Here is a 56,325-nt window from a genome sequence, read left to right as displayed (position 1 = left end):
CTGTGCACCCAGCGCAACATCCCGCTGGTATTCCTGCAGAACATCACCGGCTTCATGGTCGGCCGCAAGTACGAGCAGGGCGGCATTGCCAAGGACGGGGCCAAGCTGGTGATGGCCGTGGCCTGCGCCAGGGTGCCCAAGTTCACCGTGGTGATCGGCGGTTCGTTCGGTGCCGGCAACTACGGCATGTGCGGCCGTGCGTACTCGCCGAACTTCCTGTGGATGTGGCCGAACGCACGCATCGGCGTGATGGGCGGCGAGCAGGCCGCCAGCGTGCTGGCCACGGTCAAGCGCGATGGCATCGAAGCCAAGGGCGGCCAGTGGCCGGCGGCGGAAGAGGATGCGTTCAAGGCCCCGATCCGCGAACAGTTCGAGCAGCAGGGCCACCCGTACTACGCCAGCGCACGCCTGTGGGATGACGGCGTGATCGATCCGGCCGACACCCGCCGGGTGCTGGCCCTGGCGCTGTCGGCCAGCCTCAACGCCGCCCCGCAGCAGACGCGCTTCGGCGTGTTCCGCATGTAATCCGTGCCATGACCGAGCCTGTTGCCATGTTCACCAAAGTCCTGATCGCCAACCGCGGCGAAATCGCCTGCCGCGTCATCGCCACCTGCCGCCGCCTCGGCATCGCCACGGTAGCGGTGTATTCCGATGCCGACCGCAGCGCACGCCATGTGCGCCTGGCCGACGAAGCGGTCCACATCGGCCCGGCCGCCGCGCGCGAGAGCTACCTGCGCGGCGATGCCCTGCTCGACGCCGCCCGTCGTACCGGCGCGCAGGCGATCCACCCCGGCTACGGTTTCCTGTCCGAGAACGCCGACTTCGCCGACGCCTGTGCGGCGGCCGGCATCACCTTCATCGGGCCGCCGGCCAGCGCGATCCGTGCGATGGGCGACAAGAGCGCGGCCAAGGCCCTGATGGCCAAGGCCGGCGTGCCGTTGACCCCCGGCTACCACGGTGACCAGCAGGCACCAGAGTTCCTGCGTGCGCAGGCCGACGGCATCGGCTATCCGGTGCTGATCAAGGCCAGCGCCGGCGGCGGCGGCAAGGGCATGCGCAAGGTCGAACGCAGCGAAGACTTCATCGACGCGCTGGCCAGCTGCCAGCGCGAAGCGGCCTCGGCATTCGGCAACGACCATGTGCTGGTGGAGAAGTACGTCGAGCGCCCGCGCCACATCGAGATCCAGGTGTTCGGCGACAGCCACGGCGAAGCGGTCTACCTGTTCGAGCGCGACTGCTCGGTACAGCGCCGCCACCAGAAGGTGCTGGAAGAAGCGCCTGCGCCGGGCATGAGCCCCGAACGCCGCGCCGCGATGGGCCAGGCGGCGGTCGATGCCGCACGCGCGGTGGGTTACGTCGGCGCCGGCACAGTGGAATTCATCGCCGGCCCGGATGGCGATTTCTACTTCATGGAAATGAACACCCGCCTGCAGGTCGAGCATCCGGTCACCGAGTACATCACCGGCACCGACCTGGTGGAGTGGCAGCTGCGCGTGGCCTCGGGCCAGCCATTGCCGCTGCGCCAGGATCAGCTGGCCATCCACGGCCATGCGATCGAAGCGCGCCTGTACGCCGAGGATGCCGACCGCGGCTTCCTGCCCTCCACCGGCACCCTGCGCCGCCTGCGCCTGCCGACCCCATCGGCCAACGTGCGCGTGGATACCGGCGTCGAAGAAGGCGACAGCATCACGCCGTACTACGACCCGATGATCGCCAAGCTGATCGTCTGGGACGTGGACCGCGAGGCCGCGCTGCGCCGCATGAGCCAGGCCCTGGCCGACTGCCAGGTGGTGGGCGTGACCACCAATGCCGGCTTCCTGCGCCGGCTGGTGAATACCGATTCGTTCAGCCACGCCAGGCTGGATACCGCACTGATCGAACGCGAGCAGGTGGCGTTGAGCGCGGTAGGCGACAGCGACGACGCGCGGTGGCTGCTGGCTGCAGTGGCGGCGGTGGCCAGCACCGCCAGCGCCGACCAGGATGCGCGCGACCCGCATTCGCCGTGGCAGGCACAGGACGGCTGGCGCCTTGGCGCGGCAGCGCCGCGCGTGCTGCCGCTGCAGCAGGGCGAACGCCGGCACACGCTGAAGGCATGGGCACAGGCCGACGGCTGGCGCGTGCAATGCGATGACGCCGCGCCGGTGACCGTGATCGGCACCGCCGACAGGCAGGGCCTGGTGGTGCAGCTGGAGGGCCGCCGCTGGTCGCTGCAGCTGCTGCACGAGGGCGACCAGCTGTACCTGTTCGGCGCCGATGGCCAGCATCGCTTCACCCTGCACGACCCGGTGGGCGAATCGGACCACGCCGCCGTCGATGCCGGCAGCCTGCTGGCACCGATGCCCGGCAAGATCGTGGCGACCCTGGTCGCGGCCGGCACCGAGGTCAAGCGCGGTACGCCGCTGGTGGTGCTGGAAGCGATGAAGATGGAACACACCCTGCAGGCGCCGGCTGACGGCACGGTCAAGGGCTACCGCGCCAAGGCCGGCGACCAGGTCGGCGACGGCGCGGTACTGGTCGATTTCGAAGCGGCCTGATGCGGCACCGACCGCGCGGGATCAACCCGCGCGGTCTTCGAGGTTCCAGATCACGCCCGCCGGGTCCAGCTCACTGGTGGTCATCTGCGAAGCGCGCCATCCGAAGCCGCAGACCGCGAGCACGCCCTCATTGATCGTATCGAGGCCCAGCGCGCGTTCAATCGGCTTTTCATTGATCGCTGCGGTGATGAAGGCACCGAGGCCGGCATCGGTCGCCGCCAGGTACAGGGTCTGCGACAGGTGCCCCGCCTCCATCGCGACCACCCGATAGCTCTTGCCATGCTGGCGATACTTCCAGTACGTCCTGTTGAAACGCGGGGACAGGATGACCAGCACATGCGCATCGGCGAACCAATGCTGCTGCCCGACCATGGACATCACGAAGTCGCGATCGATGGGCACCGGGCAGTCAACCGGCATCAACCCATGGCCCTGCGCCCGATAGAGGTACATGCCGGCGGCAAGCCCATCGACATTGCGCACCAGCACATAGGCTTCGACCGGATGCAGTCCACCGCCTGAAGGCACGTTCTTCTTCAGGAACACCAGATCATCGCCTTCGCGCTGGTATCCGGTACTGCCGAATGCACGTTGCAGCATCTGGCTCAACAGGGGCAGCGGCAGTGGCCGTGCACTGTCGAAGTTCCGGCACGTCACGCGCCGCGCAAGCAGTGCATCGAAATCGTTGGGTTGCATGGGTGGCAATGGCACCAGCCCTTCTTCCGTGGCTGCGGCATGCGAAGGCGGCGGGCCCAATGTCCTGCGCATCTGCGAGGCCGTTTCGATCTGCGATTCACGCATGTTGCGCACAGCATCGACGTCCTCCCAGCGCGAGAAGGCATGCATTACCGCGGCCAATGGATGCCAGTGCGTCGCGCGCAGCCGTTCATCCCGTGCGGCAGCATCGTCGTCCTGCCCGCGGGCCAGCACCAGGCCCGTGGCCATCAGCTGCTGCATCGCCGGCGAGCCGACCTGCCCTGGGTCAAGCGTGGTCCACGCACTTGGACTCACGCTGCCAAGCAATGCCTGGGCGGCAGCGTCCAGCAGCACCGGGGCATCCAGGTGCGGGGCCAGTGCTTCCCAGGCGAGCGTGCGCACCAGGCCATCGCCGCCACGCAGCAGGCCCTCAAGTTCAAACCGGATCTGCTCGGTGGGCTGTACCACCACGATCGCGCAGCGCCTGACATCCATCGAATCAATCATCCTTCATCGTGAATCCACGTTATCGAACCGCGACGGAATTCCTTTACATTCCAGTTCCGCACGCTCAAGAAGCGCCTCGCCGGGCCGACATCACCTCTGCCTCTCGACACTCCATGGATACACGACACAATGCCCACGTTGACGCTTTCGCTGCCGGTTGCCAAGACTCTGGTTCACCGCCTCGCCACCGATGACACCTTCCGCCAGCTCTTCGCCAGCGACACCGCCGCCGCGATCCTGCTGGCCGGACACGTTCCGTCCGATCCCGCCGAACTCCAGCAGTTCGTCCAGGATTGCTGCAAGAACATCTGCCTGGCGGAGAAGGACGTCATCGCACAGGCCGAAGACCAGATCATCGCCATGCTGACCAGTGGTACCGGCTACTCGGTGCCGATGCTCGAGGACGGTTACGGCGCGCCGCGCACGCTGCGCTGAGCCACCACCGGGTCGGTGCCGGCAGCACCTGCCGGCACCGCCGTGAGCTTCCGCACATCCACAACGTTGAGTGCCTGCAGGCAGAAACTGCACTGCGCTTCGGCGTACGCCAGCCCGGGGCGATCGCGCAGCCAGCGGGTCTGCTGCTGGGCGACATCGACCAGGCCGGCTTCCAGTGCCAGCTCGCGCACCGCCAACCGCACCTGCAGGCGCGGCTGCGTCTTCAACAGCGGCACCAGCAGGTCCAACGCTGGCCGGGGCTGACCTTCATGCTGCATCAGCCGCGCGGCCAGCAATGCGATGTATTGCCGCAGCACGCTGCTGTCGGGACGTTCCTGCAGCAGCTTCATCCTTGCCTGCACCGCTCTGGCCGGTGCCGCGTCACCCAGCCGCAACGCCAGCAGGGCTGCCGCGTGGGCCGCCACCAGGCGATCCACCGTCTCGACGGCCGGTTCGCCGCTCAGCCCGGCGAACGGCGCAGTGGCCGCCACCCGCGCGACAGCGAGCGCGTTGGATCTCCTGCCAGCCGTCATGTAGGCAACGGCAAGGGGCATATCGAAGTTGTATCGATCCATGCCCTGGCGCTGCCCGGCGTGCACCCGCCCCTGCTCGGCACGCCTGATCGCGCCCTCGATATCGCCCTGGTCCAGCGCAATCGTCGTCGCGAAATTGCCGGCGTGGAAATTGTCCGGAGCAATGCGCGCCAGCAGTGCATTGGCCTTTCCGAACTGACCACGCGCAGCGGCCACCGATGCCTGGCGCATCAGTGCACCCTCCCAGCCATTGCTGGCAGCACGGCTGAACGCGATATCGGCCTCGGCATAGCGCTCGCTCGCCAGCAATGCACGGCCGTACTGGTCCTGCGCGATCTCCGGGAGGTCGACCCTGCTCTGCGCAACCCGCCCGGAAAGCACCAGGGCCTCGGCAAAACGGTTTTCGTGGAACAGGTTCAGGCCGGCGTTGTAGCTTGCGGGCATGTAGTCCGGATACAGCTCGGCCATGCGCGCCCAACCGTCGGTGGCGCGATCCGGATCGCGGATCTGCAGCATCCAGTTCTGCACGTACAGGCGCTCGCGTGGCGTCAGGTGTGCCGAGCGACGGCGCGCCTCCTCCAGCAGGCGCGCGGCTTCGTGGTAGTTCATCGTGGCAAAGCGGCAACGGCTCTGGCCCAGCCAGGCCAGCGCAAAATCAGCATCGACCTGCAGCGCCTGCTCGTAGAACGCCATCGCACCGGTGAAGTCTCCGCGGCTGTAGCGCTTCTGGCCCAGCGCAAACGCGCGCAGTGCGTCCATGCTGCCCGTGGTCACCTCCGGCAGCGCCTGGCTGTCGCGCTGGATCAGCGTCGCCTCTTCGCCGAGGCGATCGCGCAGCTGGCGGGAAACATCGTCCACCGCGGCCAGCACCGCGCCGGCCTTGGCATCGGCCGATACCACCGCCAGGGTACGCAGGGTCGACGGTTCGACCACTTCCACACTGAAGCGGGTACGGCCGCCGATGTCGGTCGCCGAAGGCACGAACAACAGGCGTGCGCCGGTGCGCACTGCCACGGCGGCGGCATCGGTACGCTCGCGGACGCCACCATCCAGCGGCTTGCGCATCATTTCGAGGGTGCGCCCAACGCGGTCGTCGCTGACCACGTTGACGTAGCGGGACTGCTCGAGGCTGATCCGGAACGCCTGGTCCAGCGCATCGTCCAGCAACGGATTGCCGGTCAGGTTGCGCAGCCCGCCCAGCACCACCCAGTCGCGTTCGGCGAAGGCGATGGCCGGCTGCGGCCGGGTCAGCAGCCAGACCCCGAGCACGGCGGCCAGCAGTACCGCGGCCTGCGCCGCCATCGCCAGCGGACGGCGCCACAACGGCAGATCGCGCTGGGCCTTGGCCGTGTGCCGCAGCCGTCCCGGCGTCGGCATGTCCGCCGCCTGCACGCCAAAGACCTCGGCAGGCTGGCTGACCCCCTTGAAGCGCCAGCGCCCGAACGACCGCCACTGCAGGCCCTCGGCAGTGGCGCCCAATGCTGCGCTGGAGCGACGCACGATCGATTCGGCCACCGCCGACAGCAGGATCTGCCCCGGCTGCGCCAGCTGCATCAGACGCGCCGCCATCGGCTTGGCCAGCCCTTCGACCTCGATCGCCTTGGCGCCGGCCCGCACCGCCTCGGCGCTGTTTTCCCAGGTCAGCACATCGCCGACGTGCAGCCCGGCCCGCGCCTGCAGGCGGATCTCGCGTGCCTGCCCGAGCGGCTGCAGGCCGCGCTGGTAATCCAGGGCGAAGCCGAGCGCGTCGATCGGGCGCTCGAACAGCATGAACAGCCCATCGGAGCGATCGATCAGCTGGCCGTTCCAGCGCTGCTGCAGGGCCAGCACCAGCCGGTCGTGTTCCTGGAACAGTTCGGCGGCGGCGACATCGCCGATGCGTTCGACCAGCAGTAGCGAATCACACAGATCGGTGAACAGCAGCGCACGCAGTTGCTGGTTGTGCGGCGTCGACGTTCCGTTGTCGCCATTCATCGCCTCTGTCTCCCGATCAAGGTGTATCCGCTGCGTCCACCCAACGCAGGCAGTTGCCGCCATCGCGCTTGGCCTGGTACAGCGCGCGATCCGCGCTGGCATACCACTCGCTCCATCCCGCATCCGGCGCCAGCAGGCTGGCACCGATGCTGACCAGGCTCACATGCGGCGTGCCACTGCTGCGTTCCAGCAGTCCGTGCACCGCACTGAGGATGAACTCGGCCGCGTGCTGCACGATCTCATGGTTGCCACGGCGCAGGATCAGGCAGAACTCGTCGCCACCCAGTCGGCAGGCCAGGTCCTGTTCACCGGCCATCGAACGCAGGATGTTGCCCATGCTCTGCAGCACACGGTCGCCGGCCTGATGGCCGTGGCGGTCGTTGATCTGCTTGAAGCGGTCGCAATCGATCAGCAGCAGCGCCTGCGGCAGGCCATGGCTGTCGACGCGGCATTCCTGCAGGTACAGGGTCAGGCCGCGGCGGTTGTGCAGCCCGGTCAGTTCATCGGTACGCACCAGCTCACGGGTATGGGTCAGCTGGTGGGTGGTGATGTACAGGTTGTCCAGCGCGGTTTCCAGGTCATGGTTGCGCCGGCGCAGCTGGCTGATCAGGGCCTGTTCGTTGGTCAGCACGCGCATGATCGTGCGGCGCAGGAAGTAGGCGACCAGGCCGGGATCGGATTCGACCAGGCGATGGAAGTCGGCCGGGCCCAGTTCCAGGATCTCGCAGTCGACCAGGGCGCGTGCGCTGGCACTGCGCGGATGATCGCCGACCAGCAGCCCCAGCTCACCGAAGAACTCGTGCTGGCCGAGCGTCTTGATCACCAGGTCCTCGCCGAAGTCCAGTTCGATCTGGCCTTCCAGGATCACGTACATGCGCTCGCCACGGTGTCCACGCTGGAACAGCCACTGTCCGGCATGAAGCTTGCATGGGCGGGCGAATCTGGCGAACAATGCGACCTCGGCATCGGACAGCAGCGCATGCACGATCTCGGCCATCGCCACCCGGGCGATACCTGACGTCACATCACTGTTCTCGGCCGCACCCCTGCCGGTCATTCCCTGCACCCGCCGCCAGCGTCCCCTGGTGAGCCGCGGAGCATAGCATCGCTTTAAAATGTGCGCCCTATCTCATTTTGAGCCTTGCGACCCTCATCTCCAATGTGAAGAGGCGCGCTGGCCGTTCTGGTCGTCGTTGTCCGCATAAAAGTCGTTCCGGATCAACCTCATGGCCACCTTCACAGGGTTTCGGCCAAATTGCCGCAGGCAGGGTGCGCCGGATTGACGCTGCCTGCGTTCGGCGCGGTTCCATCGATACAACAACGCCGGCAGGTCCCCCGACCGGCCGGCGTTGTCTGGCCCTTCCCTGGCCCCCCTGATCGTTCTGGACCCCGGTAGTGCCGGCCGCTGGCCGGCTGCCTTGCGGCGCCCGGGCATCACGTGATTGCCGGCCAGCGGCCGGCACTACTGCATCAGGCGGCGCGTTCGCTGCGCCCGCCGTGGAACTGCTCTTCCTCGGTCGAGCCGGTCAGCGCGGTGGTCGACGACTGGCCCTGCTGGATCGCCTGGGTGACCGCATCGAAGTAGCCGGTACCGACCTCGCGCTGGTGCTTGACCGCGGTGAAGCCACGCTCGGCCGCTTCGAACTCGGCTTCCTGCAACTCGACGAAGGCGCTCATCTGGCGGCGTGCATAGCCGTGGGCCAGGTTGAACATGCCGTAGTTCAGCGCGTGGAAACCGGCCAGGGTGATGAACTGGAACTTGTACCCGTAGCTGCCCAGTTCGCGCTGGAACCTGGCGATGGTGGCGTCGTCCAGGTTCTTCTTCCAGTTGAAGCTGGGCGAGCAGTTGTAGGCCAGCAGCTTGCCCGGGAACCGGGCATGGATCGCCTCGGCGAAGCGGCGCGCGAACTCCAGGTCCGGCTTGCCGGTCTCGCACCACACCAGATCGGCGTAAGGCGCGTAGGCCAGGCCGCGGCTGATCGCCTGGTCCAGGCCGTTGCGGGTCTTGTAGAAACCCTCGACGGTGCGCTCGCCGGTGGTGAACGGCCGGTCGTTGCCGTCGATATCGCTGGTCAGCAGATCGGCGGCCTCGGCATCGGTGCGCGCCACCAGCAGGGTCGGCACGCCCAGCACGTCGGCCGCCAGGCGCGCGGCGTTGAGCTTCTCGATGGCCTCGCGGGTCGGCACCAGCACCTTGCCGCCCATGTGGCCGCACTTCTTCACCGAGGCCAGCTGGTCTTCGAAGTGCACGCCGGCGGCACCGGCCTCGATCATCGCCTTCATCAGTTCGAACGCGTTGAGCACGCCGCCGAAACCGGCCTCGGCATCGGCCACGATCGGCTGCAGGAAGTCGATGTCGTCCTTGCCTTCGGCGTGATGCAGCTGGTCCGCACGCAGCAGCGTGTTGTTGATGCGCTTGACCACCGCCGGCACCGAATCGGCCGGGTACAGCGACTGGTCCGGATACATCTGCCCGGCCAGGTTGGCGTCGGCAGCGACCTGCCAGCCGGACAGGTAGATCGCCTTCAGCCCGGCCTTCACCTGCTGCATGGCCTGGTTGCCGGTCAGCGCACCCAGCGCATTGACGAACTCGCGCTCATGCAGCGATGCCCACAGCTTTTCCGCGCCCAGGCGGGCCAGCGAATGCTCGATGTGGACGGTGCCGCGCAGGCGCACCACGTCGGCCGCGGTGTAGTTGCGCTGGATGCCTTCCCAACGCGGGTTGGTATCCCAGTCGTGCTGGATCTGTTCGGCAGTGGGCAGCTTGCTCATGTCTTTCTCCAGTTCGGTTCGTGCGTGCAGCGGGGAGGGAAACGGCAGGAAACGCGGGCAGGCGATCAGTCGATGCGCGCGTAGGCCGGCAGGGTCAGGAAATCGGTCAGTTCGGTACTGCGGCTCAGTTCGCCAAGCAGGGCGATGGCTTCGCCGATGCGGGCGCCACCGGGCAGCGCGGCGGTGTCGCCCAGCCGTGCCGGCAACTGCGCCAGCGCGGAATCGAGCAGGGCCAGGTCGATCGCGGTGCCGTCATCGAGCTGCTGGCCGGGCGTGTGCAGCCACTGCCACAGCTGGCTGCGGCTGATCTCGGCGGTGGCCGCGTCCTCCATCAGGTGATGGATCGGCACGCAGCCGTTGCCATCCAGCCATGCCGCCAGGTAGCGCACGCAGACTTCCACGTTGCCTTCAAAGCCGGCGCGGGTGATCGTGCCCGGCGGGCGCGCGATCAGCTCATCGCGACCAACGCGCACATCCTGGCGCAGCACCGCGTGCTGGTTGGCGCCGGGCATGTGCTCGTCGAAGATCGCCATCGCCACCGGAATCAGTGCCGGGTGTGCCACCCAGGTGCCATCGTGACCGGCACTGACCTCGCGCAGCTTGTCGGCGCGCACGCGGGCCATCGCCTGCTCGTTGGCGGCGACATCGTTGTTGATCGGGATCTGCGCGGCCATGCCGCCCATCGCATGCGCACCACGGCGGTGGCAGGTCTGGATCAGCCGTTCCGAATAGGCCTTCAGGAACGGCTGGGTCATGGTCACCTGGCCACGTTCGGGCAGCACGCGGTCGGCGTGGCGGCGGAAGGTCTTCAGGTACGAGAAGATGTAATCCCAGCGCCCGCAGTTCAGGCCGACGATGCGGTCGCGCAGCGCGTGCAGGATCTCGTCCATCTCGAACACCGCCGGCAGCGTTTCGATCAGCACGGTCACCTTGATCTGGCCGTGCGGCAGGCCGAGCATGCCCTCGATGTGCGACAGCGCGGTCTCCCACAGCGCCGCCTCTTCCATGCTCTGCAGCTTGGGCAGGTAGAAGTACGGGCCACGATCCTTCGCCTGCAGGGTGCGGGCATTGTGGAAGGCGAACACCGCAGCATCGAACAGGCCACCGGCAATGAACTGGCCGTCGATGCGCACGTGCTTCTCGTCCAGGTGCCAGCCGCGCGGGCGCACGATCAGCACCGCCTGTTCGTCGTAGGGACGCAGGCTGTAGTGCTTGCCCGCCTTGCCGTTGGAGGCCGGTGCGGTGTACTCGAGGTCACCGCGCACCGCCGCTGCCAGCGATTGCTGGCCAGCCAGCAGGTTGCGCCAGGTCGGCGAGGTCGAATCCTCGAAGTCGGCCATGAACACCTTGGCGCCGGAGTTCAGCGCGTTGATGACCATCTTGGGGTCGGTCGGGCCGGTGATCTCGACGCGACGGTCCTGCAGCGCGGCCGGCAACGGGGCCACGCGCCAGTCGCCGCTGCGGATCGCAGCGGTGTCCTCGCGGAAGTCCGGCAGGCCGCCCTGGTCAAAGAACGCCTGGCGCTCGCGGCGGGCCTGCAGCCGTGCCTGCCGCCCCGGTTCCACCGCGCGGTGCAGCGACACCAGCAGGGCCAGCAGCGGCGCCGGCAGCAGGGTGTCCTGGCCGGCCACGCGGGTCGCCAGGGCGATGCCGGGAGTGGCCTTGCTGGCAGGGGTGGGAACAGCGGAAGCGACGGCGGACATGGGGCGACTCCAGCAGTGGGGGAACGCCTCCACGGTGCCGCCGGGGCCGAGTATTTGGCAAAACAGTTTTTGCAATGTCCTACATAAATTGTGCTAATACTTATGACACGATGACCACACGCAAGCCGCCAAGTCCTCGTTTTTCCTACAAATCCGACCGGCTGAAGCCCCTGCGCGCGTTCTGCCAGACGGTGCGGCTGGGCTCGGTCTCACGGGCGGCTGAGGCACTTTTCGTCAGCCAGCCGGCGATCAGCCTGCAGCTGCAGGCGCTGGAACGGGAGCTGGGGGTGCCGCTGTTCGAGCGCAGCGGGCGTCGCCTGGTGCCCAGCCGCGAGGGCCAGCTGCTGTATGAGATGGCGCAGCCCCTGGTCGAGAACCTGGATGGACTGGAGGCGCGCTTCCGCGACAAGGTGCGCGGCCTGGACGCGGGCGAGCTGAACATCGCCGCCAACAGCTCGACCATCCTGTACCTGCTGCCGAAGATCGTCGAACGATTCCGCCTGCACCATCCGGACGTTCGCCTGACCCTGCACAACGCGATCAGTGCCGATGGCACCGACCTGCTGCGCGAGGACGCCGCCGACCTGGCGATCGGCTCGATGACCGATGTGCCCGCCGATCTCAGCTACGCGCCGGCCTACCGCTTCGAGCAGGTGCTGATCGCGCCGCATGACCATCCACTGGCCAGCGGCGGCGAACTGGAACTGGCTGACATCGCGCGCTATCCGCTGGTGCTGCCGCCGAAGCGGCAGATCACCTACCGCCTGGTCGACCAGGTGTTCCAGCGCCACCGCATCGCCTACACGGTGGCGCTGGAAGTGGGCGGCTGGGAAGTGATCAAGCAGTACGTGGCGATGGGCATGGGCATTTCGATCGTGCCGGCGCTGTGCCTGAACGAGGCCGACCGCGAGCGATTGGCGGCGCGCTCGATGAAGCGCTGGTTCCCCGAACGCAGCTACGGGGTGATCGTGCGCCGCGGCAAGGCGTTGTCGACGCAGGCACGGGCGTTCATCGAACTGATCCAGCCGGAGCTGTTCAGTCCGCGCGACTACGACCAGAGCGGGCATTCGGAGCGCTGAAGGGGTTACGGCAGGGCTGCGCCCTGCACCTGCCGAAGCTGAAGCAACAGCAGAAGCCGGCTATCCGTGGGTTGGCGAGGTGTCGACCTTGGTCGACACGGTAGATCCACGCCATGCGTGGATGACGATTCCGGGCGTCGGGCTGGATAGACTGGCCCCATGTCCATCGAACTCCGCCACCTGCGTTACTTCCTTGCCGTTGCCGATACGCTGCACTTCGGCCAGGCCGCCGAGCGGCTGGGCATGTCGCAGCCGCCGCTCAGCCAGCAGATCCGCCAGCTGGAAGCACTGCTCGGTGCGCGCCTGTTCGTGCGCAGCCATCGTCGCGTGCAGCTGACGCCCGCAGGCGAGCTGCTGCAGGCGCGCGCGCGCTCGATCGTGCTGCAGGTGGAAGCGGCGGTGGACGAGGTGCAGCGCGCGCAGCGCGGCGAGCAGGGCGAGCTGCGCATCGGCTTGACCCGGGCCACGCCGCTGTCTCCGCAGATACCGCGTTCGATCCTGCAGTACCGCCAGCGCTATCCGCAGGTGCGGCTGCAGCTGAGCGAGATGAACACCCTGCAGCAGATCGATGCCCTGCTCGATGGCAGCCTGGACGTGGGCATCATCCGCAAGCGCGCCTTGCCGCCGGAGCTGGTCGCGCACAGCCTGTTCGTCGATCCGCTGGCGTTGATCGTGCATGCCGGCCACCCTGCCCTGCGCAGGCTCTCGAAGCAGGGCACGCTGTCGCTGCGCGACTTCGCGCAGGAGCCGTTCGTCGCCTTCCGCCGCACCGCGGGCGCCGGCATCCATGACCACATGATCGCGCTGTGCGCGGCGGCCGGCTTCACCCCGCGCATCGTGCAGGAGGCCGGCGAAGCCTCGACCCTGATCAGCCTCGCGGCCGCAGGTCTGGGCGCGGCGATCCTGCCTTCGTCGTGCGACCACATCCGGGTGGAAGGTGCGCGCTTCGTGGCGCTGGCCGATGCCGGCGCACATTCGGAGGTACAGCTGGCGTGGCATCGCGAAGGCGTCACGCCGCTGATCCGCAATTTCGCCGGGCTGCTGCGCGAGGCGTTTGCCGAAGGGTGAGCGTGCAACCAACCCGGTAGTGCCGGCCGCTGGCCGGCATGCTGACCCAAGCAGAGTTGCCGGCCAGCGGCCGGCCCTACCGTACGCGTTGGATCACGCGGTGACCGGCTGCGGCGCACGCTGCTGCAGCGCCCAGACGATGCCACCCCCGATCAGGGTCAACACGGCGGCAAACAGGCACACGCCCAGCCAGTCCCACGCCGCATAGGCCAGCCCGCCTACGCCACCCAGCACACTGGACCCCAGGTAATAGGCGAACAGGTACAGCGCCGAAGCTTCGGCGCGCATCGCGCCGGCGCGGCTGCCGACCCAGCTGCTGGCCACCGAATGCCCACCGAAGAAGCCGAAGGTGACCAGTGCGATGCCCACCGCCATCGTGCCCAGCCACGGCATCGCCAGCAGCGCGATGCCCGCAGCGATCAGCGCGAACGAGATCGACAGGATGCGGCCGCGGCCATGGCGCGTGGCCTGCTGGCCCATCCACGCCGAGCTGAAGGTACCCACCAGGTACACGCTGAAGATCAGCCCGACCACGGTCTGGCTGAGGTGGTAGGGCGGCGCCAGCAGGTGGTAGCCGAGATAGTTGTAGAGGGTGACGAACACGCCCATCAGCACGAACGAGGTGGCGAACAGCCACGGCAGGCCCGGGTCGGCGAACAGCAGGCGCCAGCGCGACGGCAATTCCCGCAGGCCGCCGCGGCGGGCATGGAAATGGCGCGAGTGCGGCAGCTGCAGCCACAACAGCACGGTGCTGGCGATGGCGATGATCGAGACCACGCCGATGCCCCAGCGCCAGCCCCAGTGGTCGGCGATGATGCCGGCCAGCAGGCGCCCGCTCATGCCACCGATGGCGTTGCCCCCGATGTACAGGCCCATCGCCAAGCCCAGCGCGCGGCTGTCCATCTCCTCCACCAGGTAGGTCATTGCCACCGCCGGCACGCCGCTCAGCGCCAGGCCCAGCAGGGTGCGCAGCACCAGCAGCGTGGCCCAGTCATCCACCAGTGCCGTGCACAGTGACAACATCGCTGAGGCCAGCAAGGCCGCGATCATCAACGGCCGGCGGCCGACCGCGTCGGAGAGCAGGCCGGCCAACAGCATCGCCACGGCCAGGGTGCCGGTGGTCAACGACAGCGACATCGCACTGCCGGCAGCGGAGACCCCGAAGTGACGGCTGAATTCCGGCAGCAGCGGCTGCACGGTGTACAGCAGGCCGAAGGTGGAGAAGCCGGCCAGGAACAGCGCCAGCGCGGTGCGGCGGAAGGCCGGCGTGCCCTGCTGGATGCGGGTCTCGGTGCCGGGCTCGACAGTAGCAGGGCGGCGCTCGATGGCCGCCGCGGTTTCGCCAGTCATGGGATCGATGGGCCGTTGGGGGCGGCCGGGCGTGGGAGGGAACGGGCCCCAGACTAGGCCCGCCCATCCAGTCGATCCATAACCCGATAGGTCAGGATCGATACGTGAAACGTATCAATTCAGGTTACAGGCGCTGCCACTCGAAACCGTCGCCGCGGCGGTAATACACCGCCACTGCGCGGCCATAGACCTTGCCGGCGTCGACGAAGCCGAAGAAGCGGCCGTCGAAGCTGTTGCCGCGATGGTCTCCCAGCACCAGCACCTTGCCGGCCGGCACCACCAGATCGGCGATGTCCGGGCCACCGCCCATGTCCAGATCGAGGCTGGCACGGCGCTGGCCGAAGGCCTCCACGTCCTGCAGGTCGGCAATCTGCAACGGCTGGCCGTTGATGCTCAGGTGGCCCTCGTGCAGCTGCACGTGGTCACCGGCCACCGCCACCACGCGCTTGATCAGGCGGGTGCCGTCGGCCGGTGAATCGAACACCGCCACTTCGCCGCGCTGCGGGGTACCGGTTGCCATCAGTTCGTGGTGGGTGAACGGTAGCCGCAGGCCGTAGGCGCGCATGTCCACCACCACCCGGTCACCGGGTTGCAGGGTCGGCTGCATCGAACCACTGGGCACCACGTAGTGGTTGGCGAGGGTATCGCGGGCAGCGGCGAGCAGGCCAAGCATCACCAGCAGCGGCAATGCCTCCTTCTTCAGCCAGGCCAGTGCGCGTTCGGCGAAGGGGGGGCGGGCAACAGCATCCATGGCAGGCTCCGAACAGGTAGTAGCGCTATCAGACCACATCCTGGCGCAGGAGGTTCCCGCACCTGGATCCTGTAGAGCCGAGCCCATGCTCGGCTCCACAAGAGCAGGCCTATCGAAGCATTACGCAGCTTTTACGCCGGCCGCGGGGGGCGGGCATCGCACCTTTACGGCCCGCGCGCGCATCGTGTGCCCACCGCGCCACAGGGCGCATTCCGCAAGGTGTTGTATGACCCTCCTGGTGATCCGCCACGCGTCTCCGTCGGCGCCGCGCCCGCAGCTGCCGGCGCAGCTGTCCGGCCACCGCGTGCTGTGCAGCGACTGCGCCAGCCTGTCCGAAGTACGCCAGTGCCTGTGCCAGCCGCAGGCGCACTCGGCCGACTGGGTGCTGCTGGATGTCGGTGCCGCCGACGAGGCGCAATGGCAGGCCGAGGGCGGCGCGTTGCAGGCGGCGCTGGAACGGCTGCCGGCGCAGTACATCGAGCTGCAGGCCCCCAGCGAACCCGGCCTGGAGGCGCGCCTGCGCCTGCAGCACGGCCCGGCGGCCGTGGTGGTTGACCAGCGCAGCCAGCAGGCCGGCTATCCGCTGTCGCTGGCCATCGTCGGCCGCCGCCTGGCGCAGGAGGGCTGAGCCATGTCGATCTTCATCATCCGCGGCCCGGAAGCGGCCGGTGCGCTGATCCGTACCGCGATGCCGCTGCCGGCACCGGTGCTGAAGTCGCTGGTGCATCGTGCGATCGATGCCGGCACCAGCGTCGCGATCCGTGCCTGCGGTTCGGAACAGGAACTGCTGGATGCGCTGCGCGTGGCCGACCACAGCCGTGGCGAGGTGACGCTGCTCGATCCCGGCGCGTGCGCCAACAGCCTGCGCCTGCAGCGCCTGCTGCCCTACCTGCACAACGCCTACGTGGAAGTGCATGACGACGGTGCGGTGGCCGAACCGTGCCTGCCGGCCGGCGTCGGCCAGCGCCTGGGCATTGCCGCCGGGTATGGCGCGCAGAGCTACGTGCTGGCGCTGGACATCGCGCTGGATCACCTTGGCCTGGCCGAGCAGGCCAACCGCGTGCACGTGGGGACGTGACCCGCTTCTGTAGAGCCGGGCCATGCTCGGCTGGCGCTGGCGGGGGCGGGGCGCATCAGCCGAGCATGGGCTCGGCTCTACAGACAGACAGAATGAAAAACGGCGGGGTTTCCCCCGCCGTTTTCATCTTCGTTACTTCAGCCCGCGGAACTTCAGCAGCGGTTCCACCGACGGATCCTTGCCGCGGAAATCGCGGTACAGGGTCGACAGCTCCACGCTGTTGCCGCGCGAGAGGATCTTGTCGCGGAACTCCTGGCCGTTGGCGGCCGTCAGGCCACCGTGCTCGGTGAACCACTGGTAGGCATCGTGGTCGAGCACCTCCGCCCAGAAGTAGGCGTAGTAACCGGCCGAATAGCCACCGCCCCAGATGTGGTCGAAGTAGGTGGTGCGGTAACGCGGCGGCACCTGCGGCAGGTCGACCTTGAACTTCTTCAGTGCGCTGGCTTCAAACGCACCGACATCCTGCAGCGGCGCATCGGCCTTCTGCGTGTGCCAGGCCAGATCCAGCAGCGCGGCCGACAGGTACTCGGTGGTGGCATAGCCCTGGTTGAAGCTGCGCGCCTTGAGGATCTTGTCGACCAGTTCCTGCGGCATCGCCTCGCCGGTCTTGTAGTGCTTGGCGTAGTGGGCGAATACCTTCGGGTCCAGCGCCCAGTGCTCGTTGAACTGCGACGGGAACTCGACGAAGTCACGCGAGGTGGCGGTACCGGCGATCGACGGGTACTTCACGTTCGAGAACATGCCGTGCAGCGCATGGCCGAACTCATGGAACATGGTGGTGACGTCGTCGAAGCTGATCAGCGCAGGCTGGCCGGCGGCCGGCTTGGTGAAGTTGCAGACGTTGTAGACCACCGGCTTGGCACCGGTCAGGCCGTCCTGCTCGACGAACACGTCCATCCAGGCGCCGCCGGACTTGCTGTCACGCTTGAAGTAGTCGGTGTAGAACAGGGCCAGCGAAGTGCCGTCCTTGTCGAACACTTCGTACACCTTCATGTCCGGGTTGTAGGTCGGAATGTCGTTACGCGGCTTGAAGGTGATGCCGTACAGCTGGGTGGCGGCGTAGAAGACGCCGTTCTGCAGCACGTTGTCCAGTTCGAAATACGGCTTGATCTGCGACTCGTCCAGGTCGTACTTGGCCTTGCGCACCTGCTCGGCATAGAAGTCCCAGTCCGACGCGGCCACCTGGAACCCGCCCTTCTGCGCGTCGATCACCTTCTGGATCTCGCCGGCTTCGGCACGGGCCTTGGCGGTGGCGGCCGGCACGGTGTCGGTCAGCAGCTTGAGCGCGGTGGCCGGGGTCTTGGCCATCTGGTCGCCCAGCTGGTAGTCGGCGAAGGTGTCGAAGCCGAGCAGCTTGGCCTTCTGCGCACGCAGCTGGGCCAGGCGCTGCACGGTCTGCCGGGTATCGTTGGCATCGCCACGCTCGGCGCGGGTTTCCGAAGCCTTCAGCACGGCGGCGCGCTGGTCGCGGTCGCTCAGCGAGCCGAGTACCGGCTGCTGGGTGGTGTTCTGCAGCGGCAGCAGGAACTTGCCATCCAGCTTGCGGTCCTTGGCAGCGGCCGCAGCGTTGTTGATCGCATCTTCGTCCAGGCCGGCCAGCTTGGCCTTGTCATCGACGACAACGGCGGCGGCGGCGGTGGCGGCCACCAGGCGGGTGTGGAACTGGGTGGAGAGGGTGGTCTCTTCCACGTTGAGTTTGCGCAGGGTCGCCTTGTCGGCGTCGGACAGCTGCGCACCGGCGCGCACCAGGCCGTCGTAGTAATGCTCGACCAGGCGCTTCTGCACCGGATCCAGCTCCAGCGTGTCACGCTGGTCGTACAGCGACTTCACACGCGCGAACAGCTTCGGATCGAGGTTGATCTCGTCCTGGTGCGCGGCCAGCTTCGGCGCTACTTCTTCCTGGATCTTCTGGCGTGCATCGTTGGTATCGGCCTGGACCAGGCCGAAGAAGATGCGCGACACGCGGTTCAGGGTCTCGCCGCTGCGCTCCATCGCCACGATGGTGTTGTCGAAGGTGGCCGGTTCGCTGCTGTCGGCGATCTTGCGCACGTCGGCCAGGTGCTGGCGCATGCCTTCCTCGAAGGCCGGCAGGTAGTCGCTGTCCTTGATCTTGTCGAACTGCGGCGCCTGGAACGGCAGCGTGCTGGCGCTCAGCAGCGGGTTGGTCGAGGCTTCGGCCGGCTGCTGGGCCGGGGCTTTCTGGGCTTCGGACACGGGGGTGGACTCCTTGCCGGAACAGGCCGCCAGCGCCAGGCTGATGGCGGCGGCCAGGACTACGGTACGCGACATGTAAAACGCTCCTTGGGCAGACGGTACGGAATACCAGCCCTCCACCCTACTCCTGTCGCGCTCGCCCGGCATGTGCCGGACGTGGCGTCTATGCGGCGGCCTGCGGCCGCTTCAGACCGTGCCGCGGGTCTTGCCGATCCACGGCCGGTAGAACTCGCGGATGGCAGCCATGTCGGCCACGTCGTCGCCGCTCGGCGTGAACAGCGGGCCGATGCCGATGGTCTTTTCCGGGTAATGGAAATACGCGGCCAGGATCGGCACGTCGGCCATCCGCGCGATCTTCAGGAAGCCGGCCTTCCAGTCCTTCACGGCCTTGCGGGTGCCCTCGGGCGTGATCGCGAACCACATCTTCTCGTTGTTGCGCAGCAGGTCCACGGCCTGGCCGACGGTGCCCTGCGGCGAACTGCGGTCCAGCGGGATCACGCCCAGCTTGTGCAGCAGCGGGCCCAGCGGCCACCAGAACAGCGAAGCCTTGCCCAGTACCTTCACCTTCATGCCCAGCGCGATCTTGGCCGCCATGCCCCACAGGCCGTCCCAGTTGGACGAGTGCGGGGCGATGATGAAGACCAGCCGGGGGATGTCAGGCAGGGTGCCGGTCACCTTCCAGCCCCCCATACGCAGGGTGCAGCGCGCCAGCCAGCGCAGGAAGGCGTTGGGTTTGACCTGCGGCATCTGCGGCGGTACGGCCGGCAGCAACGGAGTCGGGTTGTTCAAGCAATCACTCCCAGTCACGTGATGAGCGCCCACGCTTGATCTGTGCGCGCCCGCGTTTGGCGTCCAGACGACGCAGTTTCGACCCGAGGGTCGGCTTGGTGGCCTTGCGCGGTTTGGGCACGCTCAGCCCGGCCTGGATGAAGGCCGCCAGCCGCTCGCGCGCATCCTCGCGATTGCGATCCTGGGTACGGAAACGTTGCGCGTCGATGACCAGCACGCCTTCGCCGGTCATGCGCCGGTCGCGCCGCGCCAGCAGGCGCGCACGCAACGGTTCGGGCAACGAGGGCGAGTTGGCCACGTCGAAACGTAGTTCCACCGCGGTGGAGACCTTGTTGACGTTCTGGCCGCCAGCACCGCTGGCACGCACGAACCGCTCGACGATCTCGCCGTCGGGGATTTCAAGCTGCGCGCTGATGGTGACCGGTCCACTGCCCATCCGCGCATTGTAGCGGCAGCCACGCACCGGAGTGCGGCATCTCGCGCCGTATGCCGCCGATCAGGTGCCGAACACGCCGCCTTCGCCTTGGCTGCGGGTATGCTGGCCGTCCCATGTACCGCAGGAAGCCCGCATGACCCGCACCGCACCCGCCCTGCCGTCCCTGCTGCGCCGCGCCGCCCTGCTGCTGGCGCTGGCCGTGGCCAGCGTTCCGGCCCTGGCTGCGCCGCCGACCGACGGCGACATCAACCGCCTGCTGTCGGCCTCGCGCGCGCAGAGCATGATCGACACCATGCTGCCGCAGATCGAGGCGATGCAGCAGCAGCAGTTCCAGCAGGTGGCCGCCCAGCGCCAGCTCAATGCCCAGCAGCAGGAGCAGCTGAAGCGGATCCAGGCGCGGACCAGCCAGACCCTGCGCCAGGCGTTGTCGTGGCAGCAGCTGCGGCCGATGTACGTGGACCTGTACAAGAAGACCTTCAGCAAGGAAGACGTGCTGGCGATGGCCGAGTTCTACGAGAGCGCCGCCGGCCAGAGCCTGCTGGACAAGACCCCGGCCCTGATGCAGAACGTGATGGTGGCGATCCAGGCCCGCATGCAGCCGCTGTTCGCGGACCTGCAGAAGGACCTGGAAGCGATCGTCAACGAGCCGGAAAAGAAGTAGGACGGTTAGCTGCGGCCGGATCCCTTTCCTGACCGGAAAGGGGTCTGATCCCAATCCGGGCGAATGCCGCTATGCTCGCGTTCCCATGTACTGCAGGACGCTCCGCATGATCCGTTTCCTCACCGGCCAGCGCCGATCGCGGCACCGCCTCGTCATCGCGATGACGATGCTGCTGGCAGCCTCCCCCGTGTTCGCCACCCCCGCCTCGGAAGCCGACGTGGATCGCCTGCTGACCGCCTCGCGTGCGGAGGCCATGATCAACTCGGTCCTGCCGCAGCTGCTTGCCGCACAGCAGCAGCAGGTGGAACAGCAGCTCTCGGGGCTCGACTTCATGCCGCAGCAGCTGGAACTCATCCGCCGCTTCCAGGCAACGAACGTCGATACGGTCACCCGCGCAATGGCCTGGAAGGAAGTGCGCCCGATGTATGTCGATCTCTACCGGGACGCGTTCAGCCGCGAGGAGATCCTCGCCATATCGGCGTTCTACGAGAGCCCGATCGGCCACGCCATGCTCGACAAGACCCCGGCACTGATGCAGAAGTCCATGGAGTTGAACATCGCCCGGTTGCAGCCGTTGATGGCCGACATGCAGAAGCGGCTGCAGGCCGTGCTGCTGGAGGCTGCACTGCTGAAGGAACCCGCGCAGGACAAATGACGCCCGCGCGCGGTGCGCGGCCGGCAAGCGCAGCCGAGCGTGGGCTCGGCGCTACAGGTCCGGGCTCCAGCCGAACAGATCCAGCGCCTTCAGGAACTCACGGTCCAGCGGCGCGCTTACATCCACCGTGCCACCGTCCGGATGCGGGAAGCGCAGCCGCTCGGCGTGCAGCAGCATGCGGTGCACGCCCTGCATGCGGAAGATGCGGTTGTGGCGGCCATCGCCGTGGCTGGTGTCGCCGATCATGTGGTGCGAAAGGTGCTTGAGATGCCGGCGGATCTGCCGGAAGCGCCCGGTCTGCGGCTGGCAGCGCAGCAGTGCATAACGCGAGCGGGTGAACTCGCCGACCGGCACCGCCAGCTCGCCGGTAGCCAGGCGCTGGAAGTCGGTGATCGCCGGCTTCTTCACCGGCTTGCCCGGGCCTCCGTCGAGGTCGTGGTCGACCCGCCAGGACAGCTCGGCCGGCCAGCCGCGGCAGACGGTCAGGTAGTCCTTGGCCACTTCGCCTCCCATCAGCGCCTTGCCCAGCGCGCTGGCGCTGTCGCGGTCGAAGGCCAGCAGCAGGCAGCCGCTGGTCGCCCGGTCCAGGCGATGCACGAGGAAGATCGGGCGGCCCAGCTGCTCGCGCAGGCGGTCGGCCAGGAAGTCGTCTTCGCCACGGGCCAGCTTGCTGTCGTGGACCATCAGCCCGGCGGGCTTGTTGACCACGGCCAGGCGCTCATCCAGATGCAGCAGCTGCAGGGGCGCGGTTTCGGTCTCGACCGCGGCGAGGGTGTCAGGTTCGGTACTCACCGCAGGATTATACGGGTGCCCTGATCGGGGTCAGATCCCTTTTCCTGTGGAAAAAGGATCTGACCCCATGTCGGGCCGGCACCCGTCAGGCGTTGCGCACCGCCAGCAGCTCGCCGTTGCCCACCGGTACCAGGCTGGTATCGAAGGCCGGATCGGCATCCAGCAACGCGCGCAGCGGTGCCATCTGCGTGGCGTGCGAGGTGGCGTTGTCCACCACCAGCAGCCCGCCCGGGCGCAGCACGCGCCGCAGCTGCGGCCACCAGCCTGCGTACTGCCCGCGGTCCGAATCGAGGAACAGCAGGTCGATGCTGGCGTCGGCGGCCTGCAGCAGCCACGGCCCGGCATCGGCGTGGACCAGCGTGATGTGGGCGCCCAGCCCACTGCGCGCGAACGTGGCGCGCGCCATCGCGACCTTGTCTTCGGCGTACTCCAGCGTGGTCACATGGCCATCGATGGCGGCGGCGGCCTCGGCCAGCCACAGCGTCGAGTAGCCGTTGGACGTACCGATTTCCAGCACCCGCCGTGCCTGGCCGAAGCGCACCAGCACCGACAGGAATTCGCCGGTATCGGCCGTGATGTTGAGCATGCGGCGATCGCGCTCACTCTCGCGTGCGTCGTTGTCGGCGCCGAAGCGGGCCAGCTCGTCCTTCAGCGCCTGCAGCACGGGATCTACTTCCACCATGCGCGGAGCAGCGCCACCACGCCCACCGCACCGGACAGCCAGCTCCACATCGGCAGATCGCCCCAGTACCAGCCCGGTGGCTGCACGACATACATCAGCGCGGCAATGGCCAGCAGGCCGACCCCGGTGATCGCACCCACCGCGCGCTTCTGCAGCCGCTGCAGGCTGGCGTCGAGCGCCACCAGGTCGCGCGAGCGCATCGCCAGCTCGTGGCGGCCTTCCACCTGCTGGGTCAGCCAGGCGTGGACCAGGCGCGGCATGTCCGGTGCATGGGTCATGATTTCCGGCAGGCGCTTGCCGAGCTCGCGCACCACCCGGCGCGGGCTGTAGCGCTCGCGCAGGATCTTCGCCAGCACCGGCTTGGCCACCGCCCAGATGTCGATCTGCGGATCCAGCTGGCGGCCGACACCTTCGATGTTCAGCAGGGTCTTCTGCAGCAGGATCAGCTGCGGCTGCAGGGTCAGCTGGTAGCGCTGCGCCACGCGGAACAGCTTCATCAGCACTTCGGCCAGCGAGATCTGCGACAGCGGACGGGTGAAGTACGGCTCGCACACCGAACGTACCGCCGCTTCCAGATCGTCGATGCGCACGTGGTCGGGCATCCAGCGCGCCTGCACGTGCAGCTCGGCGATGCGGCGGTAATCGCGGTTGAAGATGGCCATGAAGTTCTCGGCCAGGTAGTACTGATCTTCCTGCGAGAGCTGGCCCATGATGCCGAAGTCCAGCGCGATGAAGCGCGGGTTGGCACGGCGCGCCGGATCGGTGTCGACCCAGATGTTGCCGGCATGGGCATCGGCGTGGAAGAAGTTGTCGCGGAACACCTGGGTGTAGAACACCCGCACGCCCTTGGCGGCCAGTGCCTTGCGGTCGATGCCGGCCTGGTCCAGCGCGGCGATGTCGTCGGAGGGGATGCCCCACACCCGTTCCAGCGTCAGCGCGCGCTCGGCGGTGTGGCTCCAGATCACTTCCGGCACGTACAGGTCGTCGGAGTTCTCCCAGAAGCGGCGCAGCACGCTGGCATTGGCACCTTCGCGCTGCAGGTCCAACTCGGCCGCCAGGGTGTTCTCGACTTCGGCCACCACTTCGCGCGGGCGGATCTTGTCGGCGCGCGGATGGGTGCGCTCGACCAGCGCCGCCAGCGAATTGAGCAGGGCGATGTCGGCGTCGATCTGCTTCTCGATACCGGGGCGCAGCACCTTGACCACCACCTGGCGGCCGTCGGCCAGCGTCGCCGCGTGCACCTGGGCGATCGAGGCCGAGGCCAGCGGTTCGGTGTCGAAGCTGGCGAATGCCTCGCTGACCGGCAGGCCGAGCGCTTCCTCGACGATGCGGCGCGCGGTATCGCCATCGAACGGCTTGACCCGGTCCTGCAGCAGGGTCAGCTCATTGGCCACGTCCGGCGGTACCAGGTCGCGGCGGGTCGACAGGATCTGGCCGAACTTGACGAAGATCGGGCCGAGATCCTGCAGCGCCAGGCGCAGGCGCGCACCACGCGATTGTGCGGCGATGCCGGCCGAAGCACGCGGCACGAAGGGCTTGGCCAGGCGCAGCCAGCGCTCGGCCGGCGTGCCCTGCAGCAGGTCGTCGAGGCGGTAGCGCAGGATCACCCGGCCAATGCGGCTGGCCCGCAGCACGGCCTTCATGCGGCACCCCGCAGGCGCTGCACGCGTGCGCCGAGGCGCTCGACGTCATCACGCAGCACATCCACGTCGTCGTGGAACGCATCCAGTTCGGCACGCGGCACCACATCGCGCGATTCCTCGGTGATGAATTCGGCAGCGCTGTGGGCAAGGTCGATCGCCCCTTGGCGCGCATGCTGCAGGGCGCTGCGCAGGGTGTTGGCGACCTGCACGCCCAGCACTTCACCGAACACGCTGACGAACGGCTGCTGCCAGTCCGGGTCGAAGCCCTTGGCCAGCTGCTGCAGGCGGCGCGCCAGTTCGGCGTCACCGGCCACGCGCACGCGGCCCTTGCCGTTGCTGTCGCCACGGCGCGCGTTGGCCAGCAACGGCAGCTGCGCCAGCACGCCGGCCAGGCTGCTGCGCACGGCCAGGTCGGCTTCCTGCGCGTCCACCGGGCCCACCCGCAGCTGCTCGCCGTCAACGCTGATGCGCATGGCCAACGAGGGCGCATCCAGGGTCAGGTCGATATGCCGGCCATCGAGGCTGGCCAGCGCATGGCGGGTATCCGGATCCAGCGCCAGCGCGCGGTTCAGGGCGATCTGCAGGGCACGGCCAGCGACCGGCTTGAGGGACTTGAGCAGGGAAAGAGCCATGTGCCCATTCTACCTGCGTGGATGGCAGGCTTGGGCCGGGCCGCCGCCCGGCACCCGCAGAGGCACCGGCCTCTGGCCGGCAAGATCAACATCAAACGCCGGCTTCCCGTGGGGGAGGCGAGGTGGGTCCGGTGGTTCATCTGTGCCTCACCTGAGCGGCAATGGAAGGTTCATGCTGTACGGCCACGCAACGCACAGGACACTGCAATTCCCATGGCACGGACCCGGGTCGGCATCATCTTCGGCGGCAAGTCCTCCGAGCACGAAGTTTCACTGCAGTCGGCGAAGAACATCCTCGACGCACTCGACAAGGAGCGCTTCGAGCCGGTGCTGGTCGGCATCGACAAGCAGGGGCAATGGCACCTGAGCCAGCCGGATACCTTCCTGATCAACGCCGATGATCCCTCGCGCATCGCGCTGCATCGTTCCGGCACCTCGCTGGCGGTGCGCCCGGGTGCCGAGCAGGCGCAGCTGCAGCCGTCCGACGCAGCCGCTGGGCTCGGCCAGATCGATGTGGTGCTGCCGATCGTGCATGGGCCGCTGGGTGAGGATGGCGCGCTGCAGGGCCTGCTGCGCATGGCCAACCTGCCCTTTGTCGGTTCACCGGTGCTGGGCTCGGCGGTGGCCATGGACAAGGACGTGACCAAGCGCCTGCTGCGCGATGCCGGGCTGCAGGTGGCACCGTGGCTGTGCATCCGCCGCCACCAGGCAGCGGCGGTCGAGGCCGATGCGGTGATCGCGCAGCTCGGCCTGCCGCTGTTCGTGAAACCGGCCAACCAGGGTTCTTCGGTGGGCGTGAGCAAGGTCAAGGACGCGGCCGGTTTTGCCGCGGCGCTGGAGCTGGCGCTTCGCTACGACCACAAGGTGCTGGTGGAATCGGCGGTAGTCGGCCGCGAGATCGAGTGCGCGGTGCTGGGCAACGAGCAGCCACAGGCCAGCGTGTGTGGCGAAGTGGTGCTGCACGACGAGTTCTACGCCTACGACACCAAGTACATCAACGCCGATGGCGCCGAGGTGGTAGTGCCGGCGGATATCGATGCGGCCACCCAGGCCCGGATCCAGCAGGTCGCGTTGCAGGCCTACCAGGTGCTGGAGTGCGCGGGCATGGCGCGGGTGGACGTGTTCCTCACTGCAGGCGGCGAGATCGTCATCAACGAGGTCAATACGCTGCCGGGCTTCACCCGGATCAGCATGTACCCGAAGTTGTGGGGAGCCAGCGGCGTGGACTACACCACGCTGATCACCCGCCTGATCGAACTGGCACAGCAGCGCCACGCGGCGGATCGTTCGCTTCTGTAGGGCCGGGTTCTGCCGGGTCGCTGTGCCGACCAACGGCCGGCACCCACCGGGGAACATCACCCACCGGGGGAAACAAGGCCGGGCAACGGTCGGCAACGATCGGGGAACATGGCCGACCAAGGTCGGCATCTACCGGCAGCACAGTGCCGGCCACCGGGCCGGCACTGTTCCGGGTTTTTCTAGCCGCGCTTGCGGAACATCGAGATCACCGCCAGCACCAGGAAGATCACGAACAGGATCCAGGCGATGTTGCTGGCGGCGCCGGCGATGCCGGAGAAGCCGAGCACGGCGGCGATGATGGCGATGACGAAAAAGATGACGGCGTAATGCAGCATGGCGCTCCTCGCAGATGTCCGGGCCGTTGGATGGCGTGGGTCCATCCTCCCGATCTGGCGGTGTGCAACCGGTGATGGCGACCTATGCAGCAGATGAAGCCTTCAGCCTGCGCAACCCTTCTTCGATGCTGACCTGCGGCACATAGCCGAAATCACGGCGCGCCGGCTCCATGCTGTACCAGTGCGGCGTGCACAGCTGCTCAGCCAGGAAGCGGGTCAGCGGCGGCTCGCCCCGCAGGCGCAGCAGCGGCCACAGCCGTTCGCAGATCGCGCCGATGCGATAGGCGGTCTTGAAGCTGATCGCCTTGTCCACGGTCGGCGCAGCCACGGCCTGCAGCAGCTTGTTGACCAGCTCGCGCATCGGCAGGGGTTCGCCATTGGAAATGAAGTAGGCCTTGCCCGCGCATGCCGCGCCCGGTGCCAGCGCCTCGAAGGCGAGGAAATGCGCCAGCGCGGCGTTGTCGATGTAAGTGGTATCGACCTTGTTGCTGCCATCGCCCACCAGGCGCAGGCGCCCCTGCCGTGCACGCTCGGCCAGGCGCGGTACCAGCTGCTGGTCACCCGGTCCCCAGATCAGGCGCGGGCGCAGTGCCACCGTCGCCAGCGTGGCATCGTTGGCCGCCAGCACGCGCTGCTCGGCGATCGCCTTGGTCGCCGCATACGGCGCCTGGAAATCCTCGCCGTACGGCACTTCGTCGGCACCCAGGCCCTCCACCGGATGGGTGGCGCGGTGGGTCACGCTGGGCGTGGAGGTGTACACCAGCCGGGTAATGCCGTGCGCACGGCAGGCCGCGATGACGTTGTCGGTGCCGACCACGTTGGCCTGGTGGTAGCTGTCATAGCTGCCCCACGCGCCGGCCTTGGCGCCGTTGTGGAACACCGCATCGACGCCGGCCACCGCATGCAGCACCGCCTGCGCATCGGCCAGGTCGCCGCGGATCTGGCCCACGCCCAGGGCCTGCAGCTGCGGGTAGTGGCTGCGGTTGAACGCCAGCACCTGGTGGCCACGCTCGACCAGCCCGCGGCACAGCGCCTGGCCAAGGAAACCACCACCACCGGTGACCAGGATCTTCATGCGCGCTTCTCCAGTTCTGCGCTGGCCCAGACGGCGAGCTTCTCGCGACCGATCTTGGCGTTGTGACGGATATCGACGGGGAACGCCGGATGCACCAGGAAATGCTGCAGGCCTGCGTCGGGCAGGCGCGCGGCGGCCTTGGCGCGCAGAGCGTCCTGCAGTGCCGGGCTGTCAGCCTGGCCGCGCTGCAGCTCCACGCACAGCACCGGCACCTGCGCGCCCGCGGCCCCCACGCCGACCAGCGCCGTGCGCGCCACGCCCGCTACGGTGTTGAACACCGGCTCGACCTGCTCGGTGTACAGCGGCCCGCGCGCGGTCTCCACGCGCTGCGTCTTGCGCCCGCAGAACCACAGGCGGCCCTGCGCATCGAAGTAACCGACGTCGCCCATGCGATGCACGATGCGGGTGCTGCCATCGGCCAGGGTCTCGCCGATCTTCGCTGCTGCGGTTGCCTGCGGGCGATTGAAATAGCTGTCGGTCGCGGTCGGTCCGGCCACGGTGATCTCGCCCACCTCACCGGTGGCCAGCACCCGCACCTGCGACCAGTCGGCCAGCGCGGCGTCATCGATGGCGATGATGCGCACGTCGTTCGGTTCGACCACGCTGCCCACGCAGGTCCCGGCGCCGGCCTCGGTTGCGGCGCGGGTGCGCTCCAGTTCGCGGCCTTCGACCACCGCTACCGGCAGGCACTCGGTAGCGCCATAGGGGGTCCAGAACTGCGCATCGGCCGGCAGCAGGCCGCGGATGGTGGCGACCACGTCCGGTGGCACCGGCGCGCCGGCCGAAGTCACCCGGGTGACCGTCGGCAGCGGCCGGCCATGCCTGGCCAGCACCCGCATCAGCGCCGGCGAACCGAACAGCTGGGTAATCCCGAAACGCTGGATGGCATCGTGCAGGCGAGCCGGGTCGGCCTGCGCCGGCCGCGTCGGGTCCATGTCCGGGATCACCGAGGTCAGGCCCAGCGCCGGATCGAACAGCGCGAATGGCGGGAAGGTCGGCAGGTCCACCCCACCTGCCTCCATGCCGAACGCACGGCCCAGCAGCTCGATCTGGCCGACAAAGTGGCGGTGGCGATAGACCACGCCCTTGGGCACGCCGGTTGAGCCGCTGGTGAACAGGATCGCGGCCATGTCCTCGCCCTCGGTGGCGGCCAGCATCGGCCCCCCCTTGGCGCCGGCACGTTCCAGCGCGGCCAGGGTGGTGCCGCCCCAGCCGAGGCGGCGGCCCACGGTGACCAGGCGTGTCGCCGACGGTGCCCAGCGCAGCAGCAGCCGCGCCACATGGGCCAGCGGGATGCCGATGAAGGCCTCCGGCTGCGCCTCGTCCAGGCACTGCTTCAGTGCACGCCGGTCGATGCCGGGGTCGACCAGCACCGGCACCGCTCCCAGCTTGAACAGGGCGAACATCAGCAGGAAGAACTCCGGCGACGGCCGCACCATCACCACCGTGCGCACGCCACGACCGATCCCATAGCCGGCCAGGCCGGCAGCCATGGCGTCGCTACGGGCATCGAGCTGGCGGTAATCCAGGGTCACGTCGTATGCGGCCATGCCGTTGCCGGCGCCGCGGCGGCCGGGGCAGCGGATGGCGATCTGGTCGGGGCGTTCACGCGCCAGTTCAGGCAAACGGGCGGCAATGTTGCAGGGTCGGTTCATCCGTTCATTGTCGCCGCTTACGGAATTTCTTGCGCGGCGGCCCACTTCGTGGAAAATCCGCACCCTCGTTCCTGATTCCGACTGCCGCCCGGGGCGGCTTGCCCATGCAACATCCCTGCATGACCTGCGGCGCCTGCTGCACCCAATACCGCGTGGCCTTCCACTGGATGGAGTCGGACGAGGTCACCCCCGGCGGCGTGCCGCACCAGCTGACCGAAGTGCTCGACCCGCACCGCCTGTGCATGCGTGGCACCCACTCCAAACCGGTGCGCTGCGTGGCACTGGATGCGCAGATCGGCGTGTATTCACGCTGCACCATCCACCCCAACCGGCCCAGCGTGTGCCGCGAGGTGGATGCATCGTGGGAGTACGGCAAGGCCAGCCCGCAGTGCGACAAGGCGCGCATCGCCTATGGCCTGGATCCGTTGACGCTGGCGGACTGGCGCTGGCGCGACGAGGCCGACAACGACGACGATCACCCCGACGACAACGGCAACAGTCCGTCGCCGCAGGCGCCGGTCGCGGCGTAGTGGTAGTGCCGGCCGCGGGCCGGCAACCTCATCAACCCTTCGGGTGTGCCGACCAACGGTCGGCACCTACCCCTTCCTCTTCCGGTGGGTGCCGACCGTTGGTCGGCACACCGATCAGATCGGGTTCGCGTCAAGGAACGCGCGGATCTCCGGCACCAGCACTTCGTGCTTGTCTTCCAGCACGTAGTGGCCGGCGTCCTCGAAGGCGTGTACCTGGGCCCGCGGCAGCGCGGCCTGGAAGCCCTTCAGGAAATGATGGTCGAACACGAAGTCGCGCAGGCCCCAGCCGAGGAAGGCCGGGCGGTCGGCGAACGACGGCAGCGCCTTGCCGGCACGCTCCAGCAGTGACCACGCCTGGTCGGCCGGCGACAGCGGAATGTCCTGCATGAAGCGGATGGTGCTGATCCGGTTCGCCCAGTTGTTGTACGGCGAGACGTAGGCGCGGCGCACGTCGGCCGGCATCCTGCGCTCCACGCCCAGCCACGAGGCACCGGACGAGAAGGCGTTGAAGGTGCGGATGATCCACTCACCGATCCTCCAGTGGCGGCCCAGCGCGATCTGCCACGGCATCTTCTTCGCTGCCGGCATCGGGAACGCGGCGGTGTTGAGCACCACCAGGCGCTTGACCTGCTCGTGGTGCGACAACGCCCAGCCGAAGCCGATCATGCCGCCCCAGTCGTGCACCGCCAGGGTCACCGGGCCGGTGATGCCCAGGTGCTTCAGCAGTGCGTCGAGATCGTCCACGCGCGACTGCAGCGTGTACGCGTAGCGGCTGTCATCGGGCTTGTCCGACAGGCCCATGCCGATGTGGTCCGGCACGATGCAGCGGTAGCGGTCCGACAGGCCGGCCACCAGCGTGCGCCAGTAATAGCTCCACGACGGGTTGCCGTGCACCATCACCACCACCTCGCCATCGCGCGGGCCTTCGTCGAGATAGTTCATCGACAGGCCGGGACGGACCTCGAAGCGCTGCGGGTGGGCGGGGTAACCGGGAAGATCGCGCATGCGGAGCACCTAGGGAGAATCGCGGCGCGGGTAGAGCCGAGCCGATGCTCGGCTGCTCTCCGGTCAGGCCGCGGAAAAGCCGCGCTGCGCGCGTAAGCCGAGCATGGGCTCGGCTCTACAGGAAACCGGGCCGGGCCTGGGCCCGGCGCTACAGGGAGTCTGGCGGAACAGTCTTACCAGACCACTTCGGCCATCGAGCAGTTCAGGCCCGAGCCGATGCCCAGAAGCGCGATGCGGTCGCCCTTCTTCAGCTTGCCCAGCTGCTTGAGCTTGCTCAGCACGATCGGCACCGAGGCCGGGCCGATGTTGCCGTGCTCGCCGAAGATGGTCATGACCTTCTTCGGGTCGATGCCGAAGTTCTTGATGAACGCGGCGGTGTGCGGCTGGCTGACCTGGTGGATCACGAACTGGTCCAGCTCTTCCACTGCCCAGCCCAGCGCGATCTTGGCGGCGCTGAAGGTCTTCTGGGCCAGCTTGATGCCTTCGATCAGCAACAGGCGGGTGTCGGTGACCATGCGGTCCAGGTTGCCCAGGCACAGCTGGTTCCACTCGGTGGCCGAGCGGGTCACGCCGCCCTTGTAGCGCGGGGCGTCCGGCACCAGCTCCGAGCGCGCCATCACCATCGCGGCGGCGCCCGAACCGGTGGTCAGCGCGGCCAGTTCGTTGCGGAAATCGTCGGCGGTGACGTCCGGCGCGGTCATCCGCTCCAGGGTCTTCTCGTACACCAGGTTGGCGGTCTCGCCATCCACCACCAGCGCATAGTCGATGTCGCCGCGCTCGATCATGCGCGCGGCGATATCCATGCCGTTGATGAAGGCCAGGCAGGCATTGGCGACATCGAAGGTCATGCACTCGTCGCTGACGCCGAGGTTGCCCGACACGATGGAGGCCGTGGACGGCTCCAGGTAATCGCGGCTGACCGAGGTGTTGACCAGCAGGCCGACCTGGGTCGCGGTGATGCCCGCGTCTTCCAGCGCCTTGCGGCCGGCCATGGTGGCGGCGTCCGAGGCCAGCACGCCGTTATCCCACAGGCGGCGTGCGTGGATGCCGGCGATATCGCCGAGCACGTCGGTGCGGATGCCGAGACGATCCAGCGTCGGCTGCAGCCGTTCGTTGATTTCCTTGGTCGTCAGCGTATGCGGCGCGTCGACGTGTGCCAGGCCGGCGATCGAGACATTCTTGAAGAGCATCGAGGTTAGCGCCAAGGCTCAGGCAAAAGGGGGCGCTATTCTATAACCCCCGGGCTTTCACCGCATCTTTACGAATTCAGCCTTGCCCGTATGGTGAAGGGTTCAGCGCGGCGGGCACTGGAACGCGGCGAAGCGCTGGCTGCCATCGGCCGGGGCGGCGGCAGCCTGCACGGCGTTGGCGCCGGCGCTCGGGGCCTCGTTGCGGGCCAGGGTTTCCAGCTCTTCCTGCACGCGCAGCGGGTTGCGGTTGTAGAAGCCGACCTTGCTCTTCACGGTCACCACCACCTCGCCCTTGGCGATGCAGCCGGCCGGAACCGGGCCTGCCGGCAGCACGCGGGTCGCCTTGCCGGCCGGTTCGATCGGCACCCAGGTGCAGGCGGTGACGGTGAGCAGCAGGGAGGAAAGCAGCAGAACGCGCATGGGCAGATCCTGGAAGGGTATGGAGGGGATTCTGCCTGAACAGCCTGAATCGGGGGTAGCCCGCCAGGGGCCGGATGCCCTGAAAGGGGCTCTGACCCCGGCGCGAGGTTGCCGGCCGGGGGTCGGATCCCCGAAGGGGCTCTGACCCCGGCGCGAGGTTGCCGGCCAGCGGCCGGCACTACCCGGGTTGGCCTGCCCGCCGGGGCGGGCAGGCACCTCCCTTATTTCTTGACCGGGTTGCCTTCGGCGTCGATCACCGTCACCTCGCCCAGGTTCAGCGCGCGCACGGCCGCTTCGGTCTGCTTGAGGTCACCCACCACTACCCAGGTCAGTGCCTGCGGCTTGATCTCGGCCGCCGCCTGCTGCACCTGCGCCGGGGTCATGGCCTCGATCTCCGCCTTGCGGCGCAGCACGTAGTCATCCGGGCGCTTGAACTGCACGATCGAACCGATCGTTGCCGCCACCGCACTGGCGGTCTCGTAGGCGCCAGGCAGGCTCAGCGTCTGGATGTTGCGGATGCGGTTGACCTCGGCGGCGGTGGCCGGCTTGCTGCCATCGGCGAACGCGGCGATTTCCTTGCGCATTTCCGCCATCGCCGGGCCGGTCTTGTCGATCTGCACCGGTGCGCTGGCCATCCACGGGCGCTGGCCCACGGAATTGATCGCGCTGCTGCGCGCACCGTATGACCAGTGCTTGTCCTCGCGCAGGTTCATGTTCAGGCGCGAGGTGAAGTCGCCGCCGATCACGCCGTTGGCGATGTCGAAGCGGGTCGAGCTGGCCGCGCTGGAGGGCGCCACCACCTGGCCGGCGAACAGATTGGCCTGCACCGCGCCGGGCTGGTCGATCAGGAACACGCGCGGGCCCTTCGGCAGTGCTACGTCGGTGGCCGCCTTTACCTGCGGTGCCTCGCCGCTCGCCTTCCAGTCGGCCAGCTGCTTGTCCAGCAGCGGCACGATCTCCGCCAGGGTGGTGTCACCGACCACGATCAGGGTGCCGTTCTGCGGGCGCAGCCAGTCGTGGTGGAAATCGACCAGGTCCTCGCGGGTCAGCCCGTTGATCGCCGCTTCGTCGCCGCTGCCGGTGAACGGAATGGCGTACGGATGGCCCTTGCCGTACAGCAGCGGCGGCAGCACGCGCATCGCCACCGCCCCCGGATTGACCTTCTCCTGCTGGATGCCGGCGATCCAGGTGGCCTTGACGCGGTCGATCTCGCCCTGCTCGAAGCGCGGTTCACGCAGCAGGCTGGCGTACAGCGCCAGCGACGGCGCCAGGTTCTCCTTCAATGCCGACAGGTCAACGCTCATCGAATCCAGGCCGGCCGACGCATCCAGGCTCGCGCCCAGTGCATCGGCGGCATCGGCGAAGGCCAGCGAACCGAGCTTGCCGGCGCCTTCGGTCATCAGGCTCATGGTGAAGTTGGCGGTGCCCGGCTTGCGGCCCTGGTCGGCACTGAAGCCGCCCGGGAACTGGTAGCTGAACTGCACCACCGGAATCTCATGGCGCTCGGCCAGGATCACCTGGGTGCCGTTCTTCAGCGTGGCGCGCTGCAGCGCCGGGAACTTCAGCTGCGGGAATTCGCGGGTCTGCGGTACACCCGCCTTGCGGTCGACCTGTTCCGGCAGGGTGCTGTACTTCGGGTCCACCGCCGGCACGTTGAACGGCTTCGGCGCCTGGCTCGGGTCTTCCTGCAGCGCCACGCGATCACCGGGTGCGATCACCAGGGTGTGGCTGCCCTTGTCCAGCCACTGCGCGCCCAGCCGGCTGAGGTCGGCGGCGCTGGCCTTTTCGATGTTGGCCAGCGAGGTACGGAAACAGCCCGGGTCGCCGGTGAAGACCGCGCACTCGGCCAGCGCGTCGGCCTTGCCGCCGAAGCCACCGATGCGCTCGATGCCGCGGATGAAGCCGGCGCGGACACCGGTCTTGGCCCGCTCCAGCTCGGCCGCGGTCGGGCCCTGCTTGATCAGCCGGTCGAGTTCCTCATCGATGATTTTCTCGACCTTGGCCGGGTCCTGGCCCTGCTTGACCGTGGCCATGACCACGAAGTTGGACCCCAGCTGCGAGGGCGACAGGCCCGCGGCGATGCTGTCCACCAGCTTGTCCTGGTGCTGCAGGCGCTGGCTCAGGCGCGAAGACTTGGCACCGCCCAGCACCTGCGCGAACAGCTGCAGCTGATCGACATCGCGGGTGCCGACCTGCGGCACGTTCCAGGCGCGGTAGATGCGTGCCTGCGGCACCTTGTCGGTCATCGTCTCGCGGGTATCGGCGCTGCGCTTGGCCACGTTCACCGCCGGCTGCGCCATGGTCGGGCCGGCCGGGATGCTGCCGAAGTAGCGGGCCACCTTCTCCTTGGCCGTGGCCAGGTCGATGTCACCGGCCAGCACCAGCACCGCATTGTTCGGGCCATACCAGGTGCGGAACCAGGTCTTCACGTCGTCCAGCGACGCCGCGTTGAGATCGTTCATCGACCCGATCACGCTGTGGTGGTACGGGTGCCCGGCCGGATACATCGCCTTGTTGAGCTGGTCCCACGCCTGCCCATAGGGCTGGTTCTCGCCCTGGCGCTTCTCGTTCTGCACCACGCCACGCTGCTCGTCCAGCGCCGCCTGGTCGATCGCGCCGACCAGGTGGCCCATGCGGTCCGATTCCATCCACAGCGCCATGTCCAGCGCGGTGGTCGGCACGTTCTCGAAGTAGTTGGTGCGGTCGGTATTGGTGGTGCCGTTCTGGTTGGTGGCACCCACCTGCTTGAACGGCTCGAAGAATTCGCCGTCGTGGTTCTCGCTGCCCTGGAACATCAGATGCTCGAACAGGTGCGCGAAGCCGGTGCGGCCGGCGGGTTCGTCCTTGCTGCCCACGTGGTACCAGACGTTGACCGCGACGATCGGCGCCTTGCGATCGGTATGCACGATCACGCGCAGGCCGTTGGGCAGGGTGAACTGCTCATACGGGATATCGACCTTGGCCGGTGCCGCCGGCTTGGCGGCCAGCACGGGGGTGGGCGCAAGCGTGCCCAGGGCGGTGCTGAGGGCGACAGCCAGCAGTGCAGCGCGCGGGCGAAGGGCGAAAGACATATCCAGATCCTTGGTCACATAGGTGAACCCCGATCCTAGCGTGCGCACGCAATGGCCGGAATCGGTCGGCAGTCACTGGGGGTATTTGTCCCTGTGCCCCATCCGCGCCCCATCCACGCCGCCTCATTGCCATGCGGCAGGCGGTCACATGCACCGGCGGCCATCGTCCGGACAGTGTCCGCGGCCCATCGAATGGACAGGTGTCCGCCCAGCGGACACTTTCAGAAGCAGGAAAAAGCCTTGTAAATCAATGGTTAAAAGTTGGCACGGGGATTGCTTGGTAATTCCTGCGCCAGGAAGGGCTTCAGACAAAAGCTGACTGAAGACTGAACAAAAGCAGGAAACTGAAAATTTTCCTTGCAAGCCCAGAATTGGTGTACTACCTTACTACCACACCACTGATCACCAACACTAAACAGGCCCCGTCATGAACGCCAAGACCATTGCCATCGCTATCGCCCTGATCGCCGGCACCGCGGTTGTTTCGTCGGTGCAGGCCTCCACCCCGCTCAAGACCCTGGACACCGTGCAGGTCCGCCCGGCCGCCGACCAGCTGGCCCAGCAGGCCTGGGAACGCGCCAGCGGCATCCCGACCCTGGCCACCGTGGAAGTGCGCCCGAGCGCAGACCAGCTGGCCGAGCGCAGCGGCTACGTCGCCGCCCCGGTCGCCGCCGCGATGCCGATCACCACGCTGGCCTCGGTGGAAGTGCGCCCGAGCCTGGAACAGCGCGTCGCCCTGGCCGCCGAACTGGAAGCCCAGCGCTACGCCGCCACCCTGGCCGCCGCGGCCACCAACGTCGCCCACTCGGTCATCGTCAACCTGCCGGCCCTGCAGGTGCGCCCGAGCGCCGCCGATCTGCAGGCCCTGGCCACCGAAACCGCCCAGGTCCTGCTGCGCCCGTAACCGGTGCCACCCTGCCCCGCGCAGGGCGTGCGCCGTAAAGGCGGCAGCCGTCGCAGGTACACTGCGCCGATGAATGCCGCGCCCCAGTTCCACGTGATCCTGTTCCAACCGGAAATCCCGCCCAACACGGGCAATGTGATCCGGCTCTGCGCCAACACCGGCGCGCAGCTGCACCTGGTCGAGCCACTCGGCTTCGCACTGGAAGACAAGCAGCTCAAGCGCGCCGGCCTGGACTACCACGAGTATTCGCGCCTGCAGGTCCATCCGGACCTGGACACCGCGCTGGCGCGGATCGCGCCCAAGCGCCTGTTCGCCCTCAGTACCCGGGCCAGCGTCCGCTACGACAGCGTGGCGTTCGAAGACGGCGATGCGTTCCTGTTCGGCCCGGAAAGCCGCGGCCTGCCGCAGGACATCCTCGATGCCCTGCCCGATGGGCGCCGACTGCGCCTGCCGATGCGGCCGGACAACCGCAGCCTCAATCTTTCCAACACCGTCGCCGTGGTGATGTACGAGGCGTGGCGGCAGCATGGGTTTGCCGGCGGCCAGTAGATCCACGCCATGCGTGGATGATCATCGGGTAGCTGCCACCCTGGGTCGGCACCGCAGCGCCAACCCAGGGTGGCGACGACCGCCATGACAGTAGATCCACGCCATGCGTGGATAGCCGTCAGTGCGTGGATAGCCGTCAGAACGCGTTGATGCCGGTCAACTCGCGGCCGATCACCAGCTGGTGCACGGTCTCGGTGCCTTCATAGGTGATCACCGATTCCAGGTTCAGCGCATGGCGGATCGCCACGTGCTCGGTGGTGATGCCGGCGCCGCCCAGCAGGTCACGGCATTCGCGCGCGATATCGATGGCCATGCGGCAGTTGTTCCACTTGGCCAGGCTGACCTGCTGCGGCTGCAGCTGGCCGGCTTCCTTCAGGCGCCCCAGCTGCAGCGCCAGCAACTGTGCGGTGGTGATCCGGCGGGCCATCTCGGCCAGCTTGATCTGCGCGCTCTGCGTGGCCGCCAGCGGGCGGCCGAACAGCACGCGCTCCTTGGCATAGCCCAGCGCTTCATCCAGGCAGGCGATGGCAGCCCCGATCGGGCCCCAGCTGATGCCGTAGCGGGCCTGGGTCAGGCAGCCCAGCGGTCCCTTCAGGCCCTTCACGTTGGGCAGGCGATGGCTGTCAGGCACCCGCACGTCGTCGAAGTACAAGGCGCCGGTCAACGACGCGCGCAGGCTCATCTTGTGCTTGATTTCCTGGGTGGTGAAGCCGGCCATGCCCTTCTCCAGCACGAAGCCCTGGATGCCGTCCTCGGTCTGCGCCCAGACGATGGCCAGGTCGGCCACCGGACCGCTGGTGATCCACATCTTGCTGCCGCTGATGCGCCAGTCACTGCCATCGCGCACCGCACGGGTCTTCATGCTGGCCGGATCGGAACCGCCGTGCGCCTCGGTCAGGCCGAAACAGCCGATCAGCTCACCGCGCGCCATCGCCGGCAGCCATTGCTGGCGCTGTTGCTCGCTGCCATAGGCATAGATCGGGTACATGCACAGCGAGCTCTGCACCGAGACAAAACTGCGCAGGCCCGAATCGCCACGCTCCAGTTCCTGGCAGATCAGGCCATAGCTGACCGGACCCAGGTCGCCACCGCCGTACTCGGCCGGCAGGGTGGCCCCGAGCAGGCCAAGCGAGGCGATCTCCGGCACCAGTTCGGCGGGGAAGCGGGCCTGGTCGAAGGCATCGCCGATGATCGGCAGCACGCGTTCGTTGGTGAAGCGGGCGACGCTCTCCTGCACGGCGCGCTCTTCCTCGTTGAGCAGGGAACGGACATCGAACAGATCGTACGGATGCAAAGCCATGGCACTCACGCGCAGTCAGGACGCAGCCATTGTCGGTCATCCGGCCAGAGCGTGCCGACCCGGGTCGGCGCCCACCGGAGCTGCGGCTCTACGCTGCACTGCAGCAATCGCGACGTGAACATCGGCGATCTAGCTGGATCCGGCGCGTCCCGGTACCCTGACACATTCAAACAACCGTTTCGCCGTGGCCGCACGCGCGATTCCCAGGCAACCGCCGGTGGCCCCGATGCCGGCACTACCCACGAGTCATGCAATCGATGAGCGCTGAAGCCAACGCCCTGCCCCCGCGTGAAGTAATGGAGTTCGACGTGGTGATCGTCGGCGCCGGCCCCGCCGGCCTGGCCACCGCGATCCGCCTGCGCCAGCGCGCGATCGAAGCCGGCCGTGAGCTGTCGGTGTGCGTGCTGGAGAAAGGCTCCGAACCGGGCGCGCATGTGCTGTCCGGCGCCGTGATGGATCCGCGCGCCCTGACCGAACTGTTCCCCGACTGGGCCGAGCGCGGCGCACCGCTGAAGCAGAAGGTCACCCGCGACGAATTCCTGTTCCTCAGCGAAACCGGCGCACGCAGCACGCCCAACGCGCTGCTGCCGGAGTGCTTCCACAACGAAGGCAACTACATCATCAGCCTCGGTGAAGTGACCCGCTGGCTGGCGCAGCAGGCCGAAGCGCTGGAGGTGGCGATCTTCCCCGGTTTTGCCGCGGCCGAGGTGCTGTTCGGCGACAACGGTGAAGTGATCGGCGTGGCCACCGGCGACATGGGCATCGAGAAGGACGGCAGCATCGGCCCGGCGTTCGAGCGCGGCATGGCGCTGCAGGCCAAGTACACCATCTTCGCCGAAGGCGCGCGTGGCCACCTTGGCCGCCAGCTGATCGCCCGCTACCGGTTGGACGAAGGCAAGGACCCGCAGTCCTACGGCATCGGCATCAAGGAACTGTGGCAGATCGACCCCGCCAAGCATGAGCCGGGCCTGGTGGTGCATGCCGCCGGCTGGCCGCTGGACAGCGACACCTACGGCGGCGCGTTCCTGTACCACGCCGACGGCGGCAAGGTCGCGATCGGCTACGTGGTCGGCCTGGACTACCGGAACCCGTGGCTGAGCCCGTTCGAGGAGTTCCAGCGCTTCAAGACCCACCCGCAGATCCGCAAGCACCTGGAAGGCGGTACCCGCATCGGTTACGGCGCACGCGCGATCACCGCCGGTGGCCTGCTGTCGCTGCCGAAGACCGTGTTCCCCGGTGGCGCGCTGGTCGGCTGCGAGGCCGGCTACCTCAACGCCAGCCGCATCAAGGGCAGCCACGCCGCGATCAAGACCGGCATGCTGTGCGCCGACGCCGCCTTCGATGCCCTGGCCGCTGACCGCCAGCATGATGAGCTGAGTGACTATCCGACGGCCTTCGAGGCCAGCTGGCTGTTCACCGAGCTGCAGCAGGCCAAGAACTTCAAGCAGTGGTTCAAGAAGGGCCAGACCGTGGCCACGTTGATGACCGGCGTGGAGCAGTGGCTGCTGCCGAAGCTGGGTGTGCGCAATCCGCCGTGGACCCTGCACCGCACCGTGCCGGACCATGCCTGCCTGGAGCCGGCGGCCAAGCACACCCGCATCGCCTACCCGAAGCCTGACGGCGTGCTGACCTTCGATCGCCTCAGCTCGGTGTTCCTGAGCAGCACCAACCACGACGAGAACCAGCCCAGCCACCTGACGCTGAAGGACCCCAGCATCCCGGTGAAGGTGAACCTGGCCGAGTACGCCGGCCCGGAAGCACGCTATTGCCCGGCCGGCGTGTACGAATTCGTCGGTGAAGGCAACGACGCCCGCCTGCAGATCAACGCGCAGAACTGCGTGCACTGCAAGACCTGCGATATCAAGGACCCGACCCAGAACATCGTCTGGGTGACCCCGCAGGGCGGCGGCGGCCCGAACTACTCGGGCATGTGATTGCCCCGGGCTGCGACCGCGTGTCGCAGCCCCGCTGCCCGCTCGCTTCGCTATCCTGCCCGCCCATGCGTGCCTGCTGCCTGCTCATCGCCGTCGTCGTCAGCCTGGCCGCCGCGGCCTGCCAACGCCCGCCTGCGCCACCGGCCACGCCCGAGCAGGCGCGCCAGCAGGCCATGCAGCGTGCGTTCGAGCTGTGCGCCGGCTGCCATACCGTGCAGCCCGGCGGCATCCATCGCTTCGGGCCCAACCTGCACGGCGTGATCGGCCGCCGTGCGGGCAGCCTGCCCGACTACGGCTATTCCGACGGCATGCGCCGAGCCGACATCATCTGGTCCGCGCAGACCCTGGATACCTTCCTGCAATCGCCCACCCACCTGGTGCCGGGTACCCGCATGTACAACGCCTTCCCCAGTGCCGAACGCCGCGCCCTGGTGATCGCCTACCTGCAACAGCAGTCGGCTCAGTGAGGCACCTTGCGCAGCTGCTCCCGCAGCTGCGCCGCGAAGTCCTCCACGTCCGCAAACAACGGCACCGTATCGGTTTCGGCCGCGTCCTCGAGCCGTTCGACCAGCGCATTGGCCTGCTCGGACAGTCCCGTGGCGCCCACCGTTCCCAGGCCGCCACTCATGCGATGCAGGCGCAGCCCGGCCTCCACGCGGTCACCGGCCTGCAGCGCGCGCTGCAGCTCCGCCAGATCCTGTTCAGTGGTCGACAGCAGGCTCTCGCGCAGCTGCGTCGCCAACGCCCCTGAACCAAAGCACTGCATCAGGCTGGCAAGCTCCGGAAGCATCACCCCGTCGTCGGCTTCCGGCGCTTCCGGCGCTTCCGCCACTTCTGCTTCCCCTGCTTCTTCGCTCTCCACCAGTTCCTCCAAGGGCACGCCCAGTATCCCCGGCAACCAGCGCATCATCGCTGCGCGCAGTGCCTGCACTGACAGTGGCTTGGCCAGGACTTCGTCCATGCCTGCTTCACGGCAACGACGCGCATCGTCGTCCAGCACGCTGGCGGTCAATGCCAGCACGGTCAGCCGTGGTTGCCCGGTGCGCTCCTCGCGCTCGCGCAGCAGGCGGGCGAAGCTGAAGCCGTCCAGCACCGGCATCCGGCAATCGGTGATGACCAGATCGAAATGCTCCGATGCCACGCGATCCAGTGCCTGCTGGCCATCGCCCACCAGCACGTGCGGCAGGCCCATCTGCTGCATCCGCCAGACCATCATCACCTGGTTGGTCGGGTGGTCCTCGATTACCAGCACGCGCGCCTCACGCAACACGTCTGGCAGCTTCATGTCCTCATCCTGCTCGGCCGCCAGCGCTTGAGCATCGCTCATCGACGCTTCCACCAGCGACAGGCGCACCTCGGCACAGGTGCCCTCGCCCAGGGTGCTGCGCAGATCCAGCTCACCCTCCATCAGCGCGACCAGGCGTCGGCAGATGCTCAGGCCGAGACCCGAACCGCCGTGGTCGCGCTGGATATAGGCACCGGCCTGGGTGAACGGCTCGAACAGCTGCTGCAGCTGTTCCGGGGCAATGCCGATGCCGGTGTCGATCACGCGCAGGCGCAGCGGCTGGCGTCCCTCCTCCGTGGTCGGTCCCAGCACGTCCACCTGCAGCCGCACCTCGCCCTGCGAGGTGAACTTGATGGCATTGCCGAGCAGGTTGAACACGACCTGGCGCAGGCGCACGCCATCAAACTCATGCGCCGGCGCCAGTCGCGGATCGATCTGCACGTGCAGCGCCAGGCCACGCGCGCTGGCCGCCGTGGAAAACATGCGGAACACACTCTCCAACGCCGCCCGCAACGACTGCGGCGCGGGCTCCAGGCGCAGCGCGCCGGCCTCCAGCCGCGAGTAATCGAGAATGTCGTCGAGGATCTGCCGCAGCATCTGTGCCGAGTCTTCGATCACGTCGAGGATGCGCTTCTGCTCGAGGTCCAGCGGCGAATGCGCCAGCACTTCCAGCATGCCCAGCACGCCACTCATCGGCGTGCGGATCTCATGGCTCATGGTCGCCAGGAAGCGCGACTTGGCCTCGGTGGCCTGTTCGGCCTCGGCCTTGGCGACGCTCAGCGCGTCGGCCTGCGCATGGGCCTCGCTCACATCCACCCAGTAGCCACTCCAGGTCACCGCGCCGGCGTCCGCCGCATACGGCTGGGCCTGGCTGCGTATCCAGCGCGGGCCGGGGCCGGCGTCGGCGGCGCGCAGCCGGAACTCGAGGCTCAACGGCGCGAACTGGTGCGCGGCCTGTTCGACGGCCTGCAGGATGCGGGCACGGTCCTCCTCTTCGATGCGTTCCAGCAGGCACTTCGCATCCTGCTCGGCCTGCTGCCGGCTGATCCCGAACAAGGCCTGCAGGTCGCCGCCGATGAACGGGAAACTGAGCGTGCCGTCGACCTCCCGTCGCGCCTGGTAGACCACGGCGGGAAGGTTGTCAGTGACTTCGGCCAGGCGTTGTTCCACATGGCGCCGCCCGGCCACTTCACGGCGCAGGCGCCAGTAGCCGACGGCATGTACCAGCAGGGCGGTCAGCAGCACCAGCAACAGCGGCAGGCCCCAGCGCAGCACGCGCTTCCAGTCGATGCCACTGTGGTACTCGACCGCCAGCCAGTCGCCACGCAGCGCCTCCTGCTTGCGCGATGACATCTGCAGCAGCAGGCGGTCGAAGGTGGTCGCCAGCGCCGCATGGCGGCGCTCCACTGCCAGTACCAGCTGATCGTTGAAGCCGGCAGGTGCCGCTACCTGCAGCCGGCCCGGAAAACGGCTGCGCAGCAGATGGTCAACCAGCGCCAGGTTGCCCACATAGGCGTCGGCTTCGCCATCGAGCAGCCGCTGCAGTGCCTGCTCGGTACTGCGCGCGGCGATGATCCTGGCCTGTGGTGCCTGCTGCAGCACGTAACCACGCACGCGTTCCGGATCGGACAGCAGTACGCGTTTGCCCTGCAGGTCCGCCAGCCCCAGCAGTGCCGGACTGTCGACGCGGCTCACGATCACGTTCGGCACGCTGATGAAGGGTTGGCTGAACACCCAGTCCGGGCCCAGGTAGCGCGAGTCGGCGGGGATGCCCATCACCGCCTGCAGCTCGCCGCGGCGGGCCTTCTCGCGCACCTCGTACCAGTCGTGGCTGTTTTCCGGCTGAAGGTTGGCGCCGGCCTGCAGCAACCGCCGCAGGTACTCGCTGGCCAGGCCGCTGGGCTGGCCATCCCGGTCAGCAAACGAGAGCGGTGCCGCATTGGGAGCAAAGCCAATCTTCAAGGGTTGTTCCAGCACCCGCTTCTCGGCCTGGCTCAGCGCCAGCTGTGCCGAGGCCGACCACCGCGGCGCTGGCAGCCAACGGTGCGCCAGTGCATCGCGCTGGGCCTGGCTGGTGGCGGCCAGGGCCAGATCCAGCGCTTCGGCCAGGGGCTGCTTGCTGTTGGGTACGCCGAAATGCAGCCGCTCCGGGGGCAGGTCGCTGGGGCGCAGCAGCACCACGCCCTGCAGGTCGCGGGTGCTGATCAGCTCGGTGGCCACATACGCGTTGCCGATGTAGACGTCAGCTTTGTCGTCTCTGACCATCTCGAGCGCCGCCAACGAGCTGTTTGCGACAAGTTGCCGGGCGCGTGGGAAACGCTCCCGCACCTGGGGACCGGTCAGGAAGTCCTGTTCGATCACCACGCGCAGCCCGTCCAGATCAGGATTATCCGAGGCGCGCAGGTCATCCGGCCGGCCCACCAGGGCCAGCGGCGCCTCGCCATAGGCGGCGGTATAGACCATGCAGCGGGTGCGGTCGGCACTCAGACCGACATTCATCACCACGTCGATCTCGCCACGACATGCCGCATCCAGCACGGAAGTCCAATCGGGATAACGACGCGCCTCGACCTTCACGCCCAATTGCCGGGCCAAAAGCGCTAGATAATCAGGGCCCAGGCCAACCTGTTGGCCATCATGCAGAGACTCGAACGGAGGCCAGCCACTGTCATATTGCCCCACGACGATGCTTGGATGCGCGGCGAGGTACTCGCGCTGCAGGGCGCTGAGCGGCAGCGGCCCGGGGCCTTGTGCCAGGGCGGCCGGCAGCATCACTATGGCCAGCAGCAGGACCAGCCCGCGAACAGCCCAGCTACGCATCAGCATCGATCTCCTAGAATCCTGTCGGGGACCGCGATGGTCGCAGTCCCGCCTGCCCGGTAGCCATACTAGAGCATGAGCTTGCGCATCATCATCGCAGACGACCACCCGGTGGTCCGTATCGGAGCCCGCGCTGTCATCGAGAAGAACAAGGTCGGCGAGGTGGTCGGCGAAGCCGACACCGCGCAGTCACTGATGGCACTGCTCGACAGCCAGCCCTGTGACCTGCTGATCACCGACTACTCCATGCCCGGCAGCCCCCTGGCCGACGGCTTCGCCATGATCGGCATGATCCGCCGCCATCATCCCGACCTGCGGGTGTTGATGCTCAGCGTCTCCACCAACCTTGCCATCCTGCGCCTGGTGCTCGACAGCGGCGTGCTCGGCCTGGTCAACAAGGGCTCGTCGATGACGGAGCTGCCACACGCCATCCGGGCGGTTGCCCGCGGCCAGGTCTTCATCAGCCAGAGCCTGCGCGAGCGGGCCGAGGCCGCCGGTGGCTGGAGCATGGCGGGCGGCAGCAGGCCACTGTCGCCCCGCGAACTGGAAGTGCTGCGGCTGCTCGGCACCGGGCTGACCGTGAAGGACATCTCGGAGAGACTGCACAAGAGCGTCAGTACCATCAGCCGGCAGAAGAGCGACGCCATGCTGAAGCTGGGCCTGACCGGCGATGCCGAACTGTTCGATTTCCTGCGTGACGGGAAAATCTGAGATGCAGTTCACATAACACCGGTAGCCGCGGCCGGCCGCTTTGACCGGCCGCGGTTCTGTGCAAAGATGATCCGGCATGAGTTCTCAATGCGAGGTCGAAGGAATCGACCGGCTCATGTCCTCGCTCCCGTCCCTGGTGGATGGGAAGCGGTTCCCTGCCGTCCGTCTGGACCGGCAACGCTGACCACGGAGAGGCGCATGCATCACCCCCCTGAGCTACGTTGGACCCTGCCGTTGCGGCCCCTGCGCGCATTCGCGGCGTGCCTGCTCGTCTCTCTTTCCGCCGCGGCGTGCAGCGCCGCCGACCCGGCCCCCTCGTCCTCCCAGCCCGACGCACGCGCGCAGGCTGCCGATGCGCCCCGACAGGATGTTGCCCCGATGCAGAACACCTCCCCCGATGCCGCCGTCACTCCGCCCGACGCGCCGACCGTGATGTATTTCACCTACCAGGTGGACGGTGATGGTGCGACCTCCTATGAGATCCAGAACGGCAGCGTGGCCACCTTCTGGTTCGGCCACGCCTTCACCCTGGAGGGCACCACCTACTACACCGGATTCTCGTGGGATACGCGCGAGCACTACGGCAAGCCGGGCGAGCAGCAGCCGGCCGGCCCGGATGACCGCGCCAACCTGGCCGAGGCCACCTTCGTGCTGGCCGGCACCGATGCGAACAAGCCGTGGAAGTTCCGCGGCCAGGAATGGACCATCGGTGCGCTCGGCGCCTATGACAAGGCCGACGATGTCGATGCCCGGCGCAAGCCGCTGGAACACCGCACCGCCGACGGCCGCCTGCTGCTGGCCGTGCCGACCCGCAGCTTCGACCGTGGCATCAGCAGTTCCAGCTACGCGCTGCTGCTGTTCAATCCCAGGCGCAGCGAAGATGACGTGGACAGCAAGGTCTGGCGGTATGTCGGCTCGGTGCGCACCGGCGAGGACAACAGTGCCGCCTGCGACGAAGGCAACGTGATGCCGTGCACCGGAAGCGAAGGCGAACTCGCCTTCGGTGCCGATCACGACGGCCTGCCGCAACTGACCGTGAGTTTCCACGGCACCACCATTGAAGGCCCGGGCCGGACCCGCGCGCTGGGCGCCGGCGACGCCGTGCACTACCGCTTCGACCGCGCGACCCAGCAGTACGTCGCGCCCTGATCTCCACCCGCCACACGCGGGTTACCTGTTGACCGACATGTTCTTGACTCACGGATGAGTCCGGTTGGCGATTCGCGGCCCAGGCCGCTCCATCAACCCCGAGGAAAACGTCATGGCACAGCATGACTACAGCAGAAAGGAAGTCCTGGACATCGTCGAACAGGTCGCCAGGCACAAGGGCATTCCGGTCGATGACTTCATGCGCTTCGCCTACATCGAGACCGGCGGCACCTTCAACGAACGCGCCCACAATGCGTCGAGTGGTGCCAAGGGGCTGTTCCAGTTCGTACCCGGCTCCGCGCGCCAGTACCACCTGACCGGCCACGAGTTCGACCCGACCCGCAACACCGAAGCGGCAGCACAGATGTACCAGGACAACCTGGAGTCGATGGCACGCCGCAACGAACGCACCGGCCACCCCTACCTGTCCGGCGGCGCCGTGCCGACCGGCCTGGACCTGTACCTGGCACACCAGCAGGGCAGCGCCGGCTACGGCTCGGTGCAGACCGCGATCGCTACCGGCACCTTCGGCGTGGTACGCAACAGCCAGGGCGAAGAGATCAACATGCGCCGCAACGTGCTCAACCAGATCGGGTCCGATGCCAAGGCGCTGACCGGCCACACGCTGGCCGAAATGCGCGGCATGAACGACGGTGAGCTGGCGCGTACCTTCTCCAGCTACTACATCCACAAGTACGCGGCGATCAGCATTCCGGAAAAGCACATCGCGCCACAGACGGTGGCACAGGGCCAGGGCGCGCCCACGCCCGCGCAGGCCGCCGCGGTGGGGGCTGCCGCTGCCACGCTGGCGGCAACCGCAACCGCCGCCGCCACGCCGAAGCCGGGCATCGAACTGCACGCTGCCTACGAGGCGGGTGTGCAGTACGACCACGTCAAGTACGCGATCAACATCCCGGGGCACGCCTTGTACGTGCCGGGCAAGACCGGCAAGAACGTGGAACAGGGCTACATCGATTGTTCCGGCTGGGTCGGCACCCTGCAGAACCGCACCATGGACGAGATCAACCAGAAAGCCGGGCATGCGGTCTTCAGCAAGGCCGACCGCATCGACCTGGGCAACCTCGGTTCCGGCGGCATCGTGCGCAAGGCATTCGACCAGTCCGGCGTGCTGCTTGAGCGCGACGCGATCCTGCAGCCGGGCGCGCTGAAGGAAGGCATGATCATCGGCCTGGATACCGCCAGGACCCGCCACGAGCACTGGAACGGCATCGACCACATCGTGATGGTGGTACGCGACCCGAACACCGACACGCTGCTGATCAGCCAGTCCACCGGCAGCAAGGGCGTGCACACCCTGCCGGTCGAGGACTATCTCAAGCAGGTGAAGGATCACCCGAACTGGAAGCTGTACGCCTCCGATCCACTGTCCAGGGCGCGCGACCTGCTGGAGAACCGCACCCCGTCGCACGAGCAGACCCAGGGCAGGCCTGCGGCCGAACACAAGGCAGCGGCCGCTCCGCACGCCGAGCCGTACAAGCCGGGTGCGCAGGGCGAAGGCGTGCGCAGGGTGCAGGAACAGCTCGGCCACCTTGGTTACGCCGGTGCCGACGGCAGGCCGCTGGTCGAGGATGGCCGTTTCGGCCGCAATACCGAAGCCGCCGTGCGCCAGCTGCAGAAGGACAACGGCCTGGTGGCCGACGGCATCGTCGGCGCGAAGACCCTGTCGGCGCTCGCGGAAGCCCGCGAACGCCCGTTGCTGAACGACGAACGGCACCCGCGCAATGCGCTGTTCATCCAGGCCAGCAAAGGCCTGGAACTGATGCCGGCAGGCACCTTCAAGGACCGCCATGCGCTGGAAAGCACCGCCGCCGCCCTGACCCGGGAAGCACACGCCGCGGGCCTGCAGCGCATCGACGCGGTGGTGCCCAGCCCGAACGGCGAGCGCCTGTTCGCCGTGCAGGGCACCCTCGGCGATCCGGCCGCCAGCCGCGCAGCGGTGGAGACCCGCACCGCCAGCGAACAGAGCCTGGCGCTCAGCAGCGGTGCCGTACAGGGCGCGCCGAACGTGCTGCAGGCGCAGCAGGATGCCCAGCAGGAGCAGGCCCGGCAGGCGCACAAGGCGATGGGGGTCTAGGCCCGGCAACGCTTTGGGAGACAAGGAAGGGCCACCTCCGGGTGGCCCTTTTCCCTTCTGCCAGCTGAGCGGCCGGGGCCGCTTTCAGCCTCGCTTCATGCCGCCTGCCGCTAGATGAATGCGCAAGCCGCAGGATCGACCAGGCAATGTTCCGGCAATGTTGGAACGCCAGCGTGGACATCACGGCAGCCGGGGCGCCCCGCGCCCTCCCTGCCCAACGTGGCATGCACCTCACAGGAGAACCGAACATGCTCAGTACTTCCACACTCAGCTTCCGTGGTCTGGCGATGGCCCTGGCACTGGTTGCCGGTGTCGCCGTGGTCAGCGATGCCAGCGCGATGTCGAGGAAGGACAAGCGCACCCTGGTCGGCGCCGTGGTCGGTGGCGTGGCCGGCAACCTGCTCTCCAACGGCGATCCTGCCGCCACCGTGGGCGGTGCCGTGGCGGGCGGTGCGATCGGCAACCTGACCACCTCCGACCGCCGCGACCGCCGCTATTACGACAATCGCTACTACGACAACCGCTACGACCGCCGTTACGATCGTGGCTACTACCGCAGTGGTTACTACGACCGCGGTGACGACCGTCGCTGGCAGCGCGAGCGCTACTACGACAACCGCTACTACAACGACCGCGGCCGCCATCGCGGCTGGTAAGCGGCACGGCGCGACTGCCGGTACCGGCGTGGCGACGGGCGGGTCGATGACCCGCCCGTTTGCGTTGGTGGCACGCATGGCGTTGAATGCGCAGCCTTGAACGTGACTTTCCCCCCGGGCTGCGGCATGACTTCTTCTCCCCACCGCGTGCAGGGCCTCAACAACGATGAGGTCGCCGCCGACTGGCCACCGATCAGCGCGCAGGAGATCGGCTGGCTGCGCCAGTGTTACCCGCAGCTGCATGAGCACAGCCGGGCACGCTGGCACAGCCCGCGGCCGCTGTCGGCCGCGGCCATCGTCGATGGCGTGCACGGCCCGCTGTTCGTCAAGCGCCACCACCGCAGCGTGCGCAGCGCCGCATGCCTGCAGGAAGAGCACCACTTCATCGCCCATCTCGCCGCGGCCGGCATACCGGTGGTGCAGGTGCTGGCGGCCGCCGATGGCCACACCGCCGTCGAGCAGGGCGACTGGACCTTCGAGCTGCACGGCATGGGCGTGGGTGACGACCTGTACCGCGATGCGGTGTCGTGGTCGCTGCTGACCGACGTGGCACAGGCTAGCCAAGCCGGCCGCATGCTGGCCCGGCTGCACCGCGCCGCAGCCAGCCATCACGCCCCCCAGCGCAGTACCCATCTGCTGGTCGCACGCGATGATCTGATCCGCTCCGACGACCCGATCGCGGCGATCGAGGCAGGACTGGATGAGCGCCCCGGCCTGGCCCGCTATCTCGCACGCATCCCGTGGCAGGCGCAGCTGCGCCGCGACGTACTGCCGTGGCACGCCGGCCTGGCCGAGCGCCTGCGTGACGAGCCGCGGCTGTGGGCACACAACGACTGGCATGTCTCCAACCTGCTGTGGCGCGACGGCCAGGTCAGCACCGTGCTGGATTTCGGCCTGGCCTCGCCGACCAGCGCCCTGTTCGACCTCGCCACCGCAATCGAGCGCAACGCCGTGGCGTGGCTGCAGCTGGAGCGTGGCATGCAGGCGGTGCGCATCGACATCGCCCTGGCCCTGCTCGACGGCTACCGGCAGGTACTGCCGTTGGCGGCCGAACGCGTGCATCTGCTGGCCGACCTGCTGCCGATGGTCCATTTCGACTTCGCACTGTCCGAAGTGGAGTACTTCGAAGGCATCACCGGCTCGACCGCCAATGCGGATGTGGCCTGGAACCCCTTCATGCTGGGGCATCCGGTCTGGTTCCGCAGCGCCCCCGGACAGGCGCTGCTGCAGGCCCTGCACGCAGCCGCATAGGCGGGGTAGCGGGGGCAGATCCGGTTCCGGGGGAAACGGATCGGACCCCGGACCTGACCAGGGCCGGCTCGCAAATCCGTACCATTTGTAGTGAAATGGTCACCTGAAGCGGGGGTGCCTGGATCTGCCAGGCTGAGAGAGTCCCTTGGAACCTGATCCGGTTTGCACCGGCGTAGGGAGCTTTGAGCCGCAGCCACACCCCCGTCATGGGCCGGTGCACCTGCGCGCCGTCGCTTCGTCTCCCTTGTTGTCCGAAGACGAAACGAATGAACCGCTGCCTGCGCCCCACCCTGCTCTCCCTCGCCCTCTGCGCCGCGTTGCCGCTGCACGCCAGCGAGGCCGATGCTTCCCCCGATGTGGCCGCCACCGGTGCCGAGCGCTCGCCCACCGAGCTGGCCGCGGTACGCGTGCAGGCCGGCAAGCCGGCACCTGATACCTCGCGCGTCAATGCCTTCGGCGGCGGCAGCTGGAAGGACACGCCGGCCTCGGTGAACGTCCTGCCGCGCGACTATCTCGACCGTCGCCAGGTGCGCACATTGTCCGAGCTGGCCAGCAACGATGCTTCGCTGGGTGATGCGTATGCGCCGGTCGGCTACTACCAGAACATCGCCATCCGCGGCTTCGCGCTGGACGCCGCCACCGGCTACCGCTTCAACGGGCTGTCCATCGCCGGCGAGCAGCGCCTGGCGCTGGAAAACGTGCAGGCCGTTGAGATCCTCAAGGGTGAGGCCGGCCTGGCCGCAGGCGTGATGGCGCCGGGCGGCATCATCAACTACATCGGCAAGCGTCCGGCCGAGGTGCGCAGCGCCACGCTCGGCACCGATTCGGAAGGCTCGCGCTATGTGGCCGTCGATGTCGGCCACTGGATCACCCCGCGCTTCGGCCTGCGCGTGAATGCCGCGTGGGATTCCAGCAATTCCTATGTCGAGCACGCCGACGGCCGCCGCAATTTCTACTCGCTGGCCGCCGACTGGCTGATCGGCGAGCGCGGCAAGCTGGAAGTGGATGCCAACTACCAGACCAGCTCGCAGCGGTCGGTGTCCGGCTACCAGCTGCTGGGCGCACGTGAGCTGCCGCGCGGCGTCGACCGCGAGCACCTGCTCGGCTACCAGCCGTGGCAGCGCCCGGTGGATATCGCCAGCAGCAACATCACCGCGCTGCATACCTACGATTTCAACGAGGCCTGGCAGTCACGCGTCTCGGTGGGTTACAGCCGCTCGGTGATCGATGACAACGTCGCCTTCGCCTACGGCTGCTACTACGCCGCGCAGTGCGCCGATGGCAGCGTACCCGGCAACTACTTCGCGCCCAATGGCGACTACGACGTCTACGACTACCGCAGCCCGGACGACACCCGCCGCAACCAGCAGGCCCGCGCCGAACTGCACGGCCGCTTCGAGACCGGCAGCGTCGGCCACCAGCTGACCGTCGGCGCCGATTACTTCCGCCGCACCGTGGACAAGCGCCCGAGCGTCAACGAGTACGTCGGCACCAGCAACATCCACGATGCGCAGGTCCCGGTGTTCGCGCCGTCGCCGAAGATGCCGGGCCCCTCCGCGCGGCGCCTGGACAGCCGCCAGACCGCGTTCTTCGCACTGGACCGGATGAGCTTCGGCGATGACTGGCAGTGGCTGGCCGGTGGCCGCTTCGTGCGCCTGGATGAGCGCGCCTACGACAAGCGCGGCACGCCGCAGCGGCACAGCCGCCTGTCGCGCTTCCTGCCGCAGACCGCCGTGGTGTGGAAGGCCAGCGACCAGCTCAACGTCTATGCCAGCTACGTGCGCGGCATCGCGCTCGGCCAGGAAGCGCCGTTCTGGACCAGCAATGCCGATACCTTCCTGCCATCGGTGCAGTCGCGGCAGCTGGAAGTGGGCGTGAAGTACGTGCCGGTCGAGGCGCTGACCCTCGGCGCGGCGGTATTTCGCATCTCGCAGCCGTACCAGTACGCCCAGCCCGACAACAGCGACGCCGGCTACACCTTCGTCGAGGAAGGCACCCAGACCCATACCGGCCTGGAGCTGACTGCCAATGGCCAGCTGACCGGGGCGCTGCAGATCGTGGCCAGTGCCAGCGTGCTGCAGGCCCGTGCGCGCGACACCGGCACCCCCGCCTATGAAGGCCATCAGCTGGTCAACGTGCCGAAGGTACGCGCCAGCGTGCACCTGGCCTACGCGCTGCCGTTCGTGCAGGGCCTGGATGTGACCGGGGGCTGGCGCTACGCCGGCGCCAACGTCGCCCGGGCCGATGGCGGCGTGCGCGCGCCGGACTACTCGGTGTTCGATGCCGGCCTGCGTTTCCAGCATCGCCTGCACGAGCGCGCGGTGACCTGGAACCTGTCGGTGGACAACGTGTTCAACCGTTTCTACTGGCGCGACACCGGCAGCAGCGGTGGTGACTACTACCTGTTCCCGGGCGCACCGCGACAGGCACGCCTGTCGGTGACGTTCGCGCTGTGAGCGGCGTGATGCTGGAGTGGACCGCCGCGCTGTGCAGCATCCTCGGTGTCTGGCTGATGGCCAGGCGCCGGCTGGTGGCGTGGCCGGTCGGCCTGCTGTCGGTCGCGTTGTATGGGTGGGTGTTCGCCGAGGCCAAGCTGTACTCGGACACCCTGCTGCAGGTCGCGTTCGGTGGCTTCCTGGTCTATGGCTGGCTCAACTGGCGCCAGCATGCCGCCGACGAGGGCAGCGTGCGCATCGTGCCGCTGGCACGCGGCACGCTGCTGCGCGACCTGGCCATCGGCCTGTGCGGCGGCGTGGCGCTCGGCGCCGGCATGCATACCTTCACCGATGCCGCGCTGCCGTGGCTGGACGCGATGCTGACTGCGCTGAGCCTGGTCGGGCAGTGGTGGCAGGCACGCCGCCACGTGGCCTGCTGGTGGGTGTGGATCGCGGTGGACGTGGTCTATGTGGGCGCGTACCTGTTCAAGTCGCTGCACGTGACCGCGGCGCTGTACGTGTTCTTCCTCGGCCTGGCCGTGTTCGGCCTGCGTGCGTGGAGCGCGGCCGCGCGCGAGCCGCAGGTGGCGCCGATGCGTTGATCCAGTAGAGCCACGCCCTGCGTGGCTGAGGGGCCACCGGAGGCCCAGCCACGCAGGGAGTGGCTCTACTGGAGGACCAGGCCCAGGCGCAGCGGCTGGCGCATGTCCGCCGGCGGTCCCGCCTGCAATGGCGCGGCCTGCAGCGTCGCACGCAGCGCCGCGTCGACCTGCCGGTCACCCAGGCTGTCGAATTCCAGTTTCGAGATGCGGCCATCTGCCGCGATCCACACGCTTACCGGCAGCGGCGTCGGCGTGTCCGGATGCGCCTGCAGCCATTCCAGCACACGCTGCGCCTGCGGATCCTGCTCCTGCTGCAGGCGCTGCTGCAGCTGGCCACCGACGGCGGCGGCATAGGCCATCCAGTGCGCAGGTGCTTCCTGCGCGGAAACGCTGGCACTCCCCAGTGCCAGCGCGCCGAACAACGCGGCCAACGGCCGCCACCAGCGACGCACGCCGGTCCTGTTCCCTGTCATGGCCATCACCTGCCTCCCGCGCTCCCATCCAGCGCGCCATGGTCGGCGTCGCAGATGACAGGCAGATGGCGGGCCCGGGTTGCCACGCGCGCGGGGTGCAGCCTGCACGACTGCAGGCGATTGCCGTCGATCAGCCCAGGCAGGCCTTCAGATCATCCCGCGTCCAGCCGGTGAGGCCTGCGCCCTTCCAGTAGCGTACGGACGTTCCAGCCGGGGCAGCGGCGAGCTCGACAATGGCAATCACCCCATGGTTCACCGGATTGTCGATGACGATGCGCTGCCCGGTTTCGGTGGGCAGCACGCGCACGACCTTGTTGCGCTGGGTTCACGCCTGCGACAGGCACACGGTGACCTGTTGCACCGACTTCGAGGAACCAAATGACTCCGGCGCCTGTTCAAGCAGGCCAGGCGCCGTCGAGCAGCCGGCGATGCCGGCCAGCAACGCAGCTGCGGAGAATCCCTTCAAGGCAGACATGCGTCCTCCCGTTGCATGGATGGGGTGCTGATCATGCGCCCAGATCCGCCAGGACCTTGCGCGAGGGTGCAAAGAAGGTCACGCCGGTGGTGGCGGTGGAGAAATCGAGGATGCGGTCATGCAGGGGCGCCGGATTGCCGATGAACATGCGCTCGAGCATGCGCTCGATCACCCACAGGTGCCGCGTGTAGCCGATGAAATAGGTGCCGTACTCGCCGCGGCCCGGGTTGGCGAACGGCATGTTGTCACGCAGGATCTCGTGCTCGCCGTCGGCATCCTCGATGGTGCACAGCGTCTTGTGCGACTTCTGCGCATCGGCCGGCGCATCGTCCAGCTCAATGTTGTCATGCTTGGTGCGGCCGATGATCGCTTCCTGCGCCTCGGTCTTCTGTGCGCGCCAGGCATCGAGGTTGTGCAGGTACTTCTGCACCACCACGTAGCTGCCCCCGGCATGGTCCGGATCTTCGTCACCCACGATGGTGGCTTCCGGCAGCGACAGCCCTTCCGGGTTGGCAGTGCCATCGACGAAGTCGAGCAGGTCGCGGCCATCGAAGTAGCGGAAGCCGGCCACGTCATCGACCGTTTCCACTGCATCGCCGAAGGCCATCAGCAGGTTGCGCTCGAACGCCACGATCAGGTCCATGGTGCGCGCGCGGATGTGGTACAGCAGGTCGCCCGGAGTGGACACCGCGGTGTGGGTGGCACCCTTGATCTCGCGGAACGGCTTCAGCTCACGCGGCGGCGTACTGCCCACCAACGGCTGCCACACCCGGTGGCCAATGGCCACGTTGCAGGTGAAGGTGCGCTCAATCTCGCGGATGGCGGTGTTCTTGATCAGGTCATCGGTGCTGGCCAGCACCTCGCGCGCCTTGGCGATCGACGCCTCGTCATCCTTCACCTTCAGCACCAGGAACGCTGCCGAATGGGTCAGCGGAGCGGTGATCTGCTGCGGCTCGTTGTCGAGCGTGTGGTTGAGGGCGGTGATCGGTGCGGGCTGGGAGTTCACGGCAGTTCCTGCTGGCTTGAGGCGGGCGCATCGCGCAGGGCGATGTGCGGGCGATCATAGCCGAAGCCCCTGGCCGGCGACGGAGCGGTTCTCACTCCGCGCACCGGCGAACGCGAAGGCCTGCTCAGCCGACGTCGCTCCAGACCGCCAGTTCGTAGCCATCCAGATCGCGGAAGTGGAAGCGCCGGCCACCGGGGAACGCGAATACCGGCTGCACCACCTCACCGCCGGCGCTGACCACGCGCTGCTGCGCATCCGCCAGCGCCGCGCAGTAGATGATCACCAACGGTCCACCCTGCGCCTGTACCGGCGCGTCGGCGACGAAGCCGCCCTTGAGGCGGCCATCGTCGAATTCGGTGTAGGCCGGACCGTAATCGGTGAAACGCCAACCGAATACATCAGCGTAGAAGCGCTTGCTGCGGGCGATGTCGGCGACGTTGAATTCGATGTTGTCGATGCGGCGTTCGGCATCGTGGACAGCGGCATGGCTCATGGCTTGGCTCCGTGGTTGGAACGCCAGCGTCGGTCAGATCCGGTCCACGGTCTTGAATGAAACGGCCATCAGCGCCCCCATTCCAACCGCAGCGCGCGCGCGGTCAGGCCCGCAAGCTCACGGGCCTCGCGGCTGAGATGGGCCTGGTCGGCATAGCCGGCCTCGGCGGCGAGCATGCTCAATGAATGCTGTGGCAGCGCGCGGCTCTGGCGCAGGAAGCGTTGCAGCCGCAGGATCCGCTCCAGCGTCTTGGCGCCGTAGCCGAACTGCGACTGGCTGAAACGCCGCAGGCTGCGCGGGCTCAGGTTCAAGCGCGCCGCCAGCGCATCGAGGCCGGCATCGCCACGCGCCAGTGCCTGGAACAGGGCATGCGCACGCTGCGCGTGCAGATCGACCGCTGCGGTAGCGAAGTGCGGCCGCAGGCACTGCGCGAACCGCTGCAGCCGCTCGGCAGGTGGGGTATCACCGATGGACGCTGCCGCCTGTAGTGCCCACCGGCCCTTCAGCTCGGCCAATGGCACCGCCTGGCCGATGATGCCGGCCAAGGGCAGGCCCAGCGCCGCCAATGCCTGGCCGGGACGGAAGCGCGCCCCCAGCACCTGTGCACCGGGCGCCAGCGCCGG

At 67.9% G+C, this 56,325-nt stretch carries 51 protein-coding genes and 1 riboswitch (2 of these 52 running past the window's edge); of the genes, 22 read left to right on the top strand and 29 right to left on the bottom strand.

Going from position 1 to position 56,325, the window contains the following annotated elements; all coding sequences use genetic code 11:
- On the top strand, positions 1-525 hold the end of the coding sequence (locus Q0P60_RS06970) for a carboxyl transferase domain-containing protein (protein WP_294990202.1). 1,086 nt of this gene lie to the left of the window's left edge; only the last 525 of its 1,611 coding nucleotides appear in the window; the start codon falls outside the window, past its left edge; the stop codon is at positions 523-525.
- Between the two features lie 26 nt (positions 526-551).
- Positions 552-2,534: an acetyl/propionyl/methylcrotonyl-CoA carboxylase subunit alpha gene (locus Q0P60_RS06965; RefSeq protein ID WP_294990199.1), complete on the top strand. Its 1,983-nt coding sequence runs from the start codon at positions 552-554 to the stop codon at positions 2,532-2,534.
- Between the two features lie 21 nt (positions 2,535-2,555).
- Here the strand turns inward: Q0P60_RS06965 and Q0P60_RS06960 are convergent, their stop codons facing one another.
- Complete coding sequence (locus Q0P60_RS06960) at positions 2,556-3,725, bottom strand: putative peptide maturation dehydrogenase (RefSeq protein WP_294990196.1); 1,170 nt, start codon at positions 3,723-3,725, stop codon at positions 2,556-2,558.
- A gap of 141 nt (positions 3,726-3,866) precedes the next feature.
- Between Q0P60_RS06960 and Q0P60_RS06955 the strand changes: the two genes are divergently transcribed.
- Complete coding sequence (locus Q0P60_RS06955; RefSeq protein ID WP_180853073.1) at positions 3,867-4,172, top strand: NHLP-related RiPP peptide; 306 nt, start codon at positions 3,867-3,869, stop codon at positions 4,170-4,172.
- Here Q0P60_RS06955 and Q0P60_RS06950 read toward each other — a convergent pair.
- From Q0P60_RS06950 to aceB, 4 genes are all read right to left on the bottom strand, one after another.
- Complete coding sequence (locus Q0P60_RS06950; protein WP_294990189.1) at positions 4,145-6,679, bottom strand: putative peptide modification system cyclase; 2,535 nt, start codon at positions 6,677-6,679, stop codon at positions 4,145-4,147. The two genes, Q0P60_RS06955 and Q0P60_RS06950, sit on opposite strands and share 28 nt — an antisense overlap.
- Positions 6,680-6,695: 16 nt before the next feature.
- The gene (locus tag Q0P60_RS06945) at positions 6,696-7,736 is read right to left on the bottom strand and encodes a GGDEF domain-containing protein (RefSeq protein WP_294990186.1); all 1,041 of its coding nucleotides are present in this window, start codon (positions 7,734-7,736) and stop codon (positions 6,696-6,698) included.
- A 413-nt stretch (positions 7,737-8,149) separates the two neighbouring features.
- Complete coding sequence (aceA, locus tag Q0P60_RS06940) at positions 8,150-9,451, bottom strand: isocitrate lyase (RefSeq protein ID WP_294990183.1); 1,302 nt, start codon at positions 9,449-9,451, stop codon at positions 8,150-8,152.
- 65 nt (positions 9,452-9,516) lie between these two features.
- Positions 9,517-11,154, bottom strand: coding sequence for a malate synthase A (gene aceB, locus Q0P60_RS06935; RefSeq protein WP_294990181.1), 1,638 nt, complete (start codon positions 11,152-11,154; stop codon positions 9,517-9,519).
- Positions 11,155-11,264: 110 nt separating this feature from the next.
- Between aceB and Q0P60_RS06930 the strand changes: the two genes are divergently transcribed.
- Positions 11,265-12,233 carry a LysR family transcriptional regulator gene (locus Q0P60_RS06930; protein ID WP_294990178.1) on the top strand — a complete coding sequence of 323 codons (969 nt, stop codon included), beginning with the start codon at positions 11,265-11,267 and terminating at the stop codon, positions 12,231-12,233.
- Between the two features lie 159 nt (positions 12,234-12,392).
- Positions 12,393-13,301 (top strand): LysR family transcriptional regulator, encoded by a 909-nt coding sequence (locus Q0P60_RS06925; RefSeq protein ID WP_294990175.1) that lies wholly within the window; start codon positions 12,393-12,395, stop codon positions 13,299-13,301.
- Between the two features lie 93 nt (positions 13,302-13,394).
- Here the strand turns inward: Q0P60_RS06925 and Q0P60_RS06920 are convergent, their stop codons facing one another.
- Positions 13,395-14,651 carry an MFS transporter gene (locus Q0P60_RS06920; protein WP_294990172.1) on the bottom strand — a complete coding sequence of 419 codons (1,257 nt, stop codon included), beginning with the start codon at positions 14,649-14,651 and terminating at the stop codon, positions 13,395-13,397.
- A 124-nt stretch (positions 14,652-14,775) separates the two neighbouring features.
- The gene (gene lepB, locus Q0P60_RS06915; RefSeq protein WP_294990168.1) at positions 14,776-15,402 is read right to left on the bottom strand and encodes a signal peptidase I; all 627 of its coding nucleotides are present in this window, start codon (positions 15,400-15,402) and stop codon (positions 14,776-14,778) included.
- 226 nt (positions 15,403-15,628) lie between these two features.
- Here lepB and Q0P60_RS06910 point away from each other — a divergent pair, with 226 nt between their 5' ends.
- Together Q0P60_RS06910 and Q0P60_RS06905 are read left to right on the top strand one after the other, a co-directional pair.
- Positions 15,629-16,030, top strand: coding sequence for a hypothetical protein (locus tag Q0P60_RS06910; RefSeq protein WP_294990165.1), 402 nt, complete (start codon positions 15,629-15,631; stop codon positions 16,028-16,030).
- Positions 16,031-16,033: 3 nt separating this feature from the next.
- The gene (locus Q0P60_RS06905; RefSeq protein WP_004153636.1) at positions 16,034-16,480 is read left to right on the top strand and encodes a 3-dehydroquinate dehydratase; all 447 of its coding nucleotides are present in this window, start codon (positions 16,034-16,036) and stop codon (positions 16,478-16,480) included.
- A gap of 132 nt (positions 16,481-16,612) precedes the next feature.
- Here Q0P60_RS06905 and dcp read toward each other — a convergent pair whose 3' ends face one another.
- The 3 genes from dcp to arfB form a co-directional block, all read right to left on the bottom strand.
- A complete protein-coding gene (gene dcp / locus Q0P60_RS06900; protein WP_294990160.1) occupies positions 16,613-18,769 on the bottom strand; it encodes a peptidyl-dipeptidase Dcp in 2,157 nt (718 codons plus the stop codon).
- A gap of 111 nt (positions 18,770-18,880) precedes the next feature.
- Positions 18,881-19,483: a lysophospholipid acyltransferase family protein gene (locus Q0P60_RS06895; RefSeq protein WP_099606050.1), complete on the bottom strand. Its 603-nt coding sequence runs from the start codon at positions 19,481-19,483 to the stop codon at positions 18,881-18,883.
- Positions 19,484-19,487: 4 nt separating this feature from the next.
- On the bottom strand, positions 19,488-19,919 hold the full coding sequence (gene arfB, locus Q0P60_RS06890; RefSeq protein ID WP_005420755.1) for an alternative ribosome rescue aminoacyl-tRNA hydrolase ArfB: 432 nt from the start codon (positions 19,917-19,919) through the stop codon (positions 19,488-19,490).
- 133 nt (positions 19,920-20,052) lie between these two features.
- Between arfB and Q0P60_RS06885 the strand changes: the two genes are divergently transcribed.
- Positions 20,053-20,580 carry a DUF2059 domain-containing protein gene (locus Q0P60_RS06885; protein WP_010487093.1) on the top strand — a complete coding sequence of 176 codons (528 nt, stop codon included), beginning with the start codon at positions 20,053-20,055 and terminating at the stop codon, positions 20,578-20,580.
- 106 nt (positions 20,581-20,686) lie between these two features.
- The gene (locus Q0P60_RS06880) at positions 20,687-21,235 is read left to right on the top strand and encodes a DUF2059 domain-containing protein (RefSeq protein ID WP_294990152.1); all 549 of its coding nucleotides are present in this window, start codon (positions 20,687-20,689) and stop codon (positions 21,233-21,235) included.
- Positions 21,236-21,286: 51 nt separating this feature from the next.
- Here Q0P60_RS06880 and Q0P60_RS06875 read toward each other — a convergent pair whose 3' ends face one another.
- The 4 genes from Q0P60_RS06875 to Q0P60_RS06860 form a co-directional block, all read right to left on the bottom strand.
- On the bottom strand, positions 21,287-22,027 hold the full coding sequence (locus Q0P60_RS06875; RefSeq protein WP_294990149.1) for a pseudouridine synthase: 741 nt from the start codon (positions 22,025-22,027) through the stop codon (positions 21,287-21,289).
- 85 nt (positions 22,028-22,112) lie between these two features.
- On the bottom strand, positions 22,113-22,709 hold the full coding sequence (locus Q0P60_RS06870) for an O-methyltransferase (protein WP_294990146.1): 597 nt from the start codon (positions 22,707-22,709) through the stop codon (positions 22,113-22,115).
- Positions 22,697-24,352 (bottom strand): ubiquinone biosynthesis regulatory protein kinase UbiB, encoded by a 1,656-nt coding sequence (ubiB, locus tag Q0P60_RS06865; RefSeq protein ID WP_294990143.1) that lies wholly within the window; start codon positions 24,350-24,352, stop codon positions 22,697-22,699. The genes Q0P60_RS06870 and ubiB overlap by 13 nt, the downstream gene beginning before the upstream one ends.
- Positions 24,349-24,984 (bottom strand): SCP2 sterol-binding domain-containing protein, encoded by a 636-nt coding sequence (locus Q0P60_RS06860; protein WP_294990140.1) that lies wholly within the window; start codon positions 24,982-24,984, stop codon positions 24,349-24,351. The genes ubiB and Q0P60_RS06860 overlap by 4 nt, the downstream gene beginning before the upstream one ends.
- A 213-nt stretch (positions 24,985-25,197) precedes the next feature.
- Here Q0P60_RS06860 and ddlA point away from each other — a divergent pair, with 213 nt between their 5' ends.
- On the top strand, positions 25,198-26,283 hold the full coding sequence (gene ddlA, locus Q0P60_RS06855; RefSeq protein WP_294990137.1) for a D-alanine--D-alanine ligase: 1,086 nt from the start codon (positions 25,198-25,200) through the stop codon (positions 26,281-26,283).
- 179 nt (positions 26,284-26,462) lie between these two features.
- Here the strand turns inward: ddlA and Q0P60_RS06850 are convergent, their stop codons facing one another.
- The 3 genes from Q0P60_RS06850 to oleC form a co-directional block, all read right to left on the bottom strand.
- A complete protein-coding gene (locus tag Q0P60_RS06850; RefSeq protein ID WP_049429804.1) occupies positions 26,463-26,618 on the bottom strand; it encodes a DUF1328 domain-containing protein in 156 nt (51 codons plus the stop codon).
- Between the two features lie 82 nt (positions 26,619-26,700).
- A complete protein-coding gene (gene oleD, locus Q0P60_RS06845; protein WP_294990132.1) occupies positions 26,701-27,693 on the bottom strand; it encodes a 2-alkyl-3-oxoalkanoate reductase in 993 nt (330 codons plus the stop codon).
- The gene (gene oleC / locus Q0P60_RS06840) at positions 27,690-29,348 is read right to left on the bottom strand and encodes an olefin beta-lactone synthetase (RefSeq protein WP_294990129.1); all 1,659 of its coding nucleotides are present in this window, start codon (positions 29,346-29,348) and stop codon (positions 27,690-27,692) included. The genes oleD and oleC overlap by 4 nt, the downstream gene beginning before the upstream one ends.
- A 104-nt stretch (positions 29,349-29,452) precedes the next feature.
- On the opposite strand from oleC, the gene Q0P60_RS06835 reads away from it, so the two are divergent.
- Positions 29,453-29,878 (top strand): YkgJ family cysteine cluster protein, encoded by a 426-nt coding sequence (locus Q0P60_RS06835; protein ID WP_294990126.1) that lies wholly within the window; start codon positions 29,453-29,455, stop codon positions 29,876-29,878.
- A gap of 114 nt (positions 29,879-29,992) precedes the next feature.
- On the opposite strand, the gene Q0P60_RS06830 is transcribed toward Q0P60_RS06835, so the two are convergent.
- From Q0P60_RS06830 to Q0P60_RS06815, 4 genes are all read right to left on the bottom strand, one after another.
- Positions 29,993-30,883, bottom strand: a complete 891-nt coding sequence (locus Q0P60_RS06830; protein WP_294990123.1) for an alpha/beta fold hydrolase — start codon at positions 30,881-30,883, stop codon at positions 29,993-29,995.
- A gap of 173 nt (positions 30,884-31,056) precedes the next feature.
- Positions 31,057-32,073, bottom strand: coding sequence for a 3-oxoacyl-ACP synthase III (locus tag Q0P60_RS06825; RefSeq protein ID WP_010487115.1), 1,017 nt, complete (start codon positions 32,071-32,073; stop codon positions 31,057-31,059).
- Between the two features lie 102 nt (positions 32,074-32,175).
- The gene (locus tag Q0P60_RS06820) at positions 32,176-32,493 is read right to left on the bottom strand and encodes a DUF4156 domain-containing protein (protein WP_005407628.1); all 318 of its coding nucleotides are present in this window, start codon (positions 32,491-32,493) and stop codon (positions 32,176-32,178) included.
- Positions 32,494-32,714: 221 nt separating this feature from the next.
- The gene (locus Q0P60_RS06815; protein ID WP_294990120.1) at positions 32,715-35,564 is read right to left on the bottom strand and encodes a pitrilysin family protein; all 2,850 of its coding nucleotides are present in this window, start codon (positions 35,562-35,564) and stop codon (positions 32,715-32,717) included.
- A gap of 427 nt (positions 35,565-35,991) precedes the next feature.
- Between Q0P60_RS06815 and Q0P60_RS06810 the strand changes: the two genes are divergently transcribed.
- Entirely contained in the window at positions 35,992-36,468 is a 477-nt protein-coding gene (locus tag Q0P60_RS06810; protein ID WP_294990117.1) for a hypothetical protein, read from the top strand.
- Between the two features lie 69 nt (positions 36,469-36,537).
- A complete protein-coding gene (locus Q0P60_RS06805; protein WP_294990114.1) occupies positions 36,538-37,017 on the top strand; it encodes a tRNA (cytidine(34)-2'-O)-methyltransferase in 480 nt (159 codons plus the stop codon).
- Between the two features lie 136 nt (positions 37,018-37,153).
- Here the strand turns inward: Q0P60_RS06805 and Q0P60_RS06800 are convergent, their stop codons facing one another.
- Positions 37,154-38,317 (bottom strand): acyl-CoA dehydrogenase family protein, encoded by a 1,164-nt coding sequence (locus Q0P60_RS06800; RefSeq protein WP_294990111.1) that lies wholly within the window; start codon positions 38,315-38,317, stop codon positions 37,154-37,156.
- A gap of 257 nt (positions 38,318-38,574) precedes the next feature.
- Here Q0P60_RS06800 and Q0P60_RS06795 point away from each other — a divergent pair, with 257 nt between their 5' ends.
- Together Q0P60_RS06795 and Q0P60_RS06790 are read left to right on the top strand one after the other, a co-directional pair.
- Positions 38,575-40,251, top strand: coding sequence for an electron transfer flavoprotein-ubiquinone oxidoreductase (locus Q0P60_RS06795; RefSeq protein ID WP_294990108.1), 1,677 nt, complete (start codon positions 38,575-38,577; stop codon positions 40,249-40,251).
- A 65-nt stretch (positions 40,252-40,316) separates the two neighbouring features.
- Entirely contained in the window at positions 40,317-40,718 is a 402-nt protein-coding gene (locus Q0P60_RS06790; RefSeq protein WP_294990105.1) for a c-type cytochrome, read from the top strand.
- Here Q0P60_RS06790 and Q0P60_RS06785 read toward each other — a convergent pair.
- Positions 40,712-44,356 (bottom strand): transporter substrate-binding domain-containing protein, encoded by a 3,645-nt coding sequence (locus Q0P60_RS06785; RefSeq protein WP_294990102.1) that lies wholly within the window; start codon positions 44,354-44,356, stop codon positions 40,712-40,714. The two genes, Q0P60_RS06790 and Q0P60_RS06785, sit on opposite strands and share 7 nt — an antisense overlap.
- Positions 44,357-44,431: 75 nt before the next feature.
- Between Q0P60_RS06785 and Q0P60_RS06780 the strand changes: the two genes are divergently transcribed.
- The 7 genes from Q0P60_RS06780 to pnuC all read left to right on the top strand — a co-directional run bounded on the left by Q0P60_RS06780 (position 44,432) and on the right by pnuC (position 53,255).
- Entirely contained in the window at positions 44,432-45,067 is a 636-nt protein-coding gene (locus Q0P60_RS06780; protein ID WP_294990099.1) for a response regulator, read from the top strand.
- 378 nt (positions 45,068-45,445) lie between these two features.
- A complete protein-coding gene (locus tag Q0P60_RS06775; RefSeq protein WP_294990096.1) occupies positions 45,446-46,216 on the top strand; it encodes a hypothetical protein in 771 nt (256 codons plus the stop codon).
- A 112-nt stretch (positions 46,217-46,328) separates the two neighbouring features.
- On the top strand, positions 46,329-48,311 hold the full coding sequence (locus tag Q0P60_RS06770) for a peptidoglycan-binding protein (RefSeq protein WP_294990094.1): 1,983 nt from the start codon (positions 46,329-46,331) through the stop codon (positions 48,309-48,311).
- A gap of 248 nt (positions 48,312-48,559) precedes the next feature.
- On the top strand, positions 48,560-48,967 hold the full coding sequence (locus tag Q0P60_RS06765) for a glycine zipper 2TM domain-containing protein (protein ID WP_014035547.1): 408 nt from the start codon (positions 48,560-48,562) through the stop codon (positions 48,965-48,967).
- A gap of 126 nt (positions 48,968-49,093) precedes the next feature.
- Positions 49,094-50,218, top strand: coding sequence for a phosphotransferase (locus Q0P60_RS06760; protein ID WP_294990089.1), 1,125 nt, complete (start codon positions 49,094-49,096; stop codon positions 50,216-50,218).
- Positions 50,219-50,318: 100 nt separating this feature from the next.
- Positions 50,319-50,414: riboswitch (TPP riboswitch) on the top strand.
- A 70-nt stretch (positions 50,415-50,484) separates the two neighbouring features.
- A complete protein-coding gene (locus tag Q0P60_RS06755; protein ID WP_294990086.1) occupies positions 50,485-52,674 on the top strand; it encodes a TonB-dependent siderophore receptor in 2,190 nt (729 codons plus the stop codon).
- Between the two features lie 8 nt (positions 52,675-52,682).
- A complete protein-coding gene (gene pnuC, locus Q0P60_RS06750) occupies positions 52,683-53,255 on the top strand; it encodes a nicotinamide riboside transporter PnuC (protein WP_294990083.1) in 573 nt (190 codons plus the stop codon).
- Positions 53,256-53,320: 65 nt separating this feature from the next.
- On the opposite strand, the gene Q0P60_RS06745 is transcribed toward pnuC, so the two are convergent.
- The 6 genes from Q0P60_RS06745 to Q0P60_RS06720 form a co-directional block, all read right to left on the bottom strand.
- On the bottom strand, positions 53,321-53,734 hold the full coding sequence (locus Q0P60_RS06745) for a hypothetical protein (RefSeq protein ID WP_294990081.1): 414 nt from the start codon (positions 53,732-53,734) through the stop codon (positions 53,321-53,323).
- A 124-nt stretch (positions 53,735-53,858) separates the two neighbouring features.
- Positions 53,859-54,029, bottom strand: coding sequence for a hypothetical protein (locus Q0P60_RS06740; RefSeq protein ID WP_294990079.1), 171 nt, complete (start codon positions 54,027-54,029; stop codon positions 53,859-53,861).
- 24 nt (positions 54,030-54,053) lie between these two features.
- Positions 54,054-54,203, bottom strand: coding sequence for a hypothetical protein (locus Q0P60_RS06735; protein ID WP_294990076.1), 150 nt, complete (start codon positions 54,201-54,203; stop codon positions 54,054-54,056).
- 31 nt (positions 54,204-54,234) lie between these two features.
- On the bottom strand, positions 54,235-55,209 hold the full coding sequence (locus Q0P60_RS06730; RefSeq protein ID WP_294990073.1) for a Dyp-type peroxidase: 975 nt from the start codon (positions 55,207-55,209) through the stop codon (positions 54,235-54,237).
- Between the two features lie 124 nt (positions 55,210-55,333).
- Entirely contained in the window at positions 55,334-55,702 is a 369-nt protein-coding gene (locus tag Q0P60_RS06725; RefSeq protein WP_294990070.1) for a VOC family protein, read from the bottom strand.
- 68 nt (positions 55,703-55,770) lie between these two features.
- Positions 55,771-56,325 carry the 3' portion of a helix-turn-helix domain-containing protein gene (locus Q0P60_RS06720; RefSeq protein ID WP_294990068.1) on the bottom strand. 213 nt of this gene lie beyond the right edge of the window, so only the last 555 of its 768 coding nucleotides appear in the window; the start codon falls outside the window, past its right edge; its stop codon occupies positions 55,771-55,773.

This window comes from uncultured Stenotrophomonas sp., from assembly GCF_945952405.1.
Lineage (GTDB): Bacteria > Pseudomonadota > Gammaproteobacteria > Xanthomonadales > Xanthomonadaceae > Stenotrophomonas.
Note: the sequence above shows the minus strand (reverse complement) of the source record. Positions and strands in the feature narration are given on the sequence as shown.

Coding starts and splice junctions, on each gene's coding strand:
- Q0P60_RS06965 (WP_294990199.1), top strand. CDS start 552: ATGTTCACCAAAGTCCTGATCGCCAACCGCGGCGAAATCGCCTGCCGC.
- Q0P60_RS06960 (WP_294990196.1), bottom strand. CDS start 3,725: ATGGATGTCAGGCGCTGCGCGATCGTGGTGGTACAGCCCACCGAGCAG.
- Q0P60_RS06955 (WP_180853073.1), top strand. CDS start 3,867: ATGCCCACGTTGACGCTTTCGCTGCCGGTTGCCAAGACTCTGGTTCAC.
- Q0P60_RS06950 (WP_294990189.1), bottom strand. CDS start 6,679: ATGAATGGCGACAACGGAACGTCGACGCCGCACAACCAGCAACTGCGT.
- Q0P60_RS06945 (WP_294990186.1), bottom strand. CDS start 7,736: ATGACCGGCAGGGGTGCGGCCGAGAACAGTGATGTGACGTCAGGTATC.
- aceA (WP_294990183.1), bottom strand. CDS start 9,451: ATGAGCAAGCTGCCCACTGCCGAACAGATCCAGCACGACTGGGATACC.
- aceB (WP_294990181.1), bottom strand. CDS start 11,154: ATGTCCGCCGTCGCTTCCGCTGTTCCCACCCCTGCCAGCAAGGCCACT.
- Q0P60_RS06930 (WP_294990178.1), top strand. CDS start 11,265: ATGACCACACGCAAGCCGCCAAGTCCTCGTTTTTCCTACAAATCCGAC.
- Q0P60_RS06925 (WP_294990175.1), top strand. CDS start 12,393: ATGTCCATCGAACTCCGCCACCTGCGTTACTTCCTTGCCGTTGCCGAT.
- Q0P60_RS06920 (WP_294990172.1), bottom strand. CDS start 14,651: ATGACTGGCGAAACCGCGGCGGCCATCGAGCGCCGCCCTGCTACTGTC.
- lepB (WP_294990168.1), bottom strand. CDS start 15,402: ATGGATGCTGTTGCCCGCCCCCCCTTCGCCGAACGCGCACTGGCCTGG.
- Q0P60_RS06910 (WP_294990165.1), top strand. CDS start 15,629: ATGACCCTCCTGGTGATCCGCCACGCGTCTCCGTCGGCGCCGCGCCCG.
- Q0P60_RS06905 (WP_004153636.1), top strand. CDS start 16,034: ATGTCGATCTTCATCATCCGCGGCCCGGAAGCGGCCGGTGCGCTGATC.
- dcp (WP_294990160.1), bottom strand. CDS start 18,769: ATGTCGCGTACCGTAGTCCTGGCCGCCGCCATCAGCCTGGCGCTGGCG.
- arfB (WP_005420755.1), bottom strand. CDS start 19,919: ATGGGCAGTGGACCGGTCACCATCAGCGCGCAGCTTGAAATCCCCGAC.
- Q0P60_RS06885 (WP_010487093.1), top strand. CDS start 20,053: ATGACCCGCACCGCACCCGCCCTGCCGTCCCTGCTGCGCCGCGCCGCC.
- Q0P60_RS06880 (WP_294990152.1), top strand. CDS start 20,687: ATGATCCGTTTCCTCACCGGCCAGCGCCGATCGCGGCACCGCCTCGTC.
- Q0P60_RS06870 (WP_294990146.1), bottom strand. CDS start 22,709: ATGGTGGAAGTAGATCCCGTGCTGCAGGCGCTGAAGGACGAGCTGGCC.
- ubiB (WP_294990143.1), bottom strand. CDS start 24,352: ATGAAGGCCGTGCTGCGGGCCAGCCGCATTGGCCGGGTGATCCTGCGC.
- Q0P60_RS06860 (WP_294990140.1), bottom strand. CDS start 24,984: ATGGCTCTTTCCCTGCTCAAGTCCCTCAAGCCGGTCGCTGGCCGTGCC.
- ddlA (WP_294990137.1), top strand. CDS start 25,198: ATGGCACGGACCCGGGTCGGCATCATCTTCGGCGGCAAGTCCTCCGAG.
- Q0P60_RS06850 (WP_049429804.1), bottom strand. CDS start 26,618: ATGCTGCATTACGCCGTCATCTTTTTCGTCATCGCCATCATCGCCGCC.
- oleD (WP_294990132.1), bottom strand. CDS start 27,693: ATGAAGATCCTGGTCACCGGTGGTGGTGGTTTCCTTGGCCAGGCGCTG.
- oleC (WP_294990129.1), bottom strand. CDS start 29,348: ATGAACCGACCCTGCAACATTGCCGCCCGTTTGCCTGAACTGGCGCGT.
- Q0P60_RS06835 (WP_294990126.1), top strand. CDS start 29,453: ATGCAACATCCCTGCATGACCTGCGGCGCCTGCTGCACCCAATACCGC.
- Q0P60_RS06830 (WP_294990123.1), bottom strand. CDS start 30,883: ATGCGCGATCTTCCCGGTTACCCCGCCCACCCGCAGCGCTTCGAGGTC.
- Q0P60_RS06825 (WP_010487115.1), bottom strand. CDS start 32,073: ATGCTCTTCAAGAATGTCTCGATCGCCGGCCTGGCACACGTCGACGCG.
- Q0P60_RS06820 (WP_005407628.1), bottom strand. CDS start 32,493: ATGCGCGTTCTGCTGCTTTCCTCCCTGCTGCTCACCGTCACCGCCTGC.
- Q0P60_RS06815 (WP_294990120.1), bottom strand. CDS start 35,564: ATGTCTTTCGCCCTTCGCCCGCGCGCTGCACTGCTGGCTGTCGCCCTC.
- Q0P60_RS06810 (WP_294990117.1), top strand. CDS start 35,992: ATGAACGCCAAGACCATTGCCATCGCTATCGCCCTGATCGCCGGCACC.
- Q0P60_RS06805 (WP_294990114.1), top strand. CDS start 36,538: ATGAATGCCGCGCCCCAGTTCCACGTGATCCTGTTCCAACCGGAAATC.
- Q0P60_RS06800 (WP_294990111.1), bottom strand. CDS start 38,317: ATGGCTTTGCATCCGTACGATCTGTTCGATGTCCGTTCCCTGCTCAAC.
- Q0P60_RS06795 (WP_294990108.1), top strand. CDS start 38,575: ATGAGCGCTGAAGCCAACGCCCTGCCCCCGCGTGAAGTAATGGAGTTC.
- Q0P60_RS06790 (WP_294990105.1), top strand. CDS start 40,317: ATGCGTGCCTGCTGCCTGCTCATCGCCGTCGTCGTCAGCCTGGCCGCC.
- Q0P60_RS06785 (WP_294990102.1), bottom strand. CDS start 44,356: ATGCGTAGCTGGGCTGTTCGCGGGCTGGTCCTGCTGCTGGCCATAGTG.
- Q0P60_RS06780 (WP_294990099.1), top strand. CDS start 44,432: ATGAGCTTGCGCATCATCATCGCAGACGACCACCCGGTGGTCCGTATC.
- Q0P60_RS06775 (WP_294990096.1), top strand. CDS start 45,446: ATGCAGAACACCTCCCCCGATGCCGCCGTCACTCCGCCCGACGCGCCG.
- Q0P60_RS06770 (WP_294990094.1), top strand. CDS start 46,329: ATGGCACAGCATGACTACAGCAGAAAGGAAGTCCTGGACATCGTCGAA.
- Q0P60_RS06765 (WP_014035547.1), top strand. CDS start 48,560: ATGCTCAGTACTTCCACACTCAGCTTCCGTGGTCTGGCGATGGCCCTG.
- Q0P60_RS06760 (WP_294990089.1), top strand. CDS start 49,094: ATGACTTCTTCTCCCCACCGCGTGCAGGGCCTCAACAACGATGAGGTC.
- Q0P60_RS06755 (WP_294990086.1), top strand. CDS start 50,485: ATGAACCGCTGCCTGCGCCCCACCCTGCTCTCCCTCGCCCTCTGCGCC.
- pnuC (WP_294990083.1), top strand. CDS start 52,683: ATGCTGGAGTGGACCGCCGCGCTGTGCAGCATCCTCGGTGTCTGGCTG.
- Q0P60_RS06745 (WP_294990081.1), bottom strand. CDS start 53,734: ATGGCCATGACAGGGAACAGGACCGGCGTGCGTCGCTGGTGGCGGCCG.
- Q0P60_RS06735 (WP_294990076.1), bottom strand. CDS start 54,203: ATGTCTGCCTTGAAGGGATTCTCCGCAGCTGCGTTGCTGGCCGGCATC.
- Q0P60_RS06725 (WP_294990070.1), bottom strand. CDS start 55,702: ATGAGCCATGCCGCTGTCCACGATGCCGAACGCCGCATCGACAACATC.